Below are 51734 nucleotides of genomic sequence, written 5' to 3' on the forward strand. Positions count from 1 at the left end.
TTTTATCGCTCTGAACTTATCCACACTTGGACTACTTTGCCATCATTCGGTGGCTCCCTTCTGCATCATTTTACATTAGTCGAACATGATTGAACACAAAGGCCGCGCGGTGAATCCGTACGGCCTTTTTTGTGGTTTGATAGTGTTTTGGTTACTCCTTTTCTTCCTTTGGCTCAATATGCTCATGCCAGTTTTTAAAATTATACGCTTCAAATTCGACAACCTCGAATTCCGTAATATCGATAGTCTCAAATTCGGCAACCTCGACTTCTGAAATGTCGATAGTCTCAAATTCTCCGTTCTGTGTTGGTTCTTTTGGGTTCATGGTGACAATGAGTTAGAGTAAATGGATTAAATCATCAATTCCGCCGTAACGCCTACTCATACCCGGAAAAAACCATAGGGTTAAAATCTCCGAATCGGGCGAAAACCAAAACAGGGAGAAATTGGGGGTAAACGAACCGCGATACCTTCCCGGTGTTCTGAAATGACCTGTATAGACATTGGTACGGTCTGTTTCCCTCAATCCCGTAAACCATCGCCAGCCGCGTTTTGGGTCTAGTTCTTTGGGTAGGCGTTCGCGGCCGTGAATAATCATCGGGGCTTTAATTCCCCCCGATTGGCGTTCCTCTACTTTCAATTCGTTGGGTAGCGTGGAGGCCGTTGGCGGTGCAGATGTGAGTTTATACCAGCCCGTAACGCGGTCGAGCGTGTAGATTAGTTTCCTATAATTCATCAGGCCGCGCGTTTTTTGTGTTTGACCTGTTTTACAGTTTCGAGCGTAGCCAGTATTTCGTCACGACGGAAACGCACACGGCCGTTTACGGTGATTTTCTTGGGCATGAGGCCGTTTTTCTCCCATTCGTTGAGCGTGACCAATGAAATACGGTAAAGTTTGGCGGTTTCAATCCGCGTAAGGTATTCGGGGAAATTGTGTTGTGGAACGGGGGGGTGAAGTTGGCCAGTTCTTCCTTAACGGCCTCTTTGAAGATTGATTTTAATTCAGCGCGTGCCTCTGCATCGAAAGGCATCAGTAATGTTTGTGTAGCGATCATCTTGCATCATTCGGGGGGATGTTGTTCCCGATGATGCAAAGTTTGCGGGTCTTAATGGGTCTGAATATTCGTAATGGTTACGTAATGGGGTTACGATTCTTTGAAAGGGTCTAAATGAGTCTTTGCCTCACTTTGGGCATTGGGAAACTTTCCCTTATCTCCTAAAATTTCAACGGCTTGTTTTATTTGGGACTGCTTGAGTTTTGGTTTTTCCTTTTTATCAAAGGCGTTAAAATGTTGCTCAAATGTATTGTGAGACCCTAAACCAAAAAAGGCGGCTTTTTCTTCAAACCACTTGCCTTTTTTTCTGCTATTTTCAAATTCTGTATACTCATCACTCCATTCGTTACGTGCTAAACAATAGGCGCAAAATGCGTACACGGATACAGATATTTGATGTGTTTCAACTACACGATATTCGGAAGGAATGCCAATTTGTACCCCTTTATTATAACTTGACTTTAAATCCCTCAAAAACCCGTTAAAGTGTAGGTTAGATTCAATATCGAGTACTTTATCTATTACCTCCCAAACATTCCAATACCTTTCCCATTGGGCACGGGGAATACTTTTAAAGTGGTAGAGTAAAATTTCTTTTACGGACTCTCCTTTTAATAGGTCTCTTTCAGCACTTTGGTAAAATTCCCCGTTATTATCACCTGTCATAAATGTGCCATAAAGGCTTAGTGTACTGCCTTTTGGGTTGCTAAGGTCATAAAATGTCCTTTCCAATAGTGAATCACGGTCGGGGCTACTACTGAATTGTTGCCAAAACTCTCGTTCTTTAACTTTGAACGAATCTCCGAAAAGGCAACCGTTGCTAACTCTTAGCGTGGGCCGTTTGTATGAGGGGTATTCTTCAATATAATTCCTCAGTTCCATACGAAATGTTAAGGCCCACTCCGTAAACAGTTCAATATCAGACTCATTAACAGGGAGTATTGATAAAAATTCCCCTATGCCAATTTTGTACCATAGTTGCAAACCCAAGTAGTGTCTATCCCAAAAGTCTATCCTTTCAGAATAATTGTCATAGGCACTAAATTCTGAATGTAAGTCTAAAAGTTCACTTTGTGTGCGCTCTTTTACCAATTGTTCAAAATCGAATTGGTTTTGCATTGACATAAATTGTTAATCGAACAAAGGGTATTCTTAAAACTATGTGGTTTCCTCAAAGTGACGGGAAAGGGTTTGCTCAAACATTATAAAATCAACCGTTCTTAGGTAGTAGAAAAAGTTGATTTCTGTTTCTTTACCGCGTTTACTGCTAAGGAATTTAATGAACTGAATAAAATGAGGCCACCATTCAGAACGCGTTTCATCGCCACCCATAAGGACAAAGAACTGTTTGTAACAATCCCTCACCATTTCGTAACAGTCGTTTTTTGATGGGTTTTTCTTTTGGTAAACAGGCGTGATTTCTTGGTGTACCTCATTGAGATATTCAAGGCATAAATCAAGGTTTTTGTTAAAATTGTTCATCGGCTAAAGATTAATGTTGAACGTTAATTTTACTGTTTTATGTGAGTTGTTAAATTTCCCCTATTTCCCCGTTTTCTGTACACGCGCGTAAATTATTTTCGTAGACTAAAGATTAATGTTGAGCATTAATTTAATGGTTTGGCTAAGGGTGATACCCTATATTTTCCGTAGTTGAAAATTAATAGTTGTTGTCTTTCCGTACTTTTCTCTTTGAATTTCTACTTTGTCTTGGAAAGGTTCATAAATTAATCCGTTCAAATAGAAGGTCTGATAATTATTAAAAATTCTCAATGTGTTCATTGGCGAAATTCTGAAAGTTACCCAGTTGGTAGTATTTGGTATTAAAACTGAAACCTCGTACTTACCATCTTTATCAGATTCACTCTTAATATTAAATGTTTCACGTTGTTTCAATATTCCGGTCTGGTCAATGCCGTAAAGTTCAAAGATGATTCCTGACATGGGCTGATTATTTTCATCTACAATTTTACCCGTCACAATGGTGGGTGTTGATGGAAGTTTTTCTTTGCAGCCTGCGAGTGCTACAATATGAAATGTCATCAGGGAATTAAAGAATTGTCGGCGTTTCATGATGAATCGTTGAGTAAAAATTAATGATATAACAACTGTCAGGCCGCGTTATTGACGGGAAACGACGGGTTTTCTTTGCGGTTGAGGTAGGCATTGAATTGTTCAATAGCTTCATCCACGGGGGCCACTGTTTCTAAAAATGAGTCAATACGTTTGCCCACAATGTCCTTTACTTCCTGTTTTTGGGCATCGGTAAAGGTTTGCAGGGTAGCCGCGTATTCATCCTTTATTTGGATGCGTTCGGCCTCAGTAGTAGCTGCGTTGATTTTGGTGTAATACTCGTTTACGAAAATTTCCATTATCAGGCCGCGTTTTGAATGGCAGTTAATTGAACAGCTATTCCCGTACCTTTCAATAGCCCGTCTAACTCTGCCAAATGTTCATCGCGTAACTGTTCGTATTGCTCTACAATCATCTGAGGGCTACCAGCGGCCTTGTGTCGCTCTATGGCAGCTATGTTTCGTTGAACAAGTTCTAAGAGTCTCGAAACTCTTAATGTCCATTCTTCATATTCAATTTGTTGATTCATTGTTTTAGAAATTGAGTTGAATGATTCCTTTTCTCGGATTGCCTTTTAGGCGTGTATCTTTCTCGAATTGGTGTAGCCAGTCTAAGTAATCCATTTTGAACAGTTCATAATGAGCGTGGTTCTCTGGGTATGTAGCCACAAAGTAGGCGTCTATTTTGCCTTTCTTTTGAAACTTTCGTTTTTGGAGTGGTGATAGTTCTACGGCAAATTTGTTGAGCCGGGTACTATCCAAAAATGTTACTAAATCTATGTCACTTGGATTTCTTCGTTGAGTGGTGAAACTACCATCAATCCATTGGTAAAAACCACTGCCTACAATTTGTTGTAATTCGTTCAAAAATTGACGATACTCTTCAAATAAGGCTATGCGAGTGCGTGAGTTATTGAACGCTGATACGAATACCTCCTCAAAGGTATCAAGGTCTGTTCAATGATTTCGTAGGGTGTAAGGTGTCCTAATTGGTCAAATTTCATCAGTTAGCGATTTTAAATACAGTGCGGTTTTCCTGCGTAAAGAATGGGTGTTCGGCCATTCGGTAGGCGACTTCTTCATTTGATATTTTGATGTATTTCATAAATGAGGTTTCGGTACGGTGCCCAGTGAGTCGCATAATGTCAAGGGTGGGCACTCCCTGTAAGTAGGCGTTAGTGGCAAATGACCGCCGGGCCGTGTGGGTTGTAACCAGTTCCCACTTATGCAGCGTCTTGGTTACTTTCAGCCCTCCTTTGGTTTGGCTCATTGTTACTTTTTCGTTCAGGTCGGCCAGTTGCGCTATTTCCTTCAAATAATCATTCATCCGCTGATTGGTCAGAACACGGGGCGGTATTCCTTTGTATTTGGCTAGTATGGCCCGTATTTGCGGGGTTAATGGTACGAACACGGGTTTATCTGTCTTTTGCATGGTGATACGCACAAATTGCCCGTCATTGATGATGTTTTCGGGCCGTAAAAGGTTAAGGTCAGAAAAACGTAAACCTGTGTAACAGCCGATAACGAACACGTCCCGAACGCGGTCAAGGCCGGCACGGTCGGAAAGGTCAAGATTGTAAATGCGTTGGATTTCGTCGAGCGTGAGGTAAATGTTTTCCACTTCCTCCAATGGTTTTATAAAATCTTCATCCTGAAAGGCTGTATTGGTGTGCATCCCGTCTTTCATGGACTGACGCATAAAGACTTTGATATTTTTGATAATATCGCCCGTGGTGTTGGTAGCCTTGCCTTTTTTGTTGAGGTAGGAAATAAACTTTTTGTGAAAGTGGAGGTCAATTTTATCAAACTCAACTTTGAACTTGGTTTCTTTCTCGAATGCCTTTAGGTGGTTGAGTGCCTTACGGTAGTTTTTGGCCGAACTTTCAGAGTAACGTTTGCCGGAGCGTGGAATGGTTCTTTCTCCGTTGGCGCATTCTTCAATAAATTTCTCTATCCACGGGATGAATGAAAGTTTTTCGGGCTGTTTGACCACTTTACGCGGTTTGTCACGGTTAAACACCTTGTCGAGTTCAGCGCGGTAAAATGCCTGTGTCGGTTCAATGTTTTCGGCCTTTACCCGTGAATTGATACGCTCCACTTCCCCGGCCATGCGGTTGAGGTGTGTTTCAATCTCTTTCAGGTCGTTTTTAATGTCCCGGCTAAAACTTTTGGTGGAGGTAGTTGGGCGTTGGGTCTTTGAATCCCAGTGTTCAGGTGAAAGAAATTGACCCGTTGAGTAAACCAAACGGGGGGTACAACTGCGACAAATAAGGAGAACGAGCGTTGAGTCCTTAGAAACGGCCTCTTTGAGCACAAAACGCGCTGAATTTGTAATAACTTTTCCCATGATTTTCTGCGTTAATCGAACGGAAACAAAGATAATGCAAATTTTTTCAGGTGACGCGTCAGGTGACGGATTTATTTAATTTATCCTTATTATTTATGGTTAATATCAGTAAGAAGAAAATATAAATACCTGATAATCAGTAGTATTTTGTTTATATGGATTAGGGTAAGTTAAAATGTTCGAGTCCCTTCGGGTGCACTAAATTGATTCACGGTGATTCGTGGTAGTACAAAAAAGGCCTTAGATTCGTTTCTAAGGCCTTTTTTGTTTAATTTCGTACCACCACGCACTACGGTAAACCCAAAAATGTTTCAGTAATGACGGTCACTCCTGAACTCAATAACCGCCCAAAAAAAGATTGAAACGATTACGTAAACGGAAGCGGTATGCCGCTGCGGACATATTCGACAATGCGTTGAGCATCAATGTACGGGGGTGATCATGAACTCTGATTTGCCTCGTTGCAGACCTCCTGTTTGTTTGATTTTAAGAGATAATTCTAACCAAATGGTGAAAGATAATGCCGATAGTTGTTGAAGAATCAGTGCATGGTAGATACCGCGTGGCGGCCTGTGCCGTATGTCCTAGGCTGGTAATGTTAAGTTGAGAAGCAAATTCGGGTAAGTCTCTTAAAAGTTTAATCGCTGCTTTAATGTCTCTAACTTGCCGATCGATAGAATGTGCCATCTGAGTGCCGATGCAACCCAATTTGCTTGCTTGAGTTACTCTGGTGTCGTTGGAATAATCTTACAAAACAAATCTAAAGGACGAAGCGAAAATATCGACCTCTCTTTCTAAAAGCAAGTCTGAATATATTGACCATTAAGCTTTCTATCCTTGTTTTGCAGTATTGCTATGAACATAAAAAGACCTCCTTGTTTTTGAGTTTGTAGTGACTCTCAAAACCTCAAGGAGGTATTTTTTCAACTAAAGTTCGGGATGGCTCATGTTTTTCAATTTATCCCCATTTTGCTTTCTGAATATGATCAATGCTAATCTGGATACTTTCAAGCGGAGGGCGCTTGCATACATCTTGCTCTACAAAGTAATGCTTGAGGCCCGCCACACTTGCTTGCTTAAACAGGCTGGCAAAATCAATGCTACCGAGGCCCACTTCCGAGAACTCTTTTTCAGGCGTTTTGGCCATATCTTTGACGTGCCACAACGGAAAACGATTCGGGTATTTGGTGAAGTACGCAGCGGCATTTTCGCCCGCTTTTACGACCCAATATAGGTCCATTTCCATGACGACATTGGTGTTTTTGAGCAATAAATCATAAGGTTTTTGGCCGTCGATTTTTTGGGTAAACTCAAAATCATGGTTGTGATAGCCCATCGTAAGCCCCGATTTGAGGGCGATGTCGCTGCTTTTGTTGAGCAAATCAAAAAGTTGGTTGTAATCCTCGGCTTTGCGCTCGCCATCCATTAGGTAAGCAAGCACTACGTATTGCTGACCGATAGCGGCGGCATCTTCCACCACTTTTTCCCAATTCTTGGTCAATCCATCGGTCAATCCAGGCGTACGCGCGGTCATATAGTGTCCGCTGACGGCCGAAAGCCCGTTGTCTTTCAGGATTTGGTTGTATTCGGCAGGTGTTTTTTTGAAAAATTTACCCTGCCCGTAGCCGAAATTTTCCACCTTTTTGTAGCCAAGCTTGGCCACTTCGGCCAGTATTTTTTCGATTCCCTGTTTTTGAATATCCTCGCGGAGGGTGTATAGTTGTAGGCCTACTGCTTTGGCTTGCGGGTTAGCTTCGGCCTGCAATTTCAATAAGGCCAGTGCACCAAGACTGGCGGTGGTTTGGAGAAAGGTTCTGCGTTTCATTGAACTTAAAATTGAAGATAGGTTAATTAGTAATTAAGGCGCAAATGTAACCGGAAAGCCACAAGTTACCCTAGATTGACTCGAAAAGAATAAACGTCCGTTTATGTTGCCTAATGCAACGTTCAAATAAAAAAAATAGTGTTGATGCAACATTGAATTTAACTTTTGCATCTTATACCCAAAAACCCCTGAAATTGATATGAGAACAGCCATTTTTTACCGCCTCACTTCCCTTCTTTTTGCCAGCGCTTTTTTCTTAGTAGCCTGCTCTTTTTCGGCCGACAACCGTGAACGCCAAGACGACGACCGCAGTACCCGTACATTTAACCTCAAAGATTTTGACCGCCTTTCGTTGGGAAGTGCGTTTGAAATTACGGTCACTAAAGGGAATTATTCGGTCAAAGTAGAAGGCCGTAAGCAAGACCTTAACGACTTGGAAGCCGATGTGTCGGCAGGAAAACTCCGTATTCGTTATAAGGATTCATTTGGTTGGAACCGTAACCGTAAACGCATATTGGTCACGATTTCGATGCCCACCGTCAAAGCCCTTGATTTTTCGGGAGCCACAACATCGAGAGTGTCAGGCTTCAATGATTTGGGAACCTTGGATTTGGATATTTCGGGTGCTTCTAAATCTGATATTCAGGTAAAGGCCCAAAGAATCGTGATGGATGCTTCGGGGGCCTCTACGATTGTGCTGACGGGTTCGGCCAACCGCTTGGAGGGTGAAGTGTCGGGAGCTACCTCGTTGAGAGCCTACGATTTTCCCGTGAAGGAAGCCTTTCTGGACGCCTCAGGGGCCAGCAACGTGCGCGTAAGTGTAAATGGAAAACTCGAAGTAGAAGCCAGCGGCGCGAGCAGTGTACGTTATCGTGGCACGGCTTCGGTGCGCTCCAATACCTCGGGTGCCAGTTCAGTTAGAAGCGAATCATAGACAGATAGTGGAACGACGATTGTCGAATTTTCTTGAAATAAAACAGCCGCGTTCTGAAAATATACCTTCAAAACGCGGCTGTTTTTGGTATTAAGACGGTTATCTCAGCGGTCAATCCAGCGTTTAAAAACGGGGGCTTTTTCCCGGCTGATTTCTACTTCTGATACGTGGCTGCTTCGCAATTTGACGTATAACTTCCCTGAGGCGTCACCTTTGTAACTTTCAACGGCATTTTGATTGATAATTTGCCGGCGTCCCGCCCTGAAAAACTCGTTGGGGTTGAGGATGTCTTCGATTTCATCCAGTGTGTTTTGTTCGGCAATGTATTTTTGACCGTCATTGGTTACCACAAAGATTACTTGGTCAAGATAAAACAGCGACACGTCGGCTAAGTTGATGGGGATGGATGCATTGCGGTGCTGAACAATCAGCTTTTCCTTGTACATCCGTCCGATTTGGGAAGGGTGATTGGCCAGTGTTTGCAGCACTTCGGTCGAAATACTTTGGTTTTTTTGCAAGGCCTTAAATTTACCAAGGGCCCGAATGAGATCCTCTTCGTCGATGGGTTTTAAGAGATAATCAATCCCGTTTACCTTAAACGCCTTGATGGCGTATTCGTCGTAAGCAGTGGCAAAAATAATCGGACATTTGATGTCGAAATAGTTAAATAAATCGAAGCTGATGCCATCGGAGAGCTGAATATCCATGAAAAGTAAATCAGGCTCGGCATTTTGCATAAACCACCGTCTGGCGTTTTTTACGCTGTGCAACACGTCGAGCACCTCGGCCTGAGGCGCAATATCTTTCAACATTCGTTGGAGCTGTTCGGCAATGAGGGCTTCGTCTTCTACGATGAGTACTTTCATGGTGTTTGGTCAGGTTAAAGTAATGGCAATACGATGCGAAAAAATTCGGGTGTTTGTTGAATCTCAAGCGTCGTTTCTGAAAAATAAGCGTATAAATTCCGCAAACTGCTTAAGCCTTGCCGATTTTGAACTTCCAGAGTACGTTTGATTTGGAGGTTGTTTTCAATGATAAGTCGCTGGTTTTCAGTTTTTATTGTAACCAATAACGGCGAGTCGGGGTCGGTTAGGTTGTGTCGGGTGGCGTTTTCAATCAGAATCTGCAATGTGGTCGGGACTATCTGATACGAATAATAGGCTTCGGGCACAGTAAGGCATACTTCTAACCCTTTCCCAAAGCGGGTTTGGAGCAAATCCGCGTAATCTTTAATAAAACACAACTCTTCACCCAGCGTCACCAGTTTGGTGTGTCGGGTGGTTAGAACGTAGCGGTAGACGCGCGTCAATTGACTTAAAAATTTAACCGCCAGCCGTTGGTCGCTGTAAATCAGGCTTTCAAGGGTGGCTAGGCTGTTAAACAAAAAGTGTGGGTTGAGCTGACTGACTAAATTTTGGTACTTAACTTCCGAATGGTCACTATCGTACGCGGTTTTTTCGCCCGCTTCTTGGGCGGGTACTTTGGGTGGTGTAGATTCTATTTTAGGCGTTGGTTTCATTCATCAGGCCGTTTGTTGTTGAGCGGCTTCAATCATTGCGGCCGACATCACGCTGTATACATCAATCCACGCTTGTTGTATTTCGGGAGTAAAATCACTTTTCAGTACCTTTTCCAAGGTCCATAATAACGCCTCCCCAATGTATTGATAATGTTGTTCTTTAGCGCCATACTTCACGTGTTTTTGCCCCAAATCTTGCAGTAGCGGCAGCAGCTCATCCATATTATCCAAAGAGCATACCGTAAAACTAATCACCTGAAACAGCTTGATACCCTGAGTTTTAAGTTCGCTTTTGAAAAGATGCTTTACCTCGGGCACTAGCTCAAAAAATCGTGTATAAAAAACTTGAGCGGCATACTCCGATTTTGGAACAATACGGGCAAAACTGCTTTGTACCAGCTTTTTTTGTTGATCATTCATGGGTTATGTGTGGGTTAGTTGTATAAAATTAGATGGTTTAAACAGCATAACTAAAAAAAACAGTCTAAGACGTCGGTTTCGCTTGCTAATCCTGCAAAAGCCAAAACCGAGGCGTTAATGTTAATCTAGTAATGGAACATAGACGGTAAAACGGTCGACGGTTTCTTTAACCTGCATGGGTCGGTTGGTTAGGTAACTGTACAACGCCCGAAAATCGCCCAATCCTTTTTTGTTGGAAGTGGTTACGGTTCCGCGTTTTTGTAGGTTATTTTCAAAAATAAGATAATTGTCTTCTTCCCTAATTTTTACCCAAAGCGGTGATTCTAAACTGGTTGTGTTGTGTTTGATGGCGTTTTCAATTAAATTTTGAAAGGTAACGGGAACCACTTTTTTGTGCGCCAAATCGTCGGGGATGTCAATTTCTACGCTCAGCCCCGTGCCGTATCGCATGTGGAGCAGGCTTACAAAGTCACGGGCAAAGCGCAATTCTTGTTCTAGCATGACCACTTCGTTGTCGTCGTTTTCAATCAAATACCGATACACTTTTGTCAATTGACGGAGGTATTTGGAGGCTAGTTTGTGGTCTTTGTAGATGAGACTGTCCAAAACTGCCAAGCTATTAAACAAAAAGTGGGGATTGAGTTGGTTGATAAGTCCTTGATAACGAGCTAGTACTTTCTCACGCTCAAGCATAATGGCTTTGCGCTCGGTTTCAACTTGTTGCTTTTGGACAATTTCAAACTTTTGGCGGAAATCCAGTTTTTCGGTCAACTCCTGATTTAGTTGATTCTGAAGCAGTTGTTGTTCTTCCAACAATTTTAACTGCGTGGCGTGTTCGCGTTGGATGATTTTTACGCGGGACCGATAAATATAAACACCGACTGCTACAACCAGCATTACCATTAAGGTTTGAAACCACCACGTTTGCCAAAACGGAGGATTGATTACGATGCGGAGGGTATACGGGGCGGGGTTCCAGACACCGTCGTTGTTGGCGGCTTTTACGTGCAAAGTATACTCCCCAGGCGGTACGTTAAGGTAGCTGATGTTTGCTTGGGTAGTGGGGGCTCGCCAACCATTGTCATTTTTGACGCCTTCGAGCCAGAATGAAAACTGATTGTTTTCCGAATGGTCATAGCTCAGGGCGGCGGCTTCGATGGTAAGGTCGTTTTCATCGTATGCCAACGTAATCGGAAGGTTGTTTTGGGGAATGTGCGTAGGAAGCACTTCCTGACCGTGCACCCTTAATGATGTTATAACCACAGGCGGTACAAACGTGTTGGTTTTTACGCGGTCGGGATGAAACCGAACCAGTCCGTAGAGTCCCCCAAAATACAAATTACCCAATTTGTCTTTGGCCACCGATTTAGTCTCAATAGAAAGCACCTCAAGGTTGTCGGCTCGGCCAAAGGATACAAATCGTTTTTGTTGTTCGTCGTACCGCGTTAAGCCATTGGCGGTTCCCATCCACAGCGTGTTTCGGACCCGTATCAGCGCCGAAACGTAGTTGTTCGCAATGCCATGACGGGTAAAATAATTAGTAAACGATTGAGTTTTGGGGTCAAGGCAGGCCAGTCCGTTGTCGGTTCCCATCCATATATAGCCCTTTGAGTCTTCCGAAAAAGACATCACGCCGTTGTCTGGCAGGCTTTTGGGGTTATCTTCTTGGTACCGATACGTGGTTACTTTTGATAAATCGGGACTGATGCACAGCACCTCGTCAACCCCACAGCCTACCCACAGGTTTTGTTTACTGTCGGTGTAAAGGCTGTTGTAGCGATTCAGGGGCAAACGTCGAATGCGCTCATCGTTAAAGCGATTGGCAAAGGTCTTGGTCTTGGGGTCAAATATATTTAGTCCCTCATCGGTACCGATAAACACCCTCCCATCTGACGTGGGGTGTAAATCGAACACAAGCCTGCCCGCTACAAAATGACGCCCAGGAACGATGGGTGGCGGAGAGGGCATTGCTTCATTGGGCAGATGGTCATATATCGTAAATTTGCCCGTGGTAGGGTCCAAATGCTGAAAGTGTTGGGTAGCTACGTAGACCTTATCTTCGGGGTCAACGTAGATAGAATTGACGCCGTTGTCTGAAAGGCTATTTTTGTTTTTTGGATCGTGGCGGTAGGCTTTGTAGGTATTGGTGGTTTGGTTGACCCACACCACGCCGTTGTCGGTTCCCAACCAAAGATTGTCCTTGCTGTCGATTGCAATCCGGTTAATGGCTCCGCCGTTGGCCGTGGTAGGTTGATAATTTGCTTCTTTTAAAGGAGAAGTAAATGACTGACTAGCAGGGTTAAACCGACTGATGCCTTTATAAGCGGTACTAAACCAAAGCACGCCCGAACGGTCCTGAAATGCGGTTCGTACATAGTTGGAACTCAGACTATTGGGTACATTAATTTGACTCTGATAATTAATGAACTTTCGTTGGTTTTCGTGATAACAAAAAATCCCTTGCCCTTGAGTACATATCCAGAGTTTTCCATCTTTGGAAAAAAACACCGAGCTAATTTCTCGGGGCTCGGCCAATGGAATGTCCATTTTTATGAAATGTTCGGTCGCAAGGCTCAACATTGACAATGTACCATTGCGCGTGCCCACAATGATATTTCCCGTTTTTGGGTGCTTTGCCAAAGCCGTCACGGAGTTGTCGGGAATGGTGCCCAATTCGTCGCTTTTACAAAATACCTGAAAAGAATTCTCTTTAATATTATAGCGATACAGCCCCAAGTCGGTGCCAATCCAAACTGTGGGGCCATCAATCAGCAGCGAGCGTACAGAGTAGACGAGTGGCTTCGAAGAGGGGTCGGTAGGAAGTTTAACCAATTCTGATTGTTTGGTTTTTGGGTCAAAAAGAATCAGCCCGTTGGCGCTACCTAGCCAGAGTTTGCCACGGAAGTCTTCGCCGATGCAGCGAATATAATCGGAACGCTCACCGTATTTGGTAAAATGAAAGCGCTCAAATTGTTGCGTTTTGAAGTCCATTCGGTTAAACCCGTGCTGCGTTCCTACCCACAGGGTTCCATTTTTGGATAACAAAACGGAACGAACAATAATATCCGAAAGCGAATGGGGATTTTGGCGGTCGTGGTCAAAGACTTTGCACCGGATACCGTCATAACGTGCCAGCCCAGCCAACGTGCCAATCCATATAAAACCCGACGTATCTTGGGCGATTCCAGTGCAATAATGAATAGGAAGCCCCTGCTCAGGACTAAGGTGCTGAAAAGAGATTTCGGAAGATTGTCCAAACACCAGAATCTGGGCCCAACAGCTCAAAAGTAGACTAAAAAAAAGGGATGAGCCTGTCCGCATTTGTTGTGGCTGAAAAAGTTAAGTAAGACGTAAAAGTGCAAAAAAAATAGCCTTCTTTTACTTTGGTAAACGGATTTGACAAGCTGAACCGATAAAATTGGAATTGGATGAAAGTAAAAAGAAGGGGTTGAAGCGAAAAATAAAACTCGCCAAAGCGTTGGTTTTGGGGGTTGAAACGGGGTAAAATAAGAACTGAGCCGTACGATAAAGGCGTTGAATCGTGGGAGTTTTGCCGTTGAATAAATTGCATTTTGAGTATAAAAATTAGTTTTTAGTTTTGTTGAGAATAGCGCTGATAAACAGCGCATTGTTTGTTAACTCATACACAGATGAAGAATAATTTTTTCGGTATTTTCTTTGCCATATTTGCAGCCGTCGGGACGCTCTTCTGTGCCATTGGCTTTTTTTCTTGGAGCGCCGATCAGACAATCAAACGGAACGGAATCAAAACCACGGGGACGGTCGTCTCCTTCAGCAGTTCGTCAAAAGGAGGAAGGGCGCCTGTTATCTCGTTCATGACGCAATCGGGCGAGAGTCGGACGTACTATTCGTCAACGTACTCAAGCCCCCCGTCTTACGATGAGGGGGAAAATGTAACCTTGTGGTATTTGCCCAATGACCCCGACGAAGTCGTGCTTTCGGGCCTTGACTCGTGGCTTTTACCGGGTATTTTTGGCGGAATGGGGCTTGTTTTTGGGGCAATAGGGTATGGTGGATTTATCTGGCGCTGGCGCCGCAAACGCCTAAATGATTGGTTGCGCCTACATGGTCAAATTATCATGGCCGACGTGGTGGATGTTAGGTACAATACATCCCTTTCGGTAGGCGGAAAACATCCTTGGATGATTATTGCTCAATATTTTGAACCACAGTCCCAAAAGGTGTATAGCTACGAAAGTGATAATATTTGGTTCAATCCTGCGCCTTTTATGTCGCCCGGGCAAAAAGTGACGGTGCGTGTTTCTCCCAAAGATTATGGCGTGTACGAGGTAGACACTTCTTTTTTGCCAAAACAGGGAAATTGATTTTGGGAAATCAACTAGGACGTTATTGACGGACGCGGAGGGGCTTCTCCGCGTTTTTTTGTAGTTTTGAGCCTCATTTATCAAAAGGATAACCTTACATTCAATGGAACAATTAGACTGCCTCAATCAAGTTGCTGAGTTTCACCGCACTTTCAAACACCCCATTTTAGATACCCCCCAAATTCCGTCCCAAGATCGCTGTAACCTACGTGTGGCGCTGATTGCGGAAGAACTGAAAGAGCTCGAAGTGGCGATTTTGGAGAAAGACATCGTGGGCGTGGCCGATGCCTTAGCCGATATTCAGTACGTGTTGTCGGGGGCGGTGTTGGAGTTTGGATTAGGTAGTAAGTTCAAAGCGCTGTTTGACGAAGTGCAACGCTCAAACATGAGCAAAGCCTGCAATACTATCGAAGAAGCCGAAGCCACCGTTAAGCATTTTGAGGCCAAAGGAACGGAATGTTATTATAAAGAAGACAGCGGAAAATACCTCGTGTACCGAACCGCCGACAACAAAACCCTGAAGTCCATTTTTTATTCTCCCGCTGACCTGGAAAGCATTGTAGAGGCTTAATTATCGAAGCGGCTGTTTTGAGGTATCTTTTATAAATATGAGGCTGCCTATTCCGATGAGGGCTAGACCAACGGCCCCCATAACATAGTGTAACTGATAAACCGTTTGGACCATCAACACCTGTATGAGAATCCAACCGGTGAGAATTCCTCCCTGCAAAATGATGAAGTGAGCATAGCGTTTATGATGGGTAAATGTTAAGAAACCGACAATACAGCTCAAAACACCGTTGCCTACGAAAAGTACAATACCTGGAATGAGATAATCTTTGAACGGAGCGTGCTGGAGGTAGCTTAACGGAAGTTGAAGTTTGCCGCCCGTAGGGTCAATAATAAGCAGGCCACCGCCATAGAGCGCACCAATGCCATTGAACAGCAGTAGCAAAATAGCCGTAAATCTGAGTGCTTTTGTCATGGCAATAAAGGGTTTTTGTAAACAGTAATTTAAAGATTGCCGTTAGAAAATTATTGCAGAATGACCTTCTACGAAGAGTGAGGTGATATTTGTCAGCTTAAAAAACTGAACAGTAGATGAGTTATCTGTTGTGGGCTATAGTATTTAAAATACAATTTCTATGACGACCATTGAAACCCGTGAAGTGTGGCTGAGGGGGCCGCTGCCTGAAATTCCTGCTTTGCTACAACCAGTAGCCCATGCGCTATTGCAGGCGCGCGAAGAAGTGCAGGCGTTAGCCAAAGATTTTCCCGAAAATAAACTCTGGGAACGCCCCGCAGGAGTCGCTTCGGTGGGGTTTCACTTGCAACACTTGACGGGGGTACTCGATCGACTTTTTACCTACGCCCGGGCTGAACCCCTGAACGCTGCGCAGTTGCAATGGCTCGCCAACGAAGGCAAACCGCAGGAGAATCTGGAATCGTTCGAGGCGTTGTTTCAATTGTTTAGTCAACAAATAGAGCAGGCATTGACACAAATTCAACGTACAAATCCTGAAACCCTGACCGAAATTCGGGGTGTTGGGCGCGCCCAAATCCCCTCGACCGTGTTGGGGTTGCTTTTTCACGCGGCGGAGCATACCCAACGGCATGTGGGGCAATTGTTGGTAACGGTGGCGATAGTACGTACAGGGTATGAGTAGAAGTGTAGAATTTTTTCTACGTTTTTTTGTGAAATAAGCGAATTTTCGGCAATAAACAGGGAATATTCCCCAAAATAGGGCTGGTCATAGCATTTTAAGAAATAGGGTAGTTTAATAACAATTCTAACTTCAAAACGACCTTACTACTATGATACGCTGGACTGTAATTTTGTTAGTTGTTGCCCTTATTGCGGCTGTTTTAGGATTTGGCGGTATTGCAGCAAGCGCTGCGGGTTTGGCCAAAATTGTATTCTACATTGCGATTGTGTTGTTTTTGTTGAGTTTAATTGCCGGACGAAGCAAAATATAAATAAACGCCCGCTAATGCATCACAGGCCAGAAACGAATCGTTTTTGGCCTCTTTTTTTACACAAATTTTCTATTTCAGTTCCATGTGTAAAATCGGGTAAGGTTTGCCTAAGCCATCAAGTTCCGAACGACTTACAACCACAAAACCCATGTGTTCATAAAACCCTAATGCTTGTGGGTTTTGCTCATTGACATCTACTTTTCGTACGTTTAATTGATGAATGGCGTGGTGTACAAATTGCGCTCCGATGCCCTTGCCGCGCGCGTCGGGATGGATAAAAAGCATTTCAAGGCTATCGCCATGGACACCCATAAAGCCCAGTATCCGCCCCGTTGCGTCTTTGGTGCAGACCAAATCCACGGCTTTTAGGTACTCATTCAGAATCAACGGTTTGAAATAAAGAATATCTTCCTCGGGCAGAAATTGATGAGTTGCCCGCACTGATGCCTCCCAAACCTCAGTAACTTCGGGATAATCGGACGGAAAAACGGGCTCAAGAAGCAGCTGGTTTTTAGGGCTGTTCATAGGTATTGTCGGCTGAAGTGAAATTAACTGCAAAATGGAGATAGGTTTGGTTTTTTACAAAATGATTTGTTAAAAAACAGCAATGTTCATTTACTTTTGCGTTTCACCAACGTATCGTATTCCGTTTCTAACTGCTCCATTCCAAATGATTCGTTACTTTCTACCGACGCTTTTATTGATTTCTACCGCTTTGTGGGCGCAACTAACCGCTCCTCCGTTAAAAATCAGTTGGGAAATCATTGAAAACAACCACCAAGGGAAATCGGCTTCGCTTACCGCTTTTACCATTACCAATACGGGTAAAAAACCGCTTCCCAAAAACGGTTGGACGATGTATTTCAATTTTGTTCGCAAAGTAGATACGACGTTATCGACCGACTTGAAAGTGCGGCACATCAACGGAGATTTGTTTCAATTGGTGCCCACCGCCAATTTTCAGGGACTTAAACCGGGGGCTTCAGTGCAGGTCAATTTTATCTCTGAAGCATGGGTGGTCAATTTTACTGATGGCCCCGCTGGCCTATATTGGGTGTGGGACCAACAACCCGAAAAAGGCTATTCACTGACTGATTATACCATAAAACCTTCCACCCAACCGCGTCAATATCAGCGGTTTGCGGGAGATAAATTGGGGCTTATTACGCCCGCCATGACCTTTGCCCAAAATAAATCCATTCAGGATATTCCCGAAAAAGAAATCCCTAAAATCCTCCCAACTCCCCAACACTATCGCGAAACGGGAGCTTCCTTGGTAATCACCCCCGAAACTAAGCTGTTTGCTCCCGCCGATTTCAAAGAAGAAGCCTCTTTTTTGGCGGCCCAGTTGAGTTCAATGCTCGGAAAACCTTTGGTTTCAAGCACGCAAAAGACCGAAGCTGCCATTGTTTTTCGGGTAGATAGCAGCCTCGCAAAAGAAGCGTATCGGTTGATTGTCAACGAAAAAGGGGCTGAGATTGCCGCCACCGACCGGGCGGGGGCTTTTTACGGAATGCAGTCATTGATTGCCTTATTGCCTCCTACGTCATGGGGAAAAACGCAGGCGAGCTTAACCGTAGCGGGTGTTGAAGTAAACGATCAACCCCGTTTTGGGCATCGGGCCATTATGTTAGATATTGCCCGTAATTTTCATTCCAAAAAGCAGCTTTTAAAACTGCTTGATTTGATGGGTTTTTATAAACTCAACGTGTTGCATTTGCATTTTTCAGACGATGAAGGCTGGCGCTTGGAAATGCCTTCGCTGCCCGAATTGACTCAGGTAGGAGCCACGCGTGCGCACTCCAATACTCCACTTAAAAATCTCCCTCCTGCCTATGGCTCTGGCCCCGACCCAACCGCCAACGCGGGCACTGGATACTACAGTCGATTAGAGTTTGTTGATATTTTACGCTACGCCACCGCGCGTCATATCAAAGTTATTCCCGAAATAGAAGCACCAGGCCACGCCCGGGCGGCCATCAAGGCGATGGAAGCGCGGTACGTGACCAAACTCGCCGAAGGCCGCAAAGTGGAAGCCGAAAAATACCTCTTGCACGACCCAGCCGACCGCTCGGTGTACCGCTCGGTGCAGATGTACAACGACAATGTCATCAACGTGGCGTTGCCTTCGGCCTATCGTTTTTTGGAAACCGTCACCGATGATATTTTGGCGATGTACCGCGAAGCAGGCGCGCCACTCGAAACCATTCACTACGGCGGCGACGAAGTTCCAACGGGAGTTTGGACCAGCTCTCCTGCGGTCGAAAAGCTCCGTCAACAAAATCCAGAACTGAAAACAACCGACGACCTTTGGTATTATTTCTACGGAAAAATCAATGATTTGGTCCAAAAACGAGGCTTATTTTTGTATGGTTGGGAAGAAATTGCCATGCGAAAAACGCTCCTCGACGGCAAGAGCCACATCATTCCCAATCCTGATTTTGTGGGCCAAGACATGCAGGTGGATGTGTGGAACAACGTACTGGGCTGGGGTGCCGAAGACTTGGCGTACCGACTGGCCAATGCGGGCTACAAAGTGGTGCTATCATGCGTGACGCACCTGTATTTCGACATGTCATATTACAAATCTTTTGACGAACCAGGGTACTATTGGGGGGCATATACCGACGTTGACAAACCGTTTTCGTTCATTCCTTACGATTATTTCAAAAATTCCAAAGAAGACCGGCTGGGCAATCCCCTCGACCGTTCAATTTTCAACGGAAAAGAGCGACTCACCGATTACGGAAAACAAAATATTGTGGGTATTCAGGGACTTCTTTGGAGCGAAACGGTCAATTCTCCCGAACGAATGGACTACATGATGTTGCCAAAACTCATGGGAATGGCCGAACGCGCCTGGGCACCGTCGCCCGCTTGGGCGGAAACGAATGATGAAAAAGCCTATCAAAAAGCGTGGTCGGTTTTTGCCAATCAACTGGGCAAACGTGAGTTGCCGCGTCTCGATTCGTTTGCGGGCGGTTATGCTTATCGCTTGCCAACGGCGGGTGCCGTAGTGGAAGGAAATCAAGTGCAGGCTAACGTCCAATTGCCCGGATTAACCATCCGATATACGACCGATGGTACAGAACCGACGGTCAATAGCACGGTATATTCGCAGCCTATCTCGGTGAGTAAAGGTATGAAATTTAGGGTGTTCAATGGTGCTGGTCGGGGTGGAAGAACGGTGGAGGTGAATCCGTAGAAATGCTATTTATAAATCTCAAGGCAGTCGAAGTCATCATTATCTTCTAAAAAAGAGTTGATGATTTCTATCTTGCTGATAATAATTTCGGAGAGGACTTGCGTAGAGCAGTTTCCTGTTTTTAGCCAAATAATTTTGGGGGGCATCCCATGCTCTAAGAGGAGGATATTAAAATCTTCATCAAGGGTAATGACCGCCGTATATCCTTGCTGACGAGCATTTATGAAAATATCGTAATCGTTCCAATCAATCCAACCAAGAGATTTAATGTGTACTAATTCTTCAAATAGGTGAGCTAAACGAGGTACGATTCGATAAGAGATATTTTGGTCAATTAATACTTTCATGCGGCGATTAAAGTTCGGTGCTGACGATTAGCACTAAATTCGAGTGCTACAGTTAGGTCTTCTCGGGTTAATTCGGGAAAGTCCATTAAAATATCATCAAATGACATATCCGAAGCCAACCAACGTAAAATATCCTCTACCGTAATACGCATTCCGCGTATGCAAGGCTTGCCTCCTCGTTTACCAGTTTCAACCGTTATGATGTTTTTGTAAATAACCATGGCTCATATCATTATTATCGTGAATCAAAAATAACAAAAATAGCGCATACACTCACTTTTTACTATTTTTGACCCAAACAAAACCTCAATTCCTATCGAAACAAGCCAATTCTAATTTCAACATATTGATTTATAGCGTTTAGCTTAATAATCCTGTCTCTGAAAGGTCGAAAATTCAAAGCAAACAGGGAAAGTAAAGCTCAACGCTCGCGCGGTCTGCGTGGGCGTTGTCTTACTTTGTTTGCAGGGCTTCGACCCCCTCAGAGACGAGTAACGGCAGCGTTCCACGCTTTTTCTTTTGACCTCAAGACCGCCCAAATGCTTCACCAAATTATATTCCAAAAAAAGAAAGAATGGCTTAAATCCAATGACTGCGGTGTAAAGGATTTAGTACAGTATATCCGAACGAAAGGAGAATTGCGCGACACGCAAACGGAAGCCATTGAAACTTACCTTTTTCTGAAAATTAAAGGCCAAAACAAACCGCTCTGGCAATTGTTTACGGAAGGTTTTTTTAGTGAACCGGTTGATTTGGAGCAACTTCCTCTCAGTACTAAAGTTCGCAATTATCTCAATAGCAATGATATTGCCAAGGCACTCTATTCTTTTTCCATTCAAAAGATTGACAGGAACGGTACGCTGCAACTGCCCGAAGTCAAAAAGGCCATCGAATTGCACCCAGAGGACATAGACTATGCCCAAGTCATCAAAGATTTTTTCTACGGAGTTGATTACACCGACTATTTGTTTAGCCTTCCGATGGGCGCAGGTAAAACATTTTTGATGGCAGCGTTTATTTATCTGGACTTGTATTTTGCCCAAAATGAACCTCAAAATCCACACTTTGCTCATAACTTTCTGATTTTGATTCCTTCGGGATTAAAAACTTCTATCATTCCAAGTCTCAAATCAATTGAGCGTTTTGACCCCGCTTGGGTGATTCCCGAACCTGCCGCTTCCAATCTTAAAAGACTCATTCGATTTGAAGTACTCGACCAACCTAAAACCGCCAAAAAGAGCAATAAAGTCCAAAACCCAAATGCTCAAAAGGTAAACCAATACGTAAATACGCCCGATTTGATGGGGTTGATTTTGGTGGTCAATGCCGAAAAAATAATCCTTGACCGCTTAGAAATCAAAAACCAGTTGGAAGTAATTGAGAGAACCGAAGATGAAAAAGACAAGTCGGCCAATGAGTTGCGCAACTTGATTGGTAGAATACCCAATCTTTCGATTCACATTGATGAAGTGCACCATGCCGCCAGCGATGATATTAAACTAAGACAGGTCGTAGCGAAGTGGAATCGAAATGGGACTGTTACATCGGTTCTTGGTTATTCGGGAACTCCTTACCTGCCTACTCCTGAGCGTATTAATGTTGGCGGAGGCTTACAGATTCGTTTTTCGCAAATCACTAATACGGTTTATTATTATCGGTTGGTGACGGCTATTCAACGATTCCTCAAAAAGCCTGATATTAAAATTGGCGGAGGCAGACAACAACCGTTGCAGATTCTGGACGAGGGTGTAAAAATGTTCTATGAACAGTATGGTCAGAAAGTGTACGCCAACGGCACAACCGCTAAATTGGCTATTTATTGCAGCAGTATTCCGCGCCTTGAAACCGTCATTTATCCTTACTTAGTATGGACTTTGGGGATACCCCAGAGCGAAATTCTTAAATACCACGGCGGAAACAAAGAATTTAAGATTGAACAGGGGGCCGAGTTAGACTATTTGTCGCTTGATTTACCCATTTCCAAAAAGAAAATTGTATTACTCGTCCAAATTGGAAAAGAAGGCTGGGATTGCCGCAGTTTGACGGGGGTGATTTTGGCCCAAACGGGTGATTGTCCCAAAAATATGGTGTTACAAACGGCTTGCCGTTGCTTGCGTCAAGTAGATAAAAATGCCAAGGAAACGGCCCTAATTTGGCTTAATCAGGAAAATGCGACTACGCTTAATGAGCAATTGCGCGAAGAGCAACAAACCAGTATTCAGGAAATCAACAGTTTAGGGAAGCAAAGCACTAAAGCGGTGATGGTTGAACGCAGTTCTCGACTCAACCACCTCAATCTTCCTAAAGTGGATTTTTATCAACTTCAAGTCAAATACAACACCGTCGTTGAAGAAAAAAGTCGGGATGTAAAGGTTTCATTAACGGACATTTATCAAAACTTAGAGAATTGGAAAAGCTCGACTTTTACCGAAACCGCTACCATTCTCGATGATGGCAATACTTATCATATCGAAACTCAATCTAAAACGTTTTTGACCGAAACGGGGCAGTTCAGTGCCCATTTTCAAACGTGGCTATTAGAGATTGTAAAAGGGAGCTGTAACACATTGCAGGTTAACGATTTAACGCCTTTCAAATCGGATTTGCTGAGTATTTTTGAGAAAATAACTTACCTCAAATACGGGCAACGGTTTTTCAATGAACTGTACCCCATCGGAAAAATCAACGCTCAGATTCGATTGGTTTTTGCGCCCAAAAGAACATTACAAACAGATATTGAAACCATAGAAAAAGAGGTAGAGTTGCTTCTGATAGACAAACTGCGAGCCGTCGAAAAAAATGACAAACTCTATCCTGATGAATCAATTACGCAGAAAATCAAGGACTTTGATGAGAAGAATACCGACCCTGCCCAGCTTGAAAGACAAGTTGCTGAAATGAATGCTAAAATCAAAGAAATGATGGTGCAAATGGGTAATGCTGATTTGTTTTCGATGGCGCAAATCCCTCAAAATGAATCGCTTCCGTTACCCGTGAAAGTCAAAAATCGTACGTTTCATTACTTACCTTACAATTTTGAACAGAGTGGTTTTGAGAAGTTGTTTTTAGAAAGAACGCTGCAAATGAGCAGTTTTCAGGATAAACCCATTGAGATTTACTACAACGGTGAACGGGGGCTTACGCGTTTTGAAATTGAATGTTATGAACAACTACCCGATACTTGGAAGCGCCTCGGTTACTACACGCCCGATTTTCTGATACTGCGCCGAAAATCCGACCAATCCATTGAAAAAGTACTTATCGTCGAAACCAAAGGAGAAGGGTACAAAACGGCATTTGAAGCTAAAAAACGTTTCATGAACAATCATTTTGTGCGTGAAAACAATCAAAAGTTTGGCTATGAACGCTTCGACTTTCTGTATTTACAAGACGACGACCGCCAATACGAAGATAAATTGAATCAAAAATTGAATACATTTTTCCATTGAACTCATGCCGATTAGCTATATTCCCTATTTCCCCAATACGATTGAAGGTCAGGCCATTCTGGATAATTTTACCCGTACGGCTCGCCTGCTGCGCTACCGCGACAACGACCGCGTGACCGACCGCATCAAACGAGGTTTACCGCTCTATGAAGTAGAAAAGTTAGAAACGGTTGGTACGTCTGACAAAGCTACGAGTGGGGTTCTCCTCCGTGGTGAGTGTCTAAGTGCCTGTGCGTACCTTAAATCCCAAAACACTAAGATAGATTTGGTCTATATTGACCCTCCTTTTGCGTCGGGGGCCGACTACGCCAAAAAGGTCTATCTTCGGCGAAATCCGCACGTAGCCGATATGATTCAAAAAGCTGAGGAAGAACTGGATTTGGACGAACTGCGTGCCTTTGAGGAAAAAATGTACGGTGACATCTGGAACAAAGAAGATTACCTCAATTGGATGTACGAAAATCTCTTGGCGATTAAATCGGTAATGAGTGAAACGGCTTCAATTTACGTGCATCTGGATTGGCATATTGGGCACTATGTGAAAATTTTGATGGATGAGATATTTGGTGAGGATAACTTTGTTAATGAAATCGTTTGGTGCTATTCAAGACCCTCGGTTAGTAATCAAAAACATTTTACTAAACTTCATGATACTTTATTTTGGTACGCAAAAAATAAGGACGAAGGCTTGTCTGCCAATATGAATTCTGTAAGGATTGAATACTCCGAAAAAACAAAAGAGAGAAATAAATACGGGTCAGGTGGTAGTAAATATTCTGGTAATAGTACAGAGAGAGTTACACATGAAGAAGGGAAAATACCAGAAGATTATTGGTACATTCCCATGGTCGTAGGTAATGCAAATGAAAATGCTGATTATTCAACTCAGAAACCCGAAGCATTATTGGAGCGCATCATCAAAGCAAGTAGCAACGATGGGATGGTTGTTGCTGATTTTTTCGGAGGCAGTGGTGTTACGGCGGCGGTTGCGCATAAATTGGGACGCAATTTCATCCACGTAGATGTAGGCATTAACAGCATTCAAACCACGCGTGATAGACTGCTGGCATTGGGCGCAAACTTCGATGTGTTGGAGGTGAAAGATGGTGTGTCGCTCTACCGTAATCCCCAACAAACGATGGATAAACTCAAAAGCCTTATCACAGGATTGCGCAATGAAGATGCACTTGATAGTTTTTGGGAGGGGGCCATCAGCGATAGCAAATACGGTAAAATGCCCGTTTATGTACCTAACTTACTCGATCACAACAGCAAAGTATTGGATATTCCGTTGATGAATCGTATTCTCAACGAAGCTATGCCTGATTTAGATACCGACATTAAGCGCGTAGTGGTGTATTACGTGGACATTACCGACTCACAGGAAATTGAAAAATTCATCAAAAACCACAATCCTACCACTATTGAGGTAGACCTTCGGGATTTAAAAGAATTGCTTTCGGAAGTGGTCATTGACGATATTGTAAGCTATGAACTGACAGAAACGGGAGAGGGCTTTGAAGTGGAAATAACCCAATTTATCAGCGACCGCCTCACGCAAAAGATAAGCGAATACAATGAAAAACGTAAATTGGGAAAATCTCAAAAGGACATTGTAACGGCAATTGACGAAGAGGAAACTACTAAGCCCAAAAGCAAATTTAAACCAATTGAAATCAGCGAAAATGGGTTAGAGTTGATTGAGTGGGTGAGTTTAGACTGTACAAATACGGACGGTACATGGAAGAGTAACGCAGAAATCAAGATTGACAAATTGGGCTACATGGTACTCAACGGAAAGAAAACGAAAGTACTTTGGGATGCCAAAATTCAAAGTGCTGAAAAGCCTTTGCGTCTCAAAATCAGGAATATTGCGGGTGACGAAAGTGTAGTTTTATTGTGATGTAAAGCAGCCCCCCCCTAAACCCCCGCAGGCTCAAAATAAACTTTCATTAGTTGATGGGCGGAAAGAATTAAATCTAAAATGGTATAAAACTTGATAATGAATTATAAATCTTCTACACTCTTAATGAGCCTAATCCCTTCTTTTTGGCAAGCTTTTCTGAAATCAGAATCGTAGGAAGCCAAAATAGCAATAGTAGTAAGTTTACAGGTGGATAAGATCAACGCATCATTTGGCAGTAAATTGTGGTTTTTCATCAGGTCAATTGCGTGAATAACAGCAGATTTTGAAATGTTAAGAAAGTTGAAACCGGAAAGTAATTTGGCCGTTTGGTGCTTATCAAGAGTTTGGCGAATTTGGCCGCTTTCGGCGACAGACATAGGAGATTTTCACCCAAAATTCCCAGAAGCCGATAAAGATATTCGCTTGCTACAATTCCATTGATAAACAACTCATGATTTGAAGCCAGCAGGGCGTCGAAAAGTTCAGGCTGCCTCCCATTTTCAAATTCTATCAATATACTGCTGTCAATAAAAACCCTCATTGTTCGTAAAACTCTGATTTAGAAGGAATATAAGCCTTATAATCCTTTAACTTGCCCCGAAACTCCGAAAGAATAGACATTCGGTTCTGTTGTTCTGTTTCAGAAACCACATCTGAGTCGGTCAAGCTTACTTGTTGTTTTATCTTAATATGCAGACGTTCTGCGAGTTCTGTAATCAAGCGGGTATCCTGTTCATTTTCTATTTCTAACGTCAGGAAAGTCATTTCTTTAATTTTTTGGTTAAATCAAAATTACAAAAAAGTTGATTCAAAATATAGTTTTACTCCTTATTCCACCATTTCACTCCCAAATACAAAGGATAACTCAGTATCAGAAAGCCGAGGGCATAGACGCTACTGCCGGGGTCTTGAAAACCTGCCCCAATCAAAAACGCTAACGAAGCAATCAACACAATCCACGGAATGAGGGGATAGCCGGGCACTTTCCAAGGGCGTGGAATGTCGGGTTCAGTTTTGCGGAGGTACAACAACGACGCAAAGCCCGAAGTATAGCCAATGACGAAGAAAAACGTGGCGATGTCGGAAAGTTTGCCGCTGGCTTCCTTGCCACTGACGATAAACAAAACAGCCATCGCAACCGACAACGGCATGGCAATGCTGGGCGTACCGCCAGCATTGACGCGGGTGGCTTGCGAAATAAACAATCCATCGCGGCCCATGGAATAGAGCACGCGGGGGTTAAACATCACCTGTGCGTTGACAATCCCTAGAATGGAAATCATGAGAAAGAACGTTACAATTTTGCCCGATTGCTCGCCAAAAATCAATGTAATGGCATCGGCGGCGGCGAGTTTGGATTGTTGCAATACGGGCATGGGCAAAATGTAAAGAATGGCAGCGTTGACCAGTAAATAAATGGCCACAATGAGCGCCAGCCCGCCGAGCATGGACTTGGGCAGGTTGCGGGACGGGTCGGCATCTTCTTCGGCAAAATAGGCAGCGGTGTGCCAACCGTCGTAGGTATAAAAAATGGCTTGTAGCGCAAAAATAATAGCCCCAATCATAGAACCTTTTTGCACCGCATCGGCAGTCGTTTCTACTACTTGTGTGGGCGTAACGGCGTCGCCGTAGACAAAACAAATCACGACAAACGCAAAAAGGCCCACGGCTTTGGCCACGCTCATGATTTCTTGGGCGCGGCTGGCGGTGCGTAGGCCAATCCAATGGAGCAGCCCAAGGGCCAACAAAATACCGACTGCCATAAAAGATTCATATCCAGCTGTTTGGGGCAAAAGCAGCGCGATATATTCGCTCATGGTAAAGGCCCCGAAGGCCGTGGCAGAAGACGTGCCCAGCCAACTGTTGAAACCTACCACAAAGCCCGCGTAGCCGCCAAAGGCCCGTTTTGCATAAACGTACCAAGCGCCTGCTTTGGGAAACGTAACTCCTAACTCAATGGTACACAGTACACCCAGCAGTGCATAGATGCTCACCAGTACCCACACACCCATAATGAGCCACGGGTCGCCGAGGGCATTGGCGATGGGGCCAGGTTTGCGCAGAATACCCGTGCCGATAGTGCCACCGATGGTGACGGCGATGCCGAAACCTACACCGAGGATTTTTAGTAATTGGTTGTTTTTAGGTTGTGGGTCAACAGATTGCATGTAAGTTAGGTTGGTTACAAAACACCTTTGTTTGCAGTGAGGCTGTCAGCAGAGGTGGAGATTGGGCGGCGGTTGCTAAATTGGTAAAAAAAAGCCAATCAGCATAATTTTTGGTATAATTTGACTTGTTTAAAAAACAGTCAGTAGGTGTATTTTGGGCCAAATTTGGTTGAAATTTTTCCTAGTATTTTTCGATTCGAGGGCCTAATTATTAAGAATCGTATGAAAATATGCGCTATTTTTCGTTTTATTTGTCAAAATTGGCTCCCGAGTCGGTAGTTGAGCCTGGCACAGTGTTTTTGTGATTTTTCTTGCCAATAAAGAGTTTTGGCTCTTTTTGATGCTCAATTTTTGTTAAACCGTCAAAACCTACGACTAAATGAAAGCTCTCTCAACGTTTTTTTATCAATTTTCAAATTGGAAAACCTTGTTGTTGTTGTTGGTATTGTACATTGTATTTCCAGCGTACTTTCTTAAAAATGCCGAAATTCGAATGAATCACCTGTCGGGAAAAACCCTAGGCCCCATTGATTTGACGATTGGATTTACTCCTTCCCGCACCTTGCAAATGGTTGAAGAATATGGGGATGCTGCGCGGGCTTTTTACGCAACGATTGAAATGACCACCGATGTGGTTTACCCCATTGTGTACTCTTGCTTGTTTGCGGTGATTTTGTCTCTGTTGTATTATCGGAAGTCCTACGCCCCTTTTGCCTACGTCAACTTGTTTCCGTTTGTCTCTTTAGTATTTGATTATTTAGAGAATATTACCATCGTTACGATGCTCAAAAGCTACCCTGAGCAGTCGATGACCGTAGCGAGTTTTTGCGAAATTTTCAAAATGATTAAATGGTTTTCAGTTGTCGTCACGGTGCTAATTATTATTTATGGATTGTTAAAATCCTTGAAAATGCCCAAAGACCTTAAAGCATAATTACTGCTAAATCTTGTATATTGCTCCATGACCTCCTCACTTTCGCCCGTTGAAATTTACGAACGCTTGGTAACGGTAATCAAAGGCTATCAGGAAGCCCTTGACGGCTATTCTGACGAACAATTTACCCATAAATCGGCTGAAGATGTGTGGTCGTTGGGGCAGATGTATGAGCATTTAGTGCTCACCTCTAATTTTTTCTTTTTGGCCAATACTCTGCGCTGTCTTGAGCGGCGCAAAGGTCAATTGGGCGGAGAAAAAAACAAATACGGAGATAATATCTTTAAATACAATAGCTTTCCACCCGTTAAAGTCAAAATTCCTGAGGCTCTGAAAGGGCCGGAACCAGTAGCAAAAACACGTTCGGCCTATGGGCCTTTGTTGGAAAAAGTGCTACTCGATGCCCAAAAACTAATCGAAACCGTTGGACGTGATGCGGGAGAATATAAATGTATCCACCCTATTTTTGGATGGCTCAATGCCCGTGAGTGGTATCATAACATGGAGATGCACTTTAAGCATCACCTGCGGCAACAGGCCGAATTGGAGGAAATCTTGAAAGGGTAAGTAAATCGCGTGGATCTTATTTTTTGGCTTCTTTTAAATATTTCACCATCAATGCCCCCGTTTTTTCGGAAGCCCCTTTTTCACCTAAAAGTGCTTTTACGTGTCGATAATCCTGAAGTTGGGCTTCGCGGCGCGCGCCGTTGGGCAGCACTGCTCGCAGTTCTTCCGCCAGATTTTGTGATGTCAAATCGTTCTGAATCAGTTCTTTTACGGCTTCTTTCTCGGCTACAAGATTGACCAATGAAATGTAAGGAACACGAATCAAGTTTTTGGCAATCAAATAACTAAGCGCCCCCGTTTTATAGCAAACTACCTGCGGAACTTCAAAAAGAGCTGTTTCGAGGGTAGCTGTACCCGAAGTGACCAGCGCCGCCGTAGCTACTGAAAGTAGATTGTATGCGTCGTCCGTTACGCGTTTAATTCCTTCTTTTTCAAAGGGTTGATAAAGTTCATTCGGTAAATTGCTGACGCCCGCAATCACGTATTGATACCCAGAAAACTGAGGCTTGATAGAGGTCATGAGCGTCAGCATTTGCTCTACTTCCTGCCGACGACTGCCGGGCAATAGCGCAATGACGGGTTTTTGAGGGTCGAGTTTATTTTCGACCAAGAAATTCGGATTGGGGGTAAAATCGGCAATGGCATCAAAAAGTGGATTGCCGACGTAGTCTACCTCGTAATCAAAACGTTTGAAGAAGGCTTTTTCAAACGGAAAAATGACAAACAGTTTGTCAACATCTCGTTTGAGTTTCAAGGCGCGGTTTTGATTCCACGCCCATACTTTGGGAGAAATGTAGTAGAATGTCTGGAAGCCATTTTCGTGGGCAAAACGCGCCATCCGCATGTTGAAACCTGCGTAATCAATCAATATCAGTACGTCGGGTTGATAGGAGAGGAGGTCGGCTTTGCACGCTTTCAAAAACCCTGAGATGGTGCCCAAATTCTTGGCGACTTCCCAAAAACCCATAAATGCCATTTCGGCATAGTGCTTCACCAGCGTTGCGCCAGCGGCCTGCATCATATCACCGCCCCACGCCCTAAACTCTGCTTCGGGGTCGTGTTGTTTGATGGCTTTGATGAGGTTGCTGCCGTGTAGGTCGCCCGAGCGTTCGCCCGCAATGAGGTAGTATTTCATGGGCGGGTCAGGAGTTGAGCGCGAAGGGAGTCGACCCGAAGCACGTTGGAGGTATACTGAAGTTTATTGCCTTCTATGGTAGAGTACAAAATGCCGATTTGATAATCGTCTGGTCGAAAGTTCTCGTTGTATAGCGTTACTTTAAAACCGGGTCGATAGAGTTGTCCACCGGACAAAAACTGCTTTCTCCCCGCCTGACTCGGCCACGTGGGCAGCAGGTAAGTGGTATTTTGACGGGATTTTAGGACAATAAACACCCCATTCCCTTTACCTAATCCCGGTTGAGGACAATCGTTGTTTTCAAGTGTGAATTGCGAAACTGTTTGTGGATGTCCAAAAAAGTCAACGGGCTTTGAAGTGCTGTTCAATGTCAGTTGGAATGGTTGGAGAGAAGTGGTATCTATTGGCTGGGCAAGGGAAGGCTCGGCCGAGGCTAAAGGCGATTCAGCAAAGCGATAGATGCCTTTTTTGTAAGCGGGTTGCGTAAAAAAGTCGGCCAATTCGCTCCGAAAATGCGTAATGAGTTTGTGGTGTTGTCGCCAGTTATAATGGTCGGCCACTAGACTACGTCGACGAACGTCAACGTCGATTTGGTATTGATACACACTCGCCACCGCAAAGGTCAGCCCAAAGGCGGCGGCCACGCCCGAAATCCACGTCCGCGAAATGGGTTCCCAGACCAACAACATCACATAAACGAGCGTCAGCAGGTGCAAAGGATAAAGGCTATATCGGCTGGTAAATACAGAATACACATCTCGTCCGCCTCGCGAAACCGCGATAATACCGATGGTTAACACTGAAAACACAAAGACTCCCACCCAAAAATAAGGCTTATTTTTGACGGGTTTTGGGGGCGAAAAAAGCGTGTTGAGCGTCAGCCAAATAACCAGTGAAAGTAGGGTTATCAGCCCAATACCAAACGCACCCCAGAGCAAAAAGTCTTGATTAGCCCCTTTAAACGCCGCCAACCACCCGCCCGACAGAGCCGCAAAACTGACGATGAGATTTTGAATGAACTCACCCGAAATCGTCACTTTGGTTGCTTGTCCTACGCTGTAATTAAGAAAATACGCCAACAGTGCCGCCACCATGCCGACGCTCCACCACAGACTTTTGGTGCGCTCTTTGGCCAAGAGCAGCATCGTAAGGCCCGCTGGAAAAACCAAGAACCCATTGCCGTTGGTAAACGTAGCAGCAAAAGCCAAAACAAACGCAAAAAGTGTCGGAACCGCCGCAGGATGGCAAGCCAAGAGATAAAAAGTGGCAAAAACCAATAGGTTCAATGTTGTATGCTGCATTCCGTTGATGCCCCACAAGGTTACATCAAAAACAAAAGGAGTAAGATACCAGAGCAATACTGGAATAAAGTACCACGCCACAAACCCTCTTTTTATAAAACTAATCAACCAAAAGCCCAAGATTCCCATTAGGCTGCCATTGACAACCCAGATGAGGGTTCGGTAGTCAATGTATCCTTTAAGGGCATAGACGGAGAGCGCTATCGAACGGGGCACAAGTATCCGGTGGTCGTTTTCTGGCTCCAACAAAAGCTGTATTTTTTGCCAAAGAGAAAAATCATTGGTCAATAGCATGTATTTGACCCGGACCAAGTCATAGTCGTCCGTGATAGGAATATTGACTGCGTAAAGATTTATATAATATAAGTAAACCCCTACAATGACCAAAGCGGCCGTCAGGAACGAAATAGGAAGGATGGACTTGTTCAAAATGGATGGCTTAAATTGGCAAAAAGCGTGATTGACAATACGTTATTCTCCGTAATACTCCACAAAATTTTTGGGAGTTTCAATCAATTTAAGATAATGCAGTTTTGTATTTGGGGCGAGCTCGGTTAAGCCTTTTTCCAAAATGTTCCAAATTTCTACGATAAAGTTTTCACAACTTGGAATGATTCCCTGCATAAAATCAACGTCTAGGTTGAGATTCCGGTGATCCACTTTATCAATCACGGCGGTTTTCATCAGATTGCCCAGCAATTTCATGTCTACCACAAAACCAGTGTCGGGATTGATTTTTCCTTTGACGGTCACTAACAGCTCAAAATTATGCCCATGAAAGTTTGGATTGGCACAAATCCCGAATACTTCCGTGTTTTTTTCATCTGACCAACTCGGGTTGTAGACCCGGTGAGCTGCGTTGAAATGTTCTTTACGTGTTACGTACACCATATAAATTTAAGAATATGCAGTAAGCTAAGTAGCCCGCCGCCTTTACTTTTCAGTATTAATTTCCGACAAAATTACGACCAAAAACTCGTTTCCGAAAGTTCTTTATAAAGGAGTTGTTTTTATTTAAAAAGTACAATTTATTCCACGAATTTTAACTGTTTTTTTGTTCGAATTATTATCTACCTTTGTAAATATTTTACTAGGTATTTTTACTGTACCAACCATTTGAAACCCACTAGTTAAACGCCTTATCATAAGCTATCAGTATGATTATTGTCACGGGGGCTGCGGGCTTTGTCGGAAGCTGTCTTATCAGTAAGCTCAACGAAGAAAACTTCAATTTTATAATTGCAGTTGATGATTTTTCAAAGATTGAAAAATCGCCCAATTTAGACGGAAAAAAGATTCAGGAACGGGTCGAACGCGAGTCGTTTTTTGAATGGCTAGACCAAAATTACTACGAAGTAGAGTTTATTTTTCACATTGGAGCCCGCACAGATACTACCGAATTTGATTATGCGGTCTTTGACGAACTGAATGTGCGCTATTCGCAGCAAATTTGGCAAAAGTGCATTGATTATCAAATCCCGCTTGTGTATGCTTCTTCGGCGGCTACGTATGGTTTGGGCGAATTGGGCTACGACGACAATGAGCTGTTGATTCCCAAATTGAAGCCGCTCAATCCTTATGGAGAGTCAAAAAATGATTTTGATAATTGGGCATTACAGCAAGAAAAAAAGCCTTTTTTCTGGGCAGGCTTGAAATTTTTCAACGTTTACGGGCCCAATGAATACCACAAAGGCCGCATGGCTTCGGTTATTTTTCATGCCTATCACCAAATCAAAGACACCAATCAGATGCGTTTGTTCAAATCTCATCATCCTGACTTTAAGGATGGAGAGCAGATGCGGGATTTTGTGTACGTAAAAGACGTGGTAGAGGTTTGTTCGTTTTTGATGCACCATCGTCGAAACTCCGGTATCTATAATCTGGGAAGCGGGAAAGCGCGGACGTTTGTAGACTTAGCGACGAATACCTTTGAGGCAATGGGCATAGAACCCCAAATCAATTTTGTGGATACCCCCGCCGATATCCGCGACAAATACCAGTATTTTACCCAAGCCAACATGAACAAACTCCGTTCTATTGGCTACACAAAGCCTTTCCACACCCTAGAAGAAGGCGTGAAAGACTACGTTCAGAATTATTTGATGGTTGATAAATACTATTAATGAAGATAATCTACTAAATCTTCGGTTTTATTGATAATAGCGGCGTTGGGGCCCGTTTGAATATCCTGACCCACTACTTGATAACCCGTCAATAAAATTTGAGTTTCAGGAAACTGACTACATAGCCTGTCAACGTAGGGTTGTACCTCTTCGTTGGCAGGCACTGAAGTGAGTATAGAGAAAATAAAATCGGGTTTGTGTACCTCGTGGGCAAAAACCAATTCATTGAAAGGTAGCGTCTGCCCCAGATAAATCACTTTGTGGTTGCGCGAACGAATCACGTAGGTAGCAAAAAGCAGCCCGATTTCGTGCAATTCTCCTTCTGGTAAGTATAACAAAAACTTCTTAACGTCTGGACGGTGTTTAATCACCTGCCCATCAATGGCCACAATTACTTTTTGGCGAATGAGGTTGCTCATGAAGTGTTCTTGAGCAGGCCCGATTGAGCCAGTCATCCAGAGGGTTCCGACACGGCTCAAAAAAGGATAAATAATATTGAGCATCGTATTCTCAAACCCAAATTGCAAAAAATTGGTACTGATGATTTTCTCAAAACGCTCTTCGTCCAAATCAATCATTGAAATGGTAAGGGCGTGAATTTGGTCAGGATAATTTAATTTTTTGTCCGAAATGGCAATGACTTCCTTAGCCATTTCGTCAAGTGGCAATTTCGAAATCTCAGATATTTTGAACCCGTGGTCTTTAAGCAACGAGATATTGAGGACTAATTTTAGGTCGTGGTCGTCGTACATACGGATGTTGGTGTCCGTACGTTTGGGCTGGATAATATTATAGCGTTGCTCCCAAATTCGCAATGTATGCGCTTTGATTCCTGAAAGTTGTTCTAAATCTCGGATAGAATAGTTGCTCATCGTCTGCTTTAAAATTTACCAAAGTGATTGATAGCTGCGTCCACAATTGAGCTAAAAAGTAGTTTTAATAATGACTGAAAAGGCGATAGTGGTTGTCAATAATGTCTTTAAAGTACTAAATATTAAGGCCATCTATAGAACTACCTGTGCTTAAAAATGTTTTTAAATAGTTGTTATTCAATAAAATAAGTAACGTTATGGGATAGAAAAAAAGCAAATTGGCACATTAGCAATAATCCCGCCAATCGGTTTTGTTTGTGAAATGGAAGTTTGTAAAACAACCACAATAGGCCAAACGCAACAACATACCAAGCTACATAATTTTGTAGAGGCACAGTATTGTTTGTCCACTGCCAGAAATCCAATCGGATGGCAACGGGTTCAATTGAAACATCCAGCGCCACCACTACCGTTGCCGCGAGGAGTGTTTTGACCAATGGGGTTCGACTCCAAGTATTTGCCACCACTCCTGCGCAATAGATAAGTACAAGCCAATTGGCACCGATTACCAAGGGAATTTCGATAAATTTCCAACCCAAGGTTGCGCCATAATGGTATTGACCGAAAATAAGACCCGTGTGCACGCCCAAAGCTTCAATCGTAAATCCAACAAAGTAAGCTACTGCGCAAAAAATAAACATATTTTTGTTCCATTCGGTATGAAAAAGTAGCAACAGCCCCAATGAACTCAGCAGGTGAAAAGGGACCAGTGCTTTAAAAACCGCTTGCGTTGGCGGCCACTGTAATCCGATAAAACCGGCTAAGTGCATGAGTGGCAACACAATAAAAATAACGCGTTGGCCAGCTGGAGAGCGAAGTTGGCTTAAATAAGAATACATATCATTTTGAACCGATAGAAGGAGAAAATGTTTTTAGAAATATACATAACAAAAAATCCCGGTACAACGCACCAGGATTTTTTAGAAGGGAGGAAGACGGGACGGTTCGCCGCTGCGACTCGAACCCGTGGCTTTCACAACCACAATTTAAAAATTTTATTTGGGGAGGAAGACGGGGCTCGAACCCGCGGCCTTCGGAACCACAATCCGACGCTCTAACCAACTGAGCTACAACCTCCGTGTTTTCAGGCTGCAAAGATAGCAAACTCCTTTTAAATAATCCAAGCCTTACCGCGTTTTTTTGTAGATTTGCGAATGAATTATAGTGCGTAAAAAAGGTACTAAATTCCTAATATTCTAATTTACAAATAGATATGTCACTCAAACAACGCATAGACGAAGACATCAAACAAGCCATGCGCGACAAAAATCAGGATACGCTGCGGGCATTAAGGGCCATTAAGTCGTTAATTTTATTGGAAGAAACCAAAGAAGGAGCCAATGGAATCAGCGCCGATGATGAATTGAAGCTACTGACGAAGGCCGCCAAACAACGCCGCGACTCTGCCGCTATTTATGAGCAGCAAAACCGCCCTGATTTGCTCGAAAAAGAAATCGCTGAAATTGCGGTCATTGAAAAATATTTGCCAAAACAACTCACCGAAGATGAGGTAAAAGCCAAACTTCAGGAAATTATTGACCGCGTAGGCGCAAAAGCGCCATCTGATATGGGCAAAGTAATGGGCCTCGCTATGAAAGAGCTGGCTGGGCAAACCGACGGAAAGGTAGTGCAGACGTTAGTGAAGAGTTTGTTGGCCTAAGTTTTCGAATGAACACATTAGATTTATTGATTATTATCCCCCTTGCTTGGGGGGCGTTTAATGGCTATCGCAAAGGTCTCCTGATTGAAATTGTGGGAGTGGCTGCCTTTGTGATAGCCATGATTGTAGGCTTTAAGTTTCTGCGATTCGGAACCGACCTGCTGGCACCTTATCTTACCGCAGAGCTGGTAAGACGCTTCCTGCCTTTTGTCGGTTTCTCAGTTATTTTCTTCCCGACCGTTTTTATGGTCAATCGCCTAGGGTATTCTATGCGCTCTATGCTGCGTTATACTTTGCTGGGTACCCTCGACAACCTTGCGGGGGCGGCCGTGGGTATCTTTACTTGGGTGTTTGGCATCAGTGTTTTCTTTTGGCTATTAAGCACAGTAGGCATTCAGATACCACCCAAATACCGCATCGAAAGCTTTCTGTATGACTATACCGTTCCTATTGCTCCCCAAATCATCAGTGTAATCTCAGACTGGATTCCGGTGGGTGGAAATTTGATTCGCGAATGGGGAAGAGGTGATGCTTAATGTGCATTTACTTTTTCATGATACTCTCGGTCAATACTTCATATAAACCCTGATAAGCGGGGTAGCGCTCAAGGTAATCCAAATGTCGTTCGATAATTTGATGATCGCCGCGCCGCGCTGGGCCCGTCTGGACCATGGCGGGATCGGGGACCTCTAGGGCTTTTCGGACGGTTTCACGAATGAGGGGTTTCAACAAATCGTATTCCAGATGCTCGGCGTCTAGCATTCGTTTTGAAATGGCAAAAAGATGGTTAGTGAAGTTGCAGGCAAACACCGCCGCCACGTGCATGATGGCCCGTTCTTCGGAGCTCATGATGTACACCACGTTGCTGAGGTCTTGCGCCAATTTAATAAGGATGGATTCAGTAGCAGGCGTTGAGGCTTCAATGCAAAGCGGTACTTCCGTAAACTGAATGGGCACTTCTCTGTTGAAGGTCTGAAGCGGATAAAATACCCCTGTATGGGCGGGAACATCGCTATAAATACCAACCAAACGTTCGAGTTCTTCCAAGGTTTTGGTGCCAGAGGTATGCACAAGAATGCACTCTTCTGGCAACACCAGACGCTGCATGACCTCGTCGAGTGCGTCGTCGGCCACTGCCAAAATGATGAGCTCGGCGGCACTTTCGGCAAAGTCCAAATCGGGGGCTACCGTAGTGTCATACAATTTATTGACTAGGCGGCGAGCGTTGCGGGTATCGCGACTGAAAACCTCTACAATATGGTGGCCGGCATGTTCAAGCTCCTGTGCTAAATGCCAAGCTACGTTGCCAGCCCCGACAAATGAAATTCGCATAGTAAGTTACAGGAAAACAGAGTGACCGTCAAAGATAAAAAAATAACCCGTCGGCTACGTAGCCAGACGGGTCTTTGGGTTGATTAGGCAGGAAATACGTACTTAGATTTGTTTTTTGCCAAACTGATACAAAATTTTAAATCGTACCCCAAGGTTGCGGTTATCGGTAAGATAGGCGGGTTTTTGGAGGTAAGGAGCCGCGTAGGCTTCCACCTGAAAAGCCAAGCTCCGCCACTGTTTTTCAACTCCCGTGGCAATCATGATGTCATTGGAAACTGCTGGTTTGATACTGAAATTACCTTCCTTTTCCTTAAATTCATCGTTGCGTTCTTTATAAGAAAAACGATAGCTCTGCTGAGCCGATAGATTGAGGTTGGTGCCGCCAGAGAAAAGAAGCGTAAAGCCATCCTTGATTGGCCAACGGTAAGTAAGGCTGATGGGAAGGCGTACAAGGGTGACGTCGGTCTTGATGTCAAACACCTGCGGAGGCATCAAAGGGGGGCGTAGGTCGTCGGCTTTGTGCCACGTTTGGAACGGACGTCCTGTTTTTGCCTTAAAAATATCTTCCGTAAAATACTGCGGACCTGTGATTTTTGCTTTGGCCAGACCTACATCAAGACTCCAGTATTTACCCAATAAAACACTCGTCATCAGGCCGTAGCCCGTGTATTTATCGCCGATATTTAAACCTCCTCCCACGCGGAAGCGGACATTTTGTAACGAAATGGACGGTGGAGGTGGCGTGGTCTTTGCCTCATTTGTGGTTGCAGAAGAAGCTGATTTATTCTGTAATGCCGCATATGCGTAGCGTTTTACGTGAATTTCGGCGGGTTGTACTCCGTCCAATTCTTCGGCTTGATTTGGCTCCAATGGTGACAGTTCAATTTGACTGGTCACTGCGTTGTTAGCGGTCTCAACAGGCGTTGTTGGTTCAGTTGCGACATTGATGATGCCTGATTGTTCCAATTTTGGGGCGTTTTTATTGTTGGCCACGCTGCCCGACTGCGCCACCGTTGTTTGTGATTTCAACGTTCGTAGAGCGCTACCTGCTTTTTCTTTCGAAAATGTGCTGTTTGTGATTTTCTCTTTGAACGCATTTTTCACGGGTTTGGCAGGTGTTTCATTTTCCAGCGTTGAAGTTGATTCTTTGGGTTCCGTTGCAGCTTGGTCAGCATTTGTCGGCCGCTCAAAGGCTTCGCTGATGCGTTCATTAGGATTTTGCCGAATAATTTTGCCGACATTTTTTAGTCCTCCAGCAATAGGCGCGGCATCATCAGGCGCTATACCATCGTTCGACAGTTCATTTTCATTCGATTGAGGTAAAGTTTGGGCATAGGCGTCAGGTTGAGGTTGGTTAGATTCGACAGAAATGTATTTGGTAATATATACCGTATCGACCCGCGTCGAAGTTCGCACGGGGGCATCTTGTTTTTGACCGAGCTGCGTTTTTAATTTGGCAACCTGTTGGTCTAACTGCTGATTTTGCCGGTATTGGTACACATTCGCGAATACCATCACTGCCGCCGCCACGCTGGCCGCCGTGTAGAGCATCGAGCGCCCGAATCGCTGTACAAACGAAACGGGGGCATGGGTGTTTTTGAACGCCTTAAATTTCGCCCAATCTTCATCCTGAAAACTAGGTTGAATCCCTTCTAACTTTCGGCGTATAGCTTCGTCAAATTTCTCGGGTTTCATTGTTTGTTTTGGTGCGCAACCGCGCTTAGTTTTTTGTGTATGGTTGCCAATGCAACGAATAATTATGGTGCCTACTTAAATTTCTGGTCGGCATTGCCTTCCGCAAAGAAAGGGTACGATTGCTTGACCAGTTCCTGAAGCCGCGTACGGGCCCTAGCAAAATGAGAGCGTACGGTTGCTTCGTTAAAATTGAGTACATCGGCAATTTCGCGGAGCTGGTAGCCATCGACAACGTGCATCGTAAATACTGTACGATAAATGGGCTTCAACTGTTGCACCAAGGCCAAAATCTCCTCGGCCGAAATCTGATCAATGACCGATTCGTCAATCGAAGGTTCGTGGATATTGTCTAACCCAATCTCTCCGTGAAACTTCTGATTCTTACGGTAATAGCTGATGGCGGTGTTGACCACGATGGTTCTCAGCCAAGCTTTGAAGGGTTGGTTCAGGTCATAGCGGTCGAGGTGTTGGAAAACTTTTAAAAAGCTTTCATTCAGGATCTCTTCGGCTTCTTCCATCGACGACGAATACCGCAAACTTATGCCTTTTGCGTACCCAAAAAACTGTTGAAAAAGCATTCGCTGCGCGCGCCCGTCGTTGTTCAAACACGCTCGAATGACGTCTTCTAGGTCATCTTCCGTAAAGTTGGTTTTCTTTCTAAAAAACAAGGTTGTAGCGTTTTTGGATGGTGATTAGCTGCTCTCTAAACAATTACCACATACCCGTAATACGCGCCGCTGAGGTGGCGCGTTGCAGCAATGTACGTATTTTTTTTTCTTTAAAAATAATTGATTTTTTATGCCACGCTCCCGAATATCCTGGCGTAATGCTCTCTGAAATCAATCATTTTTAACTAATTTTAAGAGAACCATGAAAAAATCACTTGTTATCCTGTTTGCGCTGTTTGGATTGTTTTTAGTGAGCTGTAACCGCGACGAAGTCAATGCCGTAGATGAGGATTTGACCGAAATGGTCGAACTGTCGGCGGCGCGTAGTGCGGCGGTGACGGATACCGTTACCAAACAAAAATGCAAAGGTAAATTGACCGAAGTAGCCGCCGCTGATTTGCCCGCTGCTATCACAACGTATATCACTACCAACTATGCGGGGTCTGAAATTCAGTTTGCTGGAAAAGACACTGAAGGTAAGATTGTGGTAGGCCTTAAATTAGCCGATGGCACATCCAAAGGATTGCTCTTCAACGCCGACGGGACTTTCAACAAAGCCCTTGAAAAATACGGTAAAGGCGCCAAATTGACGAAGGTAGAAACAGCAGCTTTGCCAGCGGCCATCACGACCTACATCACCGCCAACTATGCAGGCTACGAAATCAAGAAAGCAGGCAAGAATGAAGCAGGCGAATTTTACGTGGCGGTCAAATTGGATACTGCCGTTAAAGTATTAAAATTTGCGGCTGACGGTGCATTTATTGAGGCAACAACCCCTCCTGCCCATCCTGAAGGAAAAGGAAAACGCTCAAAGCATGGTAAATAGTCATTGATTTATCTCCTCATTTTGGGCGATAATTCACCCCGAATGAGGAGATTCAACCTCTTTTTTTTTTATCCCCACCATTCTCAGTTCAATTTTTTATCACACCCAATCTTCCCAATTATCAGTTATGAAAACTTTCACAAGTGCTCTGTCAATCAGCGCATTGGCGCTTATGCTTATCTTCTCTGGTTGTACCAACAATGAGGTCGAACCAGACCCCGCCGATCAGGTCATTGGGGCTTATTCTGCCACCACTTATTCCGAATCCATTAATGGCGTAGCTCAAAGCATTGACCTGACCAATGCCCTTATCAAGGAAAACGTTGCGATTTCGTTTGATGTAGCCAAAAAAGCTGCAAGCACGCTTACTGTGGTACTAAGCATCTCTCAGCGCGATAGCACCGGAACCATGCAAACCTACAACGATACTTACGACAGCATTGAGCTTAAAGCGCTTGGAAACGGAAATTTTGAAATGCTAAATGCAGGCACATCCGTGGGCCAAATTGGCAATGGAAACCTATCTCTCCAAGAGACTTATCCCGACACTGATGAAGCGGGAAATACCGTGCAGGTTACGGTGAAAATAGCAGCTACAAAAAGTTTATAAAAAAAGGCTACACCTTTCAACTTATGAGAAAATTTCTACCCATCCTCCTCGTGATGGCGGGGCTGATTTCCCACGCCCAAACCTTAACAACCCCCGCTGATTCAGTAGCGACGATGATTATCAAAGATGAGTTTTATAACAATAAACCGCTGAATGAGGTCATTGCAGATTTGCAGAAAAAATACAAATTCAAGATTGGTTACAATGTTGAGTTGGTAAAAAAGTACCGTGTTTCGTACTGGTTTGACAATACCAAGTTGTTGGATGGAATCAAAGGAACGTTGAAAGAGACCAAAGACCTGACGTTTTACATTGATGATGCCAACGTCATTCAGATTGTGCCTAAAACGGCAACGCAGGTACTCCAAAATGGCCGTAAAGAATTTGATACGCGGTATCGGGGGCAGCCAACCCGCACCGATTTTACGTTGATGGGCAAGGTCGTGGAACGAAAAACCAACGAAAGTATGCCGTTCGCGACCGTAGCGGTGGTGGGCAGCAAAATTGGCGTGCAGACCAACGTGGACGGATATTATACACTCCTAAAAGTACCCTCAGATACTGTAACAATTTTGGTCAGTTATGTAGGTTACAAAAATACTACTGTGCATCTTTCACCGCAGACACCCCTGCAAAATTTCGTCATCGAAATCGAACCTGGTGAGCAGGAGTTGGAAGAGGTCATGGTCATGGGTGAAAAAACCGAAGTGTTGAAGGCCAATGAAATCGTGGGAATGATAAAAATGACGCCCAAGAACTTGGCGAAATTGCCCAACATCGGTGAGCGCGACCCCTTCAGGGCCTTCCAATTGATGCCCGGTGTGAGTGCTTCCAACGAATCCTCGTCGGGTTTGTACGTGCGAGGTGGCACACCCGACCAGACGCTGGTTTTGTACGACGGTTTTACGGTCTATCACGTTGACCACTTATTTGGGTTTTTCTCCGCTTTTAATTACAACGCCCTCAAGGACATACAATTATACAAGGGCGGTTTTGATGCCAAATTTGGCGGTAGGATTTCGGCAGTGGCCGAAATTACGGGTAAAGACGGTAATAAGAACCAGTTTAACATAGGAGCCGACCTGAGTTTGTTGAGCATGAATGGCTTCATTGAAACGCCCCTCAATAAAAAAACAACGCTGTTGATTGCGGCGCGGCGCTCGTATCAGGGGGCGCTATACGAGAAAATATTCAGTACGTTTACATCAGAGCGTCAGACAAATGTAACCCAGCCGGGATTGGGCGGACGGCCCGGCGGACCAGGGCGTTTTGGAAACAATGCCACGCAAGATCAAACCGCAAAATCTTATTTTTATGACCTAAACGCCAAACTTACTTGGAATCTTTCGAAGAAAGACATTGTAACGTGGAGCCTTTACAACGGCACCGACAAAATGGATAATTCGTCGGCGTCATCTTTCAATTTTGGGCGACAAACTATCTTTGGGGCTTCTACCTCCACCAATGACGTGTCGGCGTGGGGAAATTTGGGTAGCAGTGTGAAGTGGTCGCGACGCTGGAACGATAAACTTTACAGCAATATGCTGGTCAGTTACTCCAATTTTTACAGTAATCGCGACAATACCCGGAGCGTAGTCAATACCATACCCGCTACCGATAGCACCGTCGCGACCACCCGAAATATTAATATCGGTCAGGTGGAAACCAATGATTTAAAGGATTTTACGGCTAAAATAGATTTTGAATATAAACTTACCCCCCACAACCAATTGGAGTTTGGGGTTCATGCCACGGCCAATACCATTCATTATAATTACGTCCAAAACGACACCGTTAATGTGTTGAGTAAAAACGATAAGGGAACCATTACTTCATTTTATGTACAGGATCAAATTCGGTTGTTAGACACCAGATTGTTAATCAAACCGGGGATTCGGGCCAACTATTTTGATGTGACGAAGAAATGGTACATGGAGCCGAGATTGAGCGCAACCTATGCTTTGAACGAGCGCGTAAAACTCAAAATGGCCTTGGGGCGCTATTATCAATTTGCCAAACAAATCAATCGTGAAGATTTGACGCAAGGCAACCGCAGTTATTGGCTGTTGGCCGATGGCGACGCGTTGCCCGTAACGAAGTCCAACCATCTGATTTTAGGCGGAAGCTATGAATTCAGAGAGTATTTGGTGGATGTTGAACTCTATCAAAAAAACAATGTAGGAATTACGGAATATACCCTGCGTTTTGTGCCGCAGATTCGCCAAGGACTGAGCGTGCAGGAAACGTTTTTTAACGGAGATGAGACCGTTCGGGGAATGGACGTGCTGGTGCAGCGTAAATTTGGCAAATTTAACGGATGGATAGGATACACGCTCTCCGAGGCGGTTCGGGATGTGACCATTTTTTCGGAGCGACCCTATTATTCAGACCAAGATGTGCGACACCAGTTTAAGTTTATCGGCTCTTATCGCTGGAAAAACATAGATTTTGCCCTTACGCAAATCATCTCTTCGGGGCGTCCATATACTTCGATTGTGGGGGCGTATCAAATCAACCTTTTAGACGGTTCTGTTCGGTCGTTTACGATGCCTTCCGACAAAAACGCGAGCCGTTTTTCATCCTACAATCGTTTAGATATTTCAGCTACTTACAATGCTCGTTGGGGGAGTGTAGGGTTGTCGGTGTTTAACCTGTACAACCGCAAAAACGTCTGGTACAAACGGTTTGAAGTAATCACTGAAGGCGATGAGAGTGTGCTTCAAACCACCAACGTCAATTATTTAGGGTTTACACCCAACCTTACCATCAGTTGGAAATTGCGTTAGTAATCAGTTTATCATCAGTCGTTTATTAATTGTTGAAAATAATGAAAAAGTATATACAAACGCTCATGTTTATTACAGGAATTGTCTGTTTGTTAGGGAGTTGCACGGAGACGAATACGGTAATCAGCTCGGTAGAAAAACCCGTAATTGAGGCCTTTCTAGCGCCGGGCAAACCCATTAGTTTGACCCTGATGACCGTGATTGGGTACTCTGAGTCGGCAGATGCCGCCGATTCTTTGGCCCGTCCGATTGACGGTCAAGCTATCCAAATAAAAGTGAGCGATGGAAGTATCTTTAAGTTGGAGTCGGTAGGAGAAGGGCGGTACGTTTCCAAAAGTACTGAATTGGTCAAATTTGGTTTGACTTACACTTTAGATTTTACCTATAATGGCCTGCCGATTTCGGCCACTACGGTGATTCCTACGCGACCGACGGGTTTTACCTTAAGTAAAAACTTTGTGAATCGTACCCAAATCAATTTAGGTAGCGGGGGCTTTGGCGGGCCGGGTGGTTTCCAGGAAGACCGCACGCCCATTGAAGCTACTTGGAACAATCCCAACGGGGAGTACCATTTTATTGCGTTTATCAACACAGAAGCAAATCCTGAATCCATCGTGATTTTACCGACAGATACGACTGGCACGAATCCGTTTCGGTTTATCAATCGGCGGTTTAACAATGAGCCGACCACCGCTAGCGTATCAATCATTCAACCCCAATCGTTTCAGTATTTCGGGAAACATTATGCCGTGCTGTATCGACTCAATCCCGACTACGCGGCCTTGTACCGGTCGGCAGGAACGACGACCCAAAACATCAGCACACCCCCCACCGCAATCACCAACGGATTGGGGATTTTTACGGGTATAAATGCTGACACACTGTTGTTTACGGTAAATAAGTATTGAAATTTTTTTAATGTTTAGAACCCTCTACGACCTGCGAGCTATAAATCCCTGAATGGCCCGAAAAGAGGAATGCCACGACGCAGGCAAGTCCGACAAAAACACCGCAATCAGCGCCAAAAAGCTCAATGCCCATCAAAGTGCAGGCAATGGGGGTATTGGTAGCGCCCGAAAAGACCGCCACAAACCCCATCCCTACCAAAAGCGCCATGGGTAGAGGAATAAATAGCGATAGGGCGTTGCCGAGGGCCGCTCCGATAAAAAACAGCGGCGTGACTTCGCCGCCCTTAAATCCTGCACCCAACGTGAAGGTAGTGAAAAGTAGCTTGAGGAGAAAATCGTAGGCGGGTAATTCCTGCTGAAAAGAGGCCACAATCGTCGGAATGCCCAAGCCGATGTATTTGGTGGTGCCTAAGGCCCATACAGCTACCGCAATCACAACGCCGCCCAGAACGGGCCGCAGCGGAGGGTAGGCGATTTTAGACTTAAAAAAAGTGCCCCAAAAATGCACCGTTTTGGAGAATGCCAACGCGGTCAAACCGAATAAAATGCCCGCCAAAATACTCCACAAAAGCGTGTCGGCGTGTAGCGTTGGCACGTACGGAATGGCGTAGTGCGTATGGGTTACGTTCCATGCGTGGCAGGTGTAATCGGCGATGAGTGCCGTTAATAAACTTGGCAAAAGGGCTTCGTAGCGCATTCTGCCCACAATCAATACTTCCAACGCAAAGACCGTTCCTGCAAGTGGGGTACCGAAAACCGACGCAAACCCCGCACTGATTCCGATGATTAAGACAATTCGGCGGTCATCTGGCGAGAGTTTGAACAGTTTGCTAAACTGATCCGCAATGGCTCCGCCCATTTGCACGGCTGTACCTTCGCGCCCCGCTGAACCCCCAAAAAAGTGGGTAACGAGGGTTCCGAAAAGCACCAAAGGGGCCATTTTGAGCGGAATGATTTGTTTGGGACTATGAAATTCTTCAATCAATTGATTGTTTCCTTTCACTACTTCCTGCCCAAAATAATGGTAAGTAGCACCGACAATGAAGCCGCCGAGCGGAAGCAACCAGATGATCCATTGATGTGATTCGCGCCAATCGGTAACCCAATTTAGCGAAACCAGAAAGAAAGCCGACGCTGAACCCGCTAAAACGCCTACTATCAACGACATAAATAGCCATTTTGCGACAAAAACAACGGTGGTGAATTGAGCTATTTTAGAATAAGGAGAGGGAGTGGGTTCAGTCATTCGTGCCAAAACAAGGTAAAATGAGATACGCCCGTAAAAATAAGGTTTTCGGAAGATAGACGGTTATAAAAATAATGAGAGACTGATAATAATGTGGGGAGACCCAGTGAAAGAATTGTATTTCAATTGTGTTATATTTGTTATGAAATAATTTTTTGAAAGTATGTTAGTTGCCAAAAAACCACTTACTAATCTCCAAATTGAGCTGTTACGCTTGTATGCGCATCAGGTAGATGAAAAAGATTTATTGCAAATTAAAGAGCTGATTGGACAGTATTTTGCAAAACGACTCACTCAATTTGCCGATGAAGCTTGGGCGCAAAACAATTGGACGGATCAAGATATGGAAGCTATTTTGAATGACCCAAACCAGTAATGTTTGATGAATATTGTATTGGATACCAATGTTTTACTTGTTGCTTTGCCTTCCCATTCAAAGTATTATCCCATTTATCAGGCGTTGTTAAATAAAAGATTTGATTTGTATGTAAGTAACGAAATTTTGACCGAGTATGAAGAGCAAATCAGTCAAAGGTTAGGAATAGAACGCACTAATTTACAGCTTCGAGAATTACTTAATCTTTCCAATGTACATGGTATTGAACCTTTTTACAATTGGCAATTGATTGAAATTGATCCGGATGACAATAAATTTTGCGATTGTGCTGTAGCTTGTGGAGCCGATTACCTTGTCACAAACGACCATCATTACGATATTTTAACATCTATTCCTTTTCCTCCAATTGAGACTCTCAGGGCGGAGAATTTTCTTCAAATGCTGTTTTAAGAACCCCAGAAAAAGCAGATTTGCCATTAAATTCTCTTTTTCTGGGGGTAAATTAGTTCAGTTCTAAAACTCTACACGATAATTTAACACGGGTATAAGTGGTAATTGGTAGGCAGTTTTGATTTTATCCAAGTTGGAGTCATAATACTGCCCGAAGATATTTTGTCGGTTGGTAACGTTTTGTATATCAAGGGATAATGTGCTTGTGAAGCCGTTACGGTTGCGTTTCCAACTTACCCGCACATCTGAACGAAAGTATGCGTCTAAAGTTTGGGAATTCGTTTCTGTTTCTACCAAAACGGTTTCTCCTCTTCGGCGGGAAGCGGCCAAATCAATCGGCGTGGTTCGAAAACCGCCTACGTACGTAGTTTTGAGGTTGATGCCCAGTACATTGTTTTTGCTGTGGCCTAGGAGCCATTCTTTGCCTACTAAAAAGTTTCCTGCGCCGCCGCCGTCAAAACGCGTACTACGCCATATTTCATCCGAGCCTGTGTACTCGGATTTAAACACCGACCCACTCAGCATGTAGTAAAAATTGTTGTGCAGAAAGCGTTCCAGCGTTAGCTCCAGACCATAGTTGCGGCCTTTACCGCTGTTGGCCAAGCGGCGCAGCTCAAAGCCGTCGGTTACGTTGAGTAGCGAAAACGCATTCCGTTCGTCGGCGCTGACTGGAACGTTGTTGAGCGACTGATAATACGTTTCTATTTTCAAGCGAGTGTGCTCGGTGAGGAGTCGGTCGTAAGAAAGTACGAAGTGCTGGGCTTTGGTAAAATCGGTATTGAGATTGGGGTACTCAACGCCCGTGTCGGTGAGTAGTTTGTTGGAATAAAAGTAAAGCGACAACGGATGCACCTGACTGTGACTTCCGTACCCAAACGCCACCGATTGGCCGGGGGCCAAATCCCATTTGAGCGAACCGCGCGGCTCAATTGAACGGCTGTTGTTGAGTAGTAACGCCAACGTGTGTACGCCGAGGTTGACGGTGAGTTTTTCGGATAATTTATAATTGAACTGTGCATACGCCTGAAGCGTAGCGGTTTGGCCGTCGGAAGACAAAAAACGTTCCATTTTTTTCTGCTCGCCATTCCAAGATTCACGGAATAAATCATAGGCTTGATGACTCCAAATGGCCCCTGCCCGCAAGGCGAGTCGCGCCGTGATTTTATAATTCAGCGTGCTCGTGAGGGCCAATTTGCGTAGCGTATATTTTGTGTCATACCGAGGCTCCAAGATGTATTCAGAGGTGTAGCGCCGTTGCTGAAATCCATTTTCATAGGCAGAATACAAGACCACTGTTTTGAGAAATGCCTGCTTGCTGAGGTTGATAGAGTGCGTTGCGCCCCAAGCCCCCGTATTGGATTTGAAATTTTCATCGTAACGTTTGTCGCTCTCGGTTTGCCACAGGGTAGAGTCGGCTTTCGGGGTGCCAAGGGTGCTACTCAGGCCGCCAAAACCAAACAGCGTAAACTTGCCAAACTTATTGGTAGGTAACGAGATGTTGTAGGAAAGGTCTTGAAAGCGTTGGGCAAAATCCCCCACTGGAAGTCCCAATTTGGACAATAATTCGAGGGTTGAATACCGATAATTGATGAGGTAAGCGCCTTTGTAGTTTTTAGAAAAAGGCCCTTCCGCCGCCACGTCCAAGCCCAAAAGGCCCGCCTGAACCGTGTATTCGCGTTTTTGGTTGTTTCCCTTACGCAATTTTAAATCAAATACGCCCGAGAGGGCATTGCCGTATTCGGCGGGAAAAGCGCCCGTCAAAAAATCAGAATTGGTCAGTACCTGTGCGCTCAGGATGGAGATTCCGCCGCCCGCCGCGCCCAAGCTCGAAAAGTGGTTGGGATTGGGAATATCGATGCCTTCCATGCGCCACAAAAGTCCGTTGGGTGCATTGCCTCGGATGACAATGTTGTTGCCGCCATCGTCGGCCGATACCACGCCCGCGTAGGCCGTGGCCATGCGGGCTGGGTCATTGATGGCAGCGGCGTAGCGTTGGGTTTCTTCCACCGAGAAAGTCCGTGCGCTAACGGTGGCCATTTCGTTGAGTGGTTTGTCTTTTTCGACGGTTGGTTTAACGGTGATTTCGGAAAGTTGCGTAATGTCTTCTTCTAATCCAACGCTCAGAATCAACTCTTTGCCCGCATTGACCATCACGTTGCTCATGAGCATTTCTTTGTAGCCCATCGACGTGATTTTGAGGGTTTGACGACCGATAGGCACCTGATTTAATTGAAAATTGCCTTCAGCGTCGGTAATGGTGCCCTTGATAGGAGTGGCGCCGACCAGCACCACGGTAGCGCCTACGATAGGTGTTTGGATATTTTTATCCAAAATAACGCCTCTAATGGTTTGGGTGAGGGTTTGGGCGTGTAAAGAATAAATGAAGGGAAGGAGGATGAACGAAGCCAAAAAAAACAGGCTTTGTTTCCGATAAAGTTGCGTAAATGGACGATTGTTTTGCATGACTGTGCTGTTGGTTTTACGAAAATTTGGGCAATAAAATCCCTTTCGCAGGAATGTCTGCGTAGCGTAAATGGCTGACTTGGGACGAATGATTTAGATTAAATGTGTACTTAAAAATGTGAATGTAAAAGTCATTTGTTTTCGTGGCTGTTTGGGAATAAGACACCGCAGTGATTTGATACCCCTATGCCGCAAACAAAAAAAACGCTGCTGGAAGAATCCAACAGCGTCGTAGGGTAAAAGTGAAGGTTTAGGAAAGTAGTATAAAAATCGTTTAGTTGCCCGCTTTGAGGATTTTCTTGGTAAGTCGTTTTTGTTCACCATCGGCGATAATCAAGTACGAACCCAGTGGTTGTGAACTCAGGTCTAGGATAGTACTACCGCTGCCATTGCTGAGTTCTACATTCCATTCACCCAAGCTAGTAGCCGTGAAATCGGTCAGACGAAGACGGACGTTACGCGTTTGGCCCCAGCCTTGCAGCATTACTTTTACCTGATTGGCGGCAGGGTTGGGTGCAATAACTACATCCAATGCCAGTTCTTCTACTGGAATCACTTCTTCCGCTGCTACACGCGCGGCTGTTCCGCCACTTGCTTTGAGGTTTCCGCCTCCCAGAATTTTTTGCGTCGTTCTTACACCATCCCAGTTGCTGGCAAACCATAAGCCGCCGCTTTTATTCCAAACCGTGATGCCGATCATATCAGTTGAACCTGGCTCGCCGTTGTCGGTCATTTCAACTTGGAGCGTTGCATTTCCGTCTACTGCGATGACATTGAGCGGGTCAGTGATGTCTTGAATGTTTGCTTTACCGTTGAAAGTTGCGGTTCCACCTGCGGCAGTCGGCTGTACGGCTAGAGAGGTCATGGCATTGCCTTTTACCTGATAGTAACGCATTACCCCGCCTTCCATCCGTCTTACGATGGTGTTGATATTGCCTTGCAGGTTTTTGCCGCTCTTATTGTATTTTACGTTAAACCCGAAGTTGTTGCGTGTTCCATTGTCACCCGCTTTAACACCCGCAGAGTTTGCCAAAATAAGATAACCACCACCCGTAATAAAATCATTGAGGGGTTTAGATACGGTGATAACTTCATAGTTTTGGCCAGTGTAGTAACCGTTGATAAGTAATTGGACAGTATAAGATTCTGAGGGAGCGTTTCCAATGTTTGCGTTGAATGTGGCAGTGGCGGTCCCTGTTTTTGTATCGCTAGGAGTTACATAACCAATCGTGGCAGGAATGATTTCACCAGTCTCTACAATTTTAAATGCGAAAGTAGCTTTGGCGATATCACCTGCATTGGGATCATAATTGGCATCTCCTATTACGGCGGTAATGTCCTGAATGGTAGCCGCTAAGGTAACAGTGGCGGTACTTGATGTGCTGTTGGCCGTTGAAGCAAACATCGCCCCTGTATAGGTAGCTACTGCGTTTTCTTTATTGATTGTAAATGGATCGCTGTCAGAGCTTGCGCCATAAATACCGTCGCCAGCAAAAGCAGAAGCCACGGTATAATTTCCTGGGGCCTGATTGAGGGTAATCGAACTGTTGGCTAACCCGCTGCCATCGGTTGTTGCCGAAGTAGACTGCGTTCCGAGCGTGAAGGAGATATTCTTGCCGCTGATGGGCGTATTAGTCAGATTATCAATCAACGTAGCTTGGATAACAACTGGGTCTGAGTACTGACCGCTTGAGGCTCCCGAATAGGTGAGGGTCGTAGCGCGTCTGTTTACGCTTACGGTGGCGGTGCGCTCATCACTGTTCCCATTGACGTCAGTAATGGTTAGGGTTACGGTGTAGTTTCCTGCCGCGTTGAACGAAGATGGTGATACGCTTTTGGTTAAGATTCCACAAGCATCGCTACTTCCATTGTCAACGTCGTTAGCGGTAATGTCTACGGTTCCACCCATTCCCAAAGTCACTGCAATATTTTTGGTGATAACGGTGGGTTTGGTTACGTCCTGAACGGTGACGGTGGCGTTGGCGGTGCTAGAGTTTCCACTACCATCAGTAACTGTCAGTACGATTGAGTTTACTCCCACATTGCTGCAATCAAATGTACTTTTGCTTAGTGACAATGTTGCTACTGAGCAGTTGTCGGTGCTCCCGTTGTTTACATCAGCGGCGGCGATGGTGACAGTTCCCGCGGCGTTGAGCTGCACGGTGATGTTTTTGGCGATGGCCGTGGGGTTGATTTTATCTTCGACGGTGACGGTGGCGTTGGCGGTGCTAAAGTTTCCACTACCATCGGT

General features: G+C 44.5%; 51 protein-coding genes, 1 tRNA gene and 1 pseudogene. 19 read left to right on the top strand and 34 right to left on the bottom strand.

Going from position 1 to position 51734, the window contains the following annotated elements; all coding sequences use genetic code 11:
* Positions 1–151 precede the first annotated feature (151 nt).
* The 11 genes and pseudogenes from GVN20_RS28295 to GVN20_RS28345 all read right to left on the bottom strand — a co-directional run bounded on the left by GVN20_RS28295 (position 152) and on the right by GVN20_RS28345 (position 7299).
* Positions 152–325 carry a hypothetical protein gene (locus GVN20_RS28295; protein WP_166561568.1) on the bottom strand — a complete coding sequence of 58 codons (174 nt, stop codon included), beginning with the start codon at positions 323–325 and terminating at the stop codon, positions 152–154.
* 12 nt (positions 326–337) lie between these two features.
* Positions 338–736: a hypothetical protein gene (locus GVN20_RS28300; RefSeq protein WP_166561569.1), complete on the bottom strand. Its 399-nt coding sequence runs from the start codon at positions 734–736 to the stop codon at positions 338–340.
* Positions 736–909: a MerR family transcriptional regulator gene (locus tag GVN20_RS28305; protein WP_310586857.1), complete on the bottom strand. Its 174-nt coding sequence runs from the start codon at positions 907–909 to the stop codon at positions 736–738. The genes GVN20_RS28300 and GVN20_RS28305 overlap by 1 nt, the downstream gene beginning before the upstream one ends.
* A gap of 236 nt (positions 910–1145) precedes the next feature.
* Positions 1146–2174 (bottom strand): hypothetical protein, encoded by a 1029-nt coding sequence (locus GVN20_RS28310; RefSeq protein ID WP_166561571.1) that lies wholly within the window; start codon positions 2172–2174, stop codon positions 1146–1148.
* Between the two features lie 39 nt (positions 2175–2213).
* The gene (locus tag GVN20_RS28315) at positions 2214–2537 is read right to left on the bottom strand and encodes a hypothetical protein (protein ID WP_166561572.1); all 324 of its coding nucleotides are present in this window, start codon (positions 2535–2537) and stop codon (positions 2214–2216) included.
* Between the two features lie 156 nt (positions 2538–2693).
* Positions 2694–3128: a hypothetical protein gene (locus GVN20_RS28320; protein ID WP_166561573.1), complete on the bottom strand. Its 435-nt coding sequence runs from the start codon at positions 3126–3128 to the stop codon at positions 2694–2696.
* A 38-nt stretch (positions 3129–3166) separates the two neighbouring features.
* A complete protein-coding gene (locus GVN20_RS28325; RefSeq protein WP_166561574.1) occupies positions 3167–3427 on the bottom strand; it encodes a hypothetical protein in 261 nt (86 codons plus the stop codon).
* A gap of 2 nt (positions 3428–3429) precedes the next feature.
* Entirely contained in the window at positions 3430–3657 is a 228-nt protein-coding gene (locus GVN20_RS28330) for a hypothetical protein (RefSeq protein WP_166561575.1), read from the bottom strand.
* Between the two features lie 4 nt (positions 3658–3661).
* Positions 3662–4069: pseudogene (locus GVN20_RS28335) on the bottom strand (DUF6932 family protein); the annotation flags it as partial.
* 61 nt (positions 4070–4130) lie between these two features.
* Entirely contained in the window at positions 4131–5474 is a 1344-nt protein-coding gene (locus GVN20_RS28340; protein WP_166561577.1) for a site-specific integrase, read from the bottom strand.
* 958 nt (positions 5475–6432) lie between these two features.
* Entirely contained in the window at positions 6433–7299 is an 867-nt protein-coding gene (locus GVN20_RS28345) for a sugar phosphate isomerase/epimerase (protein ID WP_166561578.1), read from the bottom strand.
* Between the two features lie 199 nt (positions 7300–7498).
* Here GVN20_RS28345 and GVN20_RS28350 point away from each other — a divergent pair, with 199 nt between their 5' ends.
* On the top strand, positions 7499–8233 hold the full coding sequence (locus tag GVN20_RS28350) for a head GIN domain-containing protein (protein WP_166561579.1): 735 nt from the start codon (positions 7499–7501) through the stop codon (positions 8231–8233).
* Between the two features lie 104 nt (positions 8234–8337).
* On the opposite strand, the gene GVN20_RS28355 is transcribed toward GVN20_RS28350, so the two are convergent.
* The 4 genes from GVN20_RS28355 to GVN20_RS28370 all read right to left on the bottom strand — a co-directional run bounded on the left by GVN20_RS28355 (position 8338) and on the right by GVN20_RS28370 (position 13493).
* On the bottom strand, positions 8338–9099 hold the full coding sequence (locus tag GVN20_RS28355) for a LytTR family DNA-binding domain-containing protein (protein WP_114066575.1): 762 nt from the start codon (positions 9097–9099) through the stop codon (positions 8338–8340).
* Positions 9100–9113: 14 nt separating this feature from the next.
* Positions 9114–9752 (bottom strand): sensor histidine kinase, encoded by a 639-nt coding sequence (locus tag GVN20_RS28360; RefSeq protein WP_166561580.1) that lies wholly within the window; start codon positions 9750–9752, stop codon positions 9114–9116.
* 3 nt (positions 9753–9755) lie between these two features.
* Positions 9756–10172 (bottom strand): globin family protein, encoded by a 417-nt coding sequence (locus tag GVN20_RS28365; protein ID WP_166561581.1) that lies wholly within the window; start codon positions 10170–10172, stop codon positions 9756–9758.
* 120 nt (positions 10173–10292) lie between these two features.
* Entirely contained in the window at positions 10293–13493 is a 3201-nt protein-coding gene (locus GVN20_RS28370; protein ID WP_166561582.1) for a two-component regulator propeller domain-containing protein, read from the bottom strand.
* Between the two features lie 329 nt (positions 13494–13822).
* On the opposite strand from GVN20_RS28370, the gene GVN20_RS28375 reads away from it, so the two are divergent.
* Both GVN20_RS28375 and GVN20_RS28380 read left to right on the top strand, forming a co-directional pair.
* Positions 13823–14518 carry a DUF3592 domain-containing protein gene (locus GVN20_RS28375; RefSeq protein ID WP_166561583.1) on the top strand — a complete coding sequence of 232 codons (696 nt, stop codon included), beginning with the start codon at positions 13823–13825 and terminating at the stop codon, positions 14516–14518.
* Between the two features lie 103 nt (positions 14519–14621).
* Complete coding sequence (locus GVN20_RS28380) at positions 14622–15089, top strand: nucleoside triphosphate pyrophosphohydrolase family protein (RefSeq protein ID WP_114066569.1); 468 nt, start codon at positions 14622–14624, stop codon at positions 15087–15089.
* Here GVN20_RS28380 and GVN20_RS28385 read toward each other — a convergent pair whose 3' ends face one another.
* Entirely contained in the window at positions 15090–15503 is a 414-nt protein-coding gene (locus GVN20_RS28385; protein WP_166561584.1) for a hypothetical protein, read from the bottom strand.
* 160 nt (positions 15504–15663) lie between these two features.
* Here GVN20_RS28385 and GVN20_RS28390 point away from each other — a divergent pair, with 160 nt between their 5' ends.
* Together GVN20_RS28390 and GVN20_RS28395 are read left to right on the top strand one after the other, a co-directional pair.
* A complete protein-coding gene (locus GVN20_RS28390) occupies positions 15664–16185 on the top strand; it encodes a DinB family protein (protein WP_166561585.1) in 522 nt (173 codons plus the stop codon).
* Positions 16186–16333: 148 nt separating this feature from the next.
* Positions 16334–16495 (top strand): DUF1328 domain-containing protein, encoded by a 162-nt coding sequence (locus GVN20_RS28395; RefSeq protein WP_114460505.1) that lies wholly within the window; start codon positions 16334–16336, stop codon positions 16493–16495.
* A 69-nt stretch (positions 16496–16564) separates the two neighbouring features.
* On the opposite strand, the gene GVN20_RS28400 is transcribed toward GVN20_RS28395, so the two are convergent.
* Positions 16565–17020 (bottom strand): GNAT family N-acetyltransferase, encoded by a 456-nt coding sequence (locus GVN20_RS28400; protein ID WP_206023392.1) that lies wholly within the window; start codon positions 17018–17020, stop codon positions 16565–16567.
* Between the two features lie 145 nt (positions 17021–17165).
* Here GVN20_RS28400 and GVN20_RS28405 point away from each other — a divergent pair, with 145 nt between their 5' ends.
* Positions 17166–19700 carry a family 20 glycosylhydrolase gene (locus tag GVN20_RS28405; protein WP_166561586.1) on the top strand — a complete coding sequence of 845 codons (2535 nt, stop codon included), beginning with the start codon at positions 17166–17168 and terminating at the stop codon, positions 19698–19700.
* Positions 19701–19705: 5 nt separating this feature from the next.
* Here the strand turns inward: GVN20_RS28405 and GVN20_RS28410 are convergent, their stop codons facing one another.
* Positions 19706–20047, bottom strand: a complete 342-nt coding sequence (locus GVN20_RS28410) for a DUF5615 family PIN-like protein (RefSeq protein ID WP_166561587.1) — start codon at positions 20045–20047, stop codon at positions 19706–19708.
* Positions 20044–20268 carry a DUF433 domain-containing protein gene (locus GVN20_RS28415; RefSeq protein WP_166561588.1) on the bottom strand — a complete coding sequence of 75 codons (225 nt, stop codon included), beginning with the start codon at positions 20266–20268 and terminating at the stop codon, positions 20044–20046. The genes GVN20_RS28410 and GVN20_RS28415 overlap by 4 nt, the downstream gene beginning before the upstream one ends.
* A gap of 318 nt (positions 20269–20586) precedes the next feature.
* On the opposite strand from GVN20_RS28415, the gene GVN20_RS28420 reads away from it, so the two are divergent.
* Both GVN20_RS28420 and GVN20_RS28425 read left to right on the top strand, forming a co-directional pair.
* Positions 20587–23496: a DEAD/DEAH box helicase family protein gene (locus GVN20_RS28420; protein ID WP_166561589.1), complete on the top strand. Its 2910-nt coding sequence runs from the start codon at positions 20587–20589 to the stop codon at positions 23494–23496.
* A 4-nt stretch (positions 23497–23500) separates the two neighbouring features.
* The gene (locus GVN20_RS28425) at positions 23501–25399 is read left to right on the top strand and encodes a DNA methyltransferase (RefSeq protein WP_166561590.1); all 1899 of its coding nucleotides are present in this window, start codon (positions 23501–23503) and stop codon (positions 25397–25399) included.
* 104 nt (positions 25400–25503) lie between these two features.
* Here GVN20_RS28425 and GVN20_RS28430 read toward each other — a convergent pair whose 3' ends face one another.
* The 3 genes from GVN20_RS28430 to GVN20_RS28440 form a co-directional block, all read right to left on the bottom strand.
* Positions 25504–25779 (bottom strand): PIN domain-containing protein, encoded by a 276-nt coding sequence (locus GVN20_RS28430; protein WP_166561591.1) that lies wholly within the window; start codon positions 25777–25779, stop codon positions 25504–25506.
* A 160-nt stretch (positions 25780–25939) separates the two neighbouring features.
* On the bottom strand, positions 25940–26167 hold the full coding sequence (locus GVN20_RS28435; RefSeq protein ID WP_166561592.1) for a hypothetical protein: 228 nt from the start codon (positions 26165–26167) through the stop codon (positions 25940–25942).
* A 56-nt stretch (positions 26168–26223) separates the two neighbouring features.
* Complete coding sequence (locus GVN20_RS28440; protein WP_166561593.1) at positions 26224–27570, bottom strand: APC family permease; 1347 nt, start codon at positions 27568–27570, stop codon at positions 26224–26226.
* A 379-nt stretch (positions 27571–27949) separates the two neighbouring features.
* Between GVN20_RS28440 and GVN20_RS28445 the strand changes: the two genes are divergently transcribed.
* Both GVN20_RS28445 and GVN20_RS28450 read left to right on the top strand, forming a co-directional pair.
* Entirely contained in the window at positions 27950–28504 is a 555-nt protein-coding gene (locus tag GVN20_RS28445; RefSeq protein WP_166561594.1) for a hypothetical protein, read from the top strand.
* 27 nt (positions 28505–28531) lie between these two features.
* Entirely contained in the window at positions 28532–29071 is a 540-nt protein-coding gene (locus GVN20_RS28450) for a DinB family protein (RefSeq protein WP_166561595.1), read from the top strand.
* A 16-nt stretch (positions 29072–29087) separates the two neighbouring features.
* On the opposite strand, the gene lpxB is transcribed toward GVN20_RS28450, so the two are convergent.
* From lpxB to GVN20_RS28465, 3 genes are read right to left on the bottom strand one after another with little or no spacing between them, the layout of a single operon-like run.
* On the bottom strand, positions 29088–30206 hold the full coding sequence (gene lpxB / locus GVN20_RS28455) for a lipid-A-disaccharide synthase (protein ID WP_166561596.1): 1119 nt from the start codon (positions 30204–30206) through the stop codon (positions 29088–29090).
* The gene (locus GVN20_RS28460) at positions 30203–31936 is read right to left on the bottom strand and encodes a hypothetical protein (RefSeq protein ID WP_166561597.1); all 1734 of its coding nucleotides are present in this window, start codon (positions 31934–31936) and stop codon (positions 30203–30205) included. Before GVN20_RS28460 ends, lpxB begins: the two co-directional genes overlap by 4 nt.
* Positions 31937–31978: 42 nt before the next feature.
* Positions 31979–32398 carry a 6-carboxytetrahydropterin synthase gene (locus tag GVN20_RS28465; protein ID WP_166561598.1) on the bottom strand — a complete coding sequence of 140 codons (420 nt, stop codon included), beginning with the start codon at positions 32396–32398 and terminating at the stop codon, positions 31979–31981.
* A 266-nt stretch (positions 32399–32664) separates the two neighbouring features.
* Between GVN20_RS28465 and rfaD the strand changes: the two genes are divergently transcribed.
* Positions 32665–33630, top strand: a complete 966-nt coding sequence (rfaD, locus tag GVN20_RS28470; RefSeq protein ID WP_166561599.1) for an ADP-glyceromanno-heptose 6-epimerase — start codon at positions 32665–32667, stop codon at positions 33628–33630.
* Here the strand turns inward: rfaD and GVN20_RS28475 are convergent.
* From GVN20_RS28475 to GVN20_RS28485, 3 genes are all read right to left on the bottom strand, one after another.
* The gene (locus GVN20_RS28475) at positions 33627–34502 is read right to left on the bottom strand and encodes a MerR family transcriptional regulator (RefSeq protein WP_166561600.1); all 876 of its coding nucleotides are present in this window, start codon (positions 34500–34502) and stop codon (positions 33627–33629) included. The genes rfaD and GVN20_RS28475 overlap by 4 nt on opposite strands.
* Positions 34503–34675: 173 nt before the next feature.
* Positions 34676–35341, bottom strand: a complete 666-nt coding sequence (locus tag GVN20_RS28480; protein ID WP_229599224.1) for a carotenoid biosynthesis protein — start codon at positions 35339–35341, stop codon at positions 34676–34678.
* A 161-nt stretch (positions 35342–35502) separates the two neighbouring features.
* Positions 35503–35579: transfer RNA gene (locus GVN20_RS28485), tRNA-His, on the bottom strand.
* A 136-nt stretch (positions 35580–35715) separates the two neighbouring features.
* On the opposite strand from GVN20_RS28485, the gene GVN20_RS28490 reads away from it, so the two are divergent.
* Both GVN20_RS28490 and GVN20_RS28495 read left to right on the top strand, forming a co-directional pair.
* Complete coding sequence (locus tag GVN20_RS28490; protein WP_114460517.1) at positions 35716–36162, top strand: GatB/YqeY domain-containing protein; 447 nt, start codon at positions 35716–35718, stop codon at positions 36160–36162.
* An 8-nt stretch (positions 36163–36170) separates the two neighbouring features.
* Positions 36171–36698 carry a CvpA family protein gene (locus tag GVN20_RS28495; RefSeq protein ID WP_166561601.1) on the top strand — a complete coding sequence of 176 codons (528 nt, stop codon included), beginning with the start codon at positions 36171–36173 and terminating at the stop codon, positions 36696–36698.
* A gap of 7 nt (positions 36699–36705) precedes the next feature.
* Here the strand turns inward: GVN20_RS28495 and GVN20_RS28500 are convergent, their stop codons facing one another.
* From GVN20_RS28500 to GVN20_RS28510, 3 genes are all read right to left on the bottom strand, one after another.
* Complete coding sequence (locus GVN20_RS28500) at positions 36706–37494, bottom strand: Rossmann-like and DUF2520 domain-containing protein (RefSeq protein WP_166561602.1); 789 nt, start codon at positions 37492–37494, stop codon at positions 36706–36708.
* A 102-nt stretch (positions 37495–37596) separates the two neighbouring features.
* Positions 37597–39189, bottom strand: a complete 1593-nt coding sequence (locus GVN20_RS28505) for a hypothetical protein (RefSeq protein WP_166561603.1) — start codon at positions 39187–39189, stop codon at positions 37597–37599.
* Between the two features lie 71 nt (positions 39190–39260).
* Positions 39261–39857 carry an RNA polymerase sigma factor gene (locus GVN20_RS28510; protein ID WP_114460520.1) on the bottom strand — a complete coding sequence of 199 codons (597 nt, stop codon included), beginning with the start codon at positions 39855–39857 and terminating at the stop codon, positions 39261–39263.
* A gap of 202 nt (positions 39858–40059) precedes the next feature.
* Here GVN20_RS28510 and GVN20_RS28515 point away from each other — a divergent pair, with 202 nt between their 5' ends.
* The 4 genes from GVN20_RS28515 (at position 40060) to GVN20_RS28530 (ending at position 44987) form a co-directional block, all read left to right on the top strand.
* Entirely contained in the window at positions 40060–40683 is a 624-nt protein-coding gene (locus GVN20_RS28515) for a PepSY-like domain-containing protein (protein ID WP_166561604.1), read from the top strand.
* 127 nt (positions 40684–40810) lie between these two features.
* Positions 40811–41293 carry a hypothetical protein gene (locus GVN20_RS28520; RefSeq protein WP_166561605.1) on the top strand — a complete coding sequence of 161 codons (483 nt, stop codon included), beginning with the start codon at positions 40811–40813 and terminating at the stop codon, positions 41291–41293.
* Between the two features lie 23 nt (positions 41294–41316).
* The gene (locus tag GVN20_RS28525; RefSeq protein WP_166561606.1) at positions 41317–44079 is read left to right on the top strand and encodes a carboxypeptidase-like regulatory domain-containing protein; all 2763 of its coding nucleotides are present in this window, start codon (positions 41317–41319) and stop codon (positions 44077–44079) included.
* 41 nt (positions 44080–44120) lie between these two features.
* Positions 44121–44987, top strand: coding sequence for a DUF4249 family protein (locus tag GVN20_RS28530; protein WP_166561607.1), 867 nt, complete (start codon positions 44121–44123; stop codon positions 44985–44987).
* A gap of 7 nt (positions 44988–44994) precedes the next feature.
* On the opposite strand, the gene GVN20_RS28535 is transcribed toward GVN20_RS28530, so the two are convergent.
* The gene (locus tag GVN20_RS28535) at positions 44995–46233 is read right to left on the bottom strand and encodes a voltage-gated chloride channel family protein (RefSeq protein WP_166561608.1); all 1239 of its coding nucleotides are present in this window, start codon (positions 46231–46233) and stop codon (positions 44995–44997) included.
* Between the two features lie 163 nt (positions 46234–46396).
* Here GVN20_RS28535 and GVN20_RS28540 point away from each other — a divergent pair, with 163 nt between their 5' ends.
* Positions 46397–46609 (top strand): hypothetical protein, encoded by a 213-nt coding sequence (locus GVN20_RS28540; protein WP_166561609.1) that lies wholly within the window; start codon positions 46397–46399, stop codon positions 46607–46609.
* A 6-nt stretch (positions 46610–46615) separates the two neighbouring features.
* Complete coding sequence (locus tag GVN20_RS28545) at positions 46616–47020, top strand: putative toxin-antitoxin system toxin component, PIN family (RefSeq protein WP_166561610.1); 405 nt, start codon at positions 46616–46618, stop codon at positions 47018–47020.
* 63 nt (positions 47021–47083) lie between these two features.
* Here the strand turns inward: GVN20_RS28545 and GVN20_RS28550 are convergent, their stop codons facing one another.
* Positions 47084–49483, bottom strand: coding sequence for a TonB-dependent receptor (locus tag GVN20_RS28550; RefSeq protein ID WP_166561611.1), 2400 nt, complete (start codon positions 49481–49483; stop codon positions 47084–47086).
* A gap of 274 nt (positions 49484–49757) precedes the next feature.
* Positions 49758–51734: beta strand repeat-containing protein (locus tag GVN20_RS28555; RefSeq protein WP_409033854.1), on the bottom strand; the 1977-nt coding region annotated here is incomplete at its 5' end.

This window comes from Runella sp. CRIBMP (assembly GCF_009905605.1).
Taxonomy (GTDB): domain Bacteria; phylum Bacteroidota; class Bacteroidia; order Cytophagales; family Spirosomataceae; genus Runella.

Excerpts from the sequence above, each read along its gene's own strand:
- GVN20_RS28300 (WP_166561569.1), bottom strand. The coding sequence starts at position 736 with ATGAATTATAGGAAACTAATCTACACGCTCGACCGCGTTACGGGCTGG.
- GVN20_RS28530 (WP_166561607.1), top strand. The coding sequence starts at position 44,121 with ATGAAAAAGTATATACAAACGCTCATGTTTATTACAGGAATTGTCTGT.
- GVN20_RS28315 (WP_166561572.1), bottom strand. The coding sequence starts at position 2,537 with ATGAACAATTTTAACAAAAACCTTGATTTATGCCTTGAATATCTCAAT.
- GVN20_RS28525 (WP_166561606.1), top strand. The coding sequence starts at position 41,317 with ATGAGAAAATTTCTACCCATCCTCCTCGTGATGGCGGGGCTGATTTCC.
- GVN20_RS28350 (WP_166561579.1), top strand. The coding sequence starts at position 7,499 with ATGAGAACAGCCATTTTTTACCGCCTCACTTCCCTTCTTTTTGCCAGC.
- GVN20_RS28375 (WP_166561583.1), top strand. The coding sequence starts at position 13,823 with ATGAAGAATAATTTTTTCGGTATTTTCTTTGCCATATTTGCAGCCGTC.
- GVN20_RS28325 (WP_166561574.1), bottom strand. The coding sequence starts at position 3,427 with ATGGAAATTTTCGTAAACGAGTATTACACCAAAATCAACGCAGCTACT.
- rfaD (WP_166561599.1), top strand. The coding sequence starts at position 32,665 with ATGATTATTGTCACGGGGGCTGCGGGCTTTGTCGGAAGCTGTCTTATC.
- GVN20_RS28430 (WP_166561591.1), bottom strand. The coding sequence starts at position 25,779 with ATGTCTGTCGCCGAAAGCGGCCAAATTCGCCAAACTCTTGATAAGCAC.
- GVN20_RS28330 (WP_166561575.1), bottom strand. The coding sequence starts at position 3,657 with ATGAATCAACAAATTGAATATGAAGAATGGACATTAAGAGTTTCGAGA.
- GVN20_RS28395 (WP_114460505.1), top strand. The coding sequence starts at position 16,334 with ATGATACGCTGGACTGTAATTTTGTTAGTTGTTGCCCTTATTGCGGCT.
- GVN20_RS28435 (WP_166561592.1), bottom strand. The coding sequence starts at position 26,167 with ATGACTTTCCTGACGTTAGAAATAGAAAATGAACAGGATACCCGCTTG.
- GVN20_RS28385 (WP_166561584.1), bottom strand. The coding sequence starts at position 15,503 with ATGACAAAAGCACTCAGATTTACGGCTATTTTGCTACTGCTGTTCAAT.
- GVN20_RS28380 (WP_114066569.1), top strand. The coding sequence starts at position 14,622 with ATGGAACAATTAGACTGCCTCAATCAAGTTGCTGAGTTTCACCGCACT.
- GVN20_RS28450 (WP_166561595.1), top strand. The coding sequence starts at position 28,532 with ATGACCTCCTCACTTTCGCCCGTTGAAATTTACGAACGCTTGGTAACG.
- lpxB (WP_166561596.1), bottom strand. The coding sequence starts at position 30,206 with ATGAAATACTACCTCATTGCGGGCGAACGCTCGGGCGACCTACACGGC.
- GVN20_RS28520 (WP_166561605.1), top strand. The coding sequence starts at position 40,811 with ATGAAAACTTTCACAAGTGCTCTGTCAATCAGCGCATTGGCGCTTATG.
- GVN20_RS28535 (WP_166561608.1), bottom strand. The coding sequence starts at position 46,233 with ATGACTGAACCCACTCCCTCTCCTTATTCTAAAATAGCTCAATTCACC.
- GVN20_RS28340 (WP_166561577.1), bottom strand. The coding sequence starts at position 5,474 with ATGGGAAAAGTTATTACAAATTCAGCGCGTTTTGTGCTCAAAGAGGCC.
- GVN20_RS28540 (WP_166561609.1), top strand. The coding sequence starts at position 46,397 with ATGTTAGTTGCCAAAAAACCACTTACTAATCTCCAAATTGAGCTGTTA.
- GVN20_RS28360 (WP_166561580.1), bottom strand. The coding sequence starts at position 9,752 with ATGAAACCAACGCCTAAAATAGAATCTACACCACCCAAAGTACCCGCC.
- GVN20_RS28480 (WP_229599224.1), bottom strand. The coding sequence starts at position 35,341 with ATGTATTCTTATTTAAGCCAACTTCGCTCTCCAGCTGGCCAACGCGTT.
- GVN20_RS28550 (WP_166561611.1), bottom strand. The coding sequence starts at position 49,483 with ATGCAAAACAATCGTCCATTTACGCAACTTTATCGGAAACAAAGCCTG.
- GVN20_RS28465 (WP_166561598.1), bottom strand. The coding sequence starts at position 32,398 with ATGGTGTACGTAACACGTAAAGAACATTTCAACGCAGCTCACCGGGTC.
- GVN20_RS28310 (WP_166561571.1), bottom strand. The coding sequence starts at position 2,174 with ATGCAAAACCAATTCGATTTTGAACAATTGGTAAAAGAGCGCACACAA.
- GVN20_RS28440 (WP_166561593.1), bottom strand. The coding sequence starts at position 27,570 with ATGCAATCTGTTGACCCACAACCTAAAAACAACCAATTACTAAAAATC.
- GVN20_RS28295 (WP_166561568.1), bottom strand. The coding sequence starts at position 325 with ATGAACCCAAAAGAACCAACACAGAACGGAGAATTTGAGACTATCGAC.
- GVN20_RS28505 (WP_166561603.1), bottom strand. The coding sequence starts at position 39,189 with ATGAAACCCGAGAAATTTGACGAAGCTATACGCCGAAAGTTAGAAGGG.
- GVN20_RS28425 (WP_166561590.1), top strand. The coding sequence starts at position 23,501 with ATGCCGATTAGCTATATTCCCTATTTCCCCAATACGATTGAAGGTCAG.
- GVN20_RS28355 (WP_114066575.1), bottom strand. The coding sequence starts at position 9,099 with ATGAAAGTACTCATCGTAGAAGACGAAGCCCTCATTGCCGAACAGCTC.
- GVN20_RS28495 (WP_166561601.1), top strand. The coding sequence starts at position 36,171 with ATGAACACATTAGATTTATTGATTATTATCCCCCTTGCTTGGGGGGCG.
- GVN20_RS28420 (WP_166561589.1), top strand. The coding sequence starts at position 20,587 with ATGCTTCACCAAATTATATTCCAAAAAAAGAAAGAATGGCTTAAATCC.
- GVN20_RS28390 (WP_166561585.1), top strand. The coding sequence starts at position 15,664 with ATGACGACCATTGAAACCCGTGAAGTGTGGCTGAGGGGGCCGCTGCCT.
- GVN20_RS28500 (WP_166561602.1), bottom strand. The coding sequence starts at position 37,494 with ATGCGAATTTCATTTGTCGGGGCTGGCAACGTAGCTTGGCATTTAGCA.
- GVN20_RS28320 (WP_166561573.1), bottom strand. The coding sequence starts at position 3,128 with ATGAAACGCCGACAATTCTTTAATTCCCTGATGACATTTCATATTGTA.
- GVN20_RS28445 (WP_166561594.1), top strand. The coding sequence starts at position 27,950 with ATGAAAGCTCTCTCAACGTTTTTTTATCAATTTTCAAATTGGAAAACC.
- GVN20_RS28365 (WP_166561581.1), bottom strand. The coding sequence starts at position 10,172 with ATGAATGATCAACAAAAAAAGCTGGTACAAAGCAGTTTTGCCCGTATT.
- GVN20_RS28545 (WP_166561610.1), top strand. The coding sequence starts at position 46,616 with ATGAATATTGTATTGGATACCAATGTTTTACTTGTTGCTTTGCCTTCC.
- GVN20_RS28515 (WP_166561604.1), top strand. The coding sequence starts at position 40,060 with ATGAAAAAATCACTTGTTATCCTGTTTGCGCTGTTTGGATTGTTTTTA.
- GVN20_RS28410 (WP_166561587.1), bottom strand. The coding sequence starts at position 20,047 with ATGAAAGTATTAATTGACCAAAATATCTCTTATCGAATCGTACCTCGT.
- GVN20_RS28475 (WP_166561600.1), bottom strand. The coding sequence starts at position 34,502 with ATGAGCAACTATTCTATCCGAGATTTAGAACAACTTTCAGGAATCAAA.
- GVN20_RS28345 (WP_166561578.1), bottom strand. The coding sequence starts at position 7,299 with ATGAAACGCAGAACCTTTCTCCAAACCACCGCCAGTCTTGGTGCACTG.
- GVN20_RS28415 (WP_166561588.1), bottom strand. The coding sequence starts at position 20,268 with ATGGTTATTTACAAAAACATCATAACGGTTGAAACTGGTAAACGAGGA.
- GVN20_RS28370 (WP_166561582.1), bottom strand. The coding sequence starts at position 13,493 with ATGCGGACAGGCTCATCCCTTTTTTTTAGTCTACTTTTGAGCTGTTGG.
- GVN20_RS28490 (WP_114460517.1), top strand. The coding sequence starts at position 35,716 with ATGTCACTCAAACAACGCATAGACGAAGACATCAAACAAGCCATGCGC.
- GVN20_RS28400 (WP_206023392.1), bottom strand. The coding sequence starts at position 17,020 with ATGAACAGCCCTAAAAACCAGCTGCTTCTTGAGCCCGTTTTTCCGTCC.
- GVN20_RS28405 (WP_166561586.1), top strand. The coding sequence starts at position 17,166 with ATGATTCGTTACTTTCTACCGACGCTTTTATTGATTTCTACCGCTTTG.